The organism is Vagococcus lutrae, assembly GCF_023299185.1.
Taxonomy (GTDB): Bacteria; Bacillota; Bacilli; order Lactobacillales; family Vagococcaceae; genus Vagococcus_A; species Vagococcus_A lutrae.
This window is the reverse complement of record NZ_CP097017.1, coordinates 749,727-807,397: the sequence shown is the minus strand read 5'-3', so window position 1 is coordinate 807,397 and position 57,671 is coordinate 749,727. Positions and strand designations below refer to the sequence as shown.

At 38.6% G+C, this 57,671-nt stretch carries 53 protein-coding genes and 1 other annotated feature (1 of these 54 only partly in view); of the genes, 46 read left to right on the top strand and 7 right to left on the bottom strand.

The genetic code is table 11. The features are described 5' to 3' along the window. Positions 1 to 24: 24 nt before the first annotated feature. Both M2919_RS03805 and M2919_RS03800 read right to left on the bottom strand, forming a co-directional pair. Positions 25 to 1,092 (bottom strand): DUF4097 family beta strand repeat-containing protein, encoded by a 1,068-nt coding sequence (locus tag M2919_RS03805; RefSeq protein ID WP_248849338.1) that lies wholly within the window; start codon positions 1,090 to 1,092, stop codon positions 25 to 27. Continuing rightward, positions 1,089 to 1,739 (bottom strand): DUF1700 domain-containing protein, encoded by a 651-nt coding sequence (locus tag M2919_RS03800; RefSeq protein WP_222317282.1) that lies wholly within the window; start codon positions 1,737 to 1,739, stop codon positions 1,089 to 1,091. The genes M2919_RS03805 and M2919_RS03800 overlap by 4 nt, the downstream gene beginning before the upstream one ends. Positions 1,740 to 2,015: 276 nt before the next feature. Between M2919_RS03800 and M2919_RS10045 the strand changes: the two genes are divergently transcribed. The 4 genes from M2919_RS10045 (at position 2,016) to M2919_RS03770 (ending at position 8,055) form a co-directional block, all read left to right on the top strand. Further along, the gene (locus tag M2919_RS10045; protein WP_276520512.1) at positions 2,016 to 4,385 is read left to right on the top strand and encodes a muramidase family protein; all 2,370 of its coding nucleotides are present in this window, start codon (positions 2,016 to 2,018) and stop codon (positions 4,383 to 4,385) included. A 32-nt stretch (positions 4,386 to 4,417) separates the two neighbouring features. Next, positions 4,418 to 4,628, top strand: a binding site (T-box leader). 53 nt (positions 4,629 to 4,681) lie between these two features. Continuing rightward, the gene (leuS, locus tag M2919_RS03780; RefSeq protein WP_248849336.1) at positions 4,682 to 7,093 is read left to right on the top strand and encodes a leucine--tRNA ligase; all 2,412 of its coding nucleotides are present in this window, start codon (positions 4,682 to 4,684) and stop codon (positions 7,091 to 7,093) included. A 54-nt stretch (positions 7,094 to 7,147) separates the two neighbouring features. Continuing rightward, positions 7,148 to 7,594, top strand: a complete 447-nt coding sequence (locus M2919_RS03775; protein ID WP_126762514.1) for a YaiI/YqxD family protein — start codon at positions 7,148 to 7,150, stop codon at positions 7,592 to 7,594. Further along, positions 7,591 to 8,055: a low molecular weight protein-tyrosine-phosphatase gene (locus M2919_RS03770; RefSeq protein ID WP_248849335.1), complete on the top strand. Its 465-nt coding sequence runs from the start codon at positions 7,591 to 7,593 to the stop codon at positions 8,053 to 8,055. Before M2919_RS03775 ends, M2919_RS03770 begins: the two co-directional genes overlap by 4 nt. Positions 8,056 to 8,091: 36 nt before the next feature. On the opposite strand, the gene M2919_RS03765 is transcribed toward M2919_RS03770, so the two are convergent. Beyond that, the gene (locus M2919_RS03765) at positions 8,092 to 8,799 is read right to left on the bottom strand and encodes a class A sortase (RefSeq protein ID WP_126762510.1); all 708 of its coding nucleotides are present in this window, start codon (positions 8,797 to 8,799) and stop codon (positions 8,092 to 8,094) included. 212 nt (positions 8,800 to 9,011) lie between these two features. On the opposite strand from M2919_RS03765, the gene M2919_RS03760 reads away from it, so the two are divergent. The 5 genes from M2919_RS03760 (at position 9,012) to acpS (ending at position 14,426) form a co-directional block, all read left to right on the top strand. Continuing rightward, complete coding sequence (locus tag M2919_RS03760) at positions 9,012 to 9,791, top strand: hypothetical protein (RefSeq protein WP_126762508.1); 780 nt, start codon at positions 9,012 to 9,014, stop codon at positions 9,789 to 9,791. Positions 9,792 to 9,869: 78 nt separating this feature from the next. Next, the gene (locus M2919_RS03755) at positions 9,870 to 10,919 is read left to right on the top strand and encodes a D-alanine--D-alanine ligase (RefSeq protein WP_248849333.1); all 1,050 of its coding nucleotides are present in this window, start codon (positions 9,870 to 9,872) and stop codon (positions 10,917 to 10,919) included. 63 nt (positions 10,920 to 10,982) lie between these two features. Then, positions 10,983 to 12,356: a UDP-N-acetylmuramoyl-tripeptide--D-alanyl-D-alanine ligase gene (locus M2919_RS03750; RefSeq protein ID WP_248849331.1), complete on the top strand. Its 1,374-nt coding sequence runs from the start codon at positions 10,983 to 10,985 to the stop codon at positions 12,354 to 12,356. Positions 12,357 to 12,483: 127 nt separating this feature from the next. Beyond that, entirely contained in the window at positions 12,484 to 13,992 is a 1,509-nt protein-coding gene (gene cshA / locus M2919_RS03745) for a degradosome RNA helicase CshA (protein ID WP_023606082.1), read from the top strand. Positions 13,993 to 14,075: 83 nt separating this feature from the next. After that, positions 14,076 to 14,426: a holo-ACP synthase gene (gene acpS / locus M2919_RS03740; RefSeq protein ID WP_248849474.1), complete on the top strand. Its 351-nt coding sequence runs from the start codon at positions 14,076 to 14,078 to the stop codon at positions 14,424 to 14,426. Between the two features lie 26 nt (positions 14,427 to 14,452). Here acpS and M2919_RS03735 read toward each other — a convergent pair whose 3' ends face one another. Further along, the gene (locus M2919_RS03735; RefSeq protein ID WP_126762502.1) at positions 14,453 to 14,815 is read right to left on the bottom strand and encodes a hypothetical protein; all 363 of its coding nucleotides are present in this window, start codon (positions 14,813 to 14,815) and stop codon (positions 14,453 to 14,455) included. Positions 14,816 to 14,915: 100 nt separating this feature from the next. On the opposite strand from M2919_RS03735, the gene M2919_RS03730 reads away from it, so the two are divergent. From M2919_RS03730 to M2919_RS03655, 16 genes are all read left to right on the top strand, one after another. After that, a complete protein-coding gene (locus M2919_RS03730; protein WP_248849330.1) occupies positions 14,916 to 16,628 on the top strand; it encodes a patatin-like phospholipase family protein in 1,713 nt (570 codons plus the stop codon). Positions 16,629 to 16,649: 21 nt separating this feature from the next. After that, the gene (locus M2919_RS03725; protein WP_023606086.1) at positions 16,650 to 16,868 is read left to right on the top strand and encodes a YdbC family protein; all 219 of its coding nucleotides are present in this window, start codon (positions 16,650 to 16,652) and stop codon (positions 16,866 to 16,868) included. A 32-nt stretch (positions 16,869 to 16,900) separates the two neighbouring features. After that, the gene (locus M2919_RS03720; RefSeq protein ID WP_248849328.1) at positions 16,901 to 17,779 is read left to right on the top strand and encodes a YicC/YloC family endoribonuclease; all 879 of its coding nucleotides are present in this window, start codon (positions 16,901 to 16,903) and stop codon (positions 17,777 to 17,779) included. Positions 17,780 to 17,878: 99 nt separating this feature from the next. Beyond that, a complete protein-coding gene (gmk, locus tag M2919_RS03715) occupies positions 17,879 to 18,493 on the top strand; it encodes a guanylate kinase (protein WP_248849327.1) in 615 nt (204 codons plus the stop codon). A 4-nt stretch (positions 18,494 to 18,497) separates the two neighbouring features. Further along, on the top strand, positions 18,498 to 18,797 hold the full coding sequence (rpoZ, locus tag M2919_RS03710; protein ID WP_126762494.1) for a DNA-directed RNA polymerase subunit omega: 300 nt from the start codon (positions 18,498 to 18,500) through the stop codon (positions 18,795 to 18,797). Positions 18,798 to 18,896: 99 nt separating this feature from the next. After that, the gene (gene priA, locus M2919_RS03705; protein WP_248849326.1) at positions 18,897 to 21,317 is read left to right on the top strand and encodes a primosomal protein N'; all 2,421 of its coding nucleotides are present in this window, start codon (positions 18,897 to 18,899) and stop codon (positions 21,315 to 21,317) included. 16 nt (positions 21,318 to 21,333) lie between these two features. Further along, positions 21,334 to 21,828 carry a peptide deformylase gene (gene def / locus M2919_RS03700; RefSeq protein WP_126762490.1) on the top strand — a complete coding sequence of 165 codons (495 nt, stop codon included), beginning with the start codon at positions 21,334 to 21,336 and terminating at the stop codon, positions 21,826 to 21,828. After that, positions 21,821 to 22,765: a methionyl-tRNA formyltransferase gene (gene fmt / locus M2919_RS03695; RefSeq protein WP_248849324.1), complete on the top strand. Its 945-nt coding sequence runs from the start codon at positions 21,821 to 21,823 to the stop codon at positions 22,763 to 22,765. Before def ends, fmt begins: the two co-directional genes overlap by 8 nt. Next, the gene (gene rsmB / locus M2919_RS03690; RefSeq protein WP_248849322.1) at positions 22,759 to 24,126 is read left to right on the top strand and encodes a 16S rRNA (cytosine(967)-C(5))-methyltransferase RsmB; all 1,368 of its coding nucleotides are present in this window, start codon (positions 22,759 to 22,761) and stop codon (positions 24,124 to 24,126) included. Before fmt ends, rsmB begins: the two co-directional genes overlap by 7 nt. Before the next feature lie 22 nt (positions 24,127 to 24,148). Beyond that, positions 24,149 to 24,904 carry a Stp1/IreP family PP2C-type Ser/Thr phosphatase gene (locus M2919_RS03685; protein ID WP_248849321.1) on the top strand — a complete coding sequence of 252 codons (756 nt, stop codon included), beginning with the start codon at positions 24,149 to 24,151 and terminating at the stop codon, positions 24,902 to 24,904. Next, the gene (gene pknB / locus M2919_RS03680) at positions 24,897 to 26,723 is read left to right on the top strand and encodes a Stk1 family PASTA domain-containing Ser/Thr kinase (protein ID WP_338065018.1); all 1,827 of its coding nucleotides are present in this window, start codon (positions 24,897 to 24,899) and stop codon (positions 26,721 to 26,723) included. Before M2919_RS03685 ends, pknB begins: the two co-directional genes overlap by 8 nt. A gap of 116 nt (positions 26,724 to 26,839) precedes the next feature. Continuing rightward, the gene (locus tag M2919_RS03675) at positions 26,840 to 27,514 is read left to right on the top strand and encodes a cytochrome c biogenesis CcdA family protein (protein WP_248849318.1); all 675 of its coding nucleotides are present in this window, start codon (positions 26,840 to 26,842) and stop codon (positions 27,512 to 27,514) included. Between the two features lie 10 nt (positions 27,515 to 27,524). Then, on the top strand, positions 27,525 to 28,091 hold the full coding sequence (locus tag M2919_RS03670; RefSeq protein WP_222317298.1) for a TlpA family protein disulfide reductase: 567 nt from the start codon (positions 27,525 to 27,527) through the stop codon (positions 28,089 to 28,091). Next, positions 28,092 to 28,988 (top strand): ribosome small subunit-dependent GTPase A, encoded by an 897-nt coding sequence (gene rsgA / locus M2919_RS03665; protein ID WP_248849316.1) that lies wholly within the window; start codon positions 28,092 to 28,094, stop codon positions 28,986 to 28,988. It begins immediately after the preceding gene. 15 nt (positions 28,989 to 29,003) lie between these two features. After that, positions 29,004 to 29,657: a ribulose-phosphate 3-epimerase gene (rpe, locus tag M2919_RS03660; protein WP_023606099.1), complete on the top strand. Its 654-nt coding sequence runs from the start codon at positions 29,004 to 29,006 to the stop codon at positions 29,655 to 29,657. Next, a complete protein-coding gene (locus M2919_RS03655; RefSeq protein ID WP_248849315.1) occupies positions 29,657 to 30,304 on the top strand; it encodes a thiamine diphosphokinase in 648 nt (215 codons plus the stop codon). The genes rpe and M2919_RS03655 overlap by 1 nt, the downstream gene beginning before the upstream one ends. A gap of 76 nt (positions 30,305 to 30,380) precedes the next feature. Here M2919_RS03655 and rpmB read toward each other — a convergent pair whose 3' ends face one another. Beyond that, positions 30,381 to 30,569, bottom strand: a complete 189-nt coding sequence (gene rpmB, locus M2919_RS03650; RefSeq protein ID WP_023606101.1) for a 50S ribosomal protein L28 — start codon at positions 30,567 to 30,569, stop codon at positions 30,381 to 30,383. A gap of 240 nt (positions 30,570 to 30,809) precedes the next feature. Here rpmB and M2919_RS03645 point away from each other — a divergent pair, with 240 nt between their 5' ends. The 16 genes from M2919_RS03645 (at position 30,810) to gshAB (ending at position 52,948) form a co-directional block, all read left to right on the top strand. Further along, complete coding sequence (locus tag M2919_RS03645; RefSeq protein WP_023606102.1) at positions 30,810 to 31,172, top strand: Asp23/Gls24 family envelope stress response protein; 363 nt, start codon at positions 30,810 to 30,812, stop codon at positions 31,170 to 31,172. A 43-nt stretch (positions 31,173 to 31,215) separates the two neighbouring features. Continuing rightward, positions 31,216 to 32,886 (top strand): DAK2 domain-containing protein, encoded by a 1,671-nt coding sequence (locus tag M2919_RS03640; RefSeq protein WP_248849312.1) that lies wholly within the window; start codon positions 31,216 to 31,218, stop codon positions 32,884 to 32,886. A gap of 76 nt (positions 32,887 to 32,962) precedes the next feature. Next, on the top strand, positions 32,963 to 34,984 hold the full coding sequence (recG, locus tag M2919_RS03635; RefSeq protein WP_248849311.1) for an ATP-dependent DNA helicase RecG: 2,022 nt from the start codon (positions 32,963 to 32,965) through the stop codon (positions 34,982 to 34,984). Positions 34,985 to 35,014: 30 nt separating this feature from the next. Beyond that, the gene (gene plsX, locus M2919_RS03630) at positions 35,015 to 36,019 is read left to right on the top strand and encodes a phosphate acyltransferase PlsX (RefSeq protein ID WP_248849310.1); all 1,005 of its coding nucleotides are present in this window, start codon (positions 35,015 to 35,017) and stop codon (positions 36,017 to 36,019) included. Between the two features lie 80 nt (positions 36,020 to 36,099). Then, positions 36,100 to 36,339, top strand: coding sequence for an acyl carrier protein (acpP, locus tag M2919_RS03625; RefSeq protein WP_222317304.1), 240 nt, complete (start codon positions 36,100 to 36,102; stop codon positions 36,337 to 36,339). A 255-nt stretch (positions 36,340 to 36,594) separates the two neighbouring features. Then, positions 36,595 to 37,602: an ABC transporter ATP-binding protein gene (locus M2919_RS03620; protein WP_038100540.1), complete on the top strand. Its 1,008-nt coding sequence runs from the start codon at positions 36,595 to 36,597 to the stop codon at positions 37,600 to 37,602. Continuing rightward, positions 37,602 to 38,552: an ATP-binding cassette domain-containing protein gene (locus M2919_RS03615; RefSeq protein WP_126763100.1), complete on the top strand. Its 951-nt coding sequence runs from the start codon at positions 37,602 to 37,604 to the stop codon at positions 38,550 to 38,552. The genes M2919_RS03620 and M2919_RS03615 overlap by 1 nt, the downstream gene beginning before the upstream one ends. Before the next feature lie 3 nt (positions 38,553 to 38,555). Next, the gene (gene opp4B, locus M2919_RS03610; RefSeq protein WP_222317305.1) at positions 38,556 to 39,518 is read left to right on the top strand and encodes an oligopeptide ABC transporter permease; all 963 of its coding nucleotides are present in this window, start codon (positions 38,556 to 38,558) and stop codon (positions 39,516 to 39,518) included. 33 nt (positions 39,519 to 39,551) lie between these two features. Next, positions 39,552 to 40,475 (top strand): ABC transporter permease, encoded by a 924-nt coding sequence (locus M2919_RS03605; RefSeq protein ID WP_023606110.1) that lies wholly within the window; start codon positions 39,552 to 39,554, stop codon positions 40,473 to 40,475. Positions 40,476 to 40,499: 24 nt separating this feature from the next. After that, a complete protein-coding gene (locus M2919_RS03600) occupies positions 40,500 to 42,278 on the top strand; it encodes an oligopeptide ABC transporter substrate-binding protein (RefSeq protein ID WP_248849309.1) in 1,779 nt (592 codons plus the stop codon). Between the two features lie 196 nt (positions 42,279 to 42,474). Further along, positions 42,475 to 44,274, top strand: coding sequence for an oligopeptide ABC transporter substrate-binding protein (locus M2919_RS03595; protein WP_222317308.1), 1,800 nt, complete (start codon positions 42,475 to 42,477; stop codon positions 44,272 to 44,274). 120 nt (positions 44,275 to 44,394) lie between these two features. After that, positions 44,395 to 45,093, top strand: coding sequence for a ribonuclease III (gene rnc / locus M2919_RS03590; protein ID WP_202585557.1), 699 nt, complete (start codon positions 44,395 to 44,397; stop codon positions 45,091 to 45,093). Between the two features lie 36 nt (positions 45,094 to 45,129). Beyond that, complete coding sequence (smc, locus tag M2919_RS03585) at positions 45,130 to 48,702, top strand: chromosome segregation protein SMC (protein ID WP_248849308.1); 3,573 nt, start codon at positions 45,130 to 45,132, stop codon at positions 48,700 to 48,702. 22 nt (positions 48,703 to 48,724) lie between these two features. Next, positions 48,725 to 49,543 carry a Cof-type HAD-IIB family hydrolase gene (locus M2919_RS03580; RefSeq protein WP_248849307.1) on the top strand — a complete coding sequence of 273 codons (819 nt, stop codon included), beginning with the start codon at positions 48,725 to 48,727 and terminating at the stop codon, positions 49,541 to 49,543. 12 nt (positions 49,544 to 49,555) lie between these two features. After that, positions 49,556 to 50,563 carry a signal recognition particle-docking protein FtsY gene (ftsY, locus tag M2919_RS03575; RefSeq protein ID WP_248849305.1) on the top strand — a complete coding sequence of 336 codons (1,008 nt, stop codon included), beginning with the start codon at positions 49,556 to 49,558 and terminating at the stop codon, positions 50,561 to 50,563. Between the two features lie 93 nt (positions 50,564 to 50,656). Then, positions 50,657 to 52,948, top strand: coding sequence for a bifunctional glutamate--cysteine ligase GshA/glutathione synthetase GshB (gshAB, locus tag M2919_RS03570; protein ID WP_248849304.1), 2,292 nt, complete (start codon positions 50,657 to 50,659; stop codon positions 52,946 to 52,948). Between the two features lie 49 nt (positions 52,949 to 52,997). Here gshAB and M2919_RS03565 read toward each other — a convergent pair whose 3' ends face one another. Both M2919_RS03565 and M2919_RS03560 read right to left on the bottom strand, forming a co-directional pair. After that, the gene (locus M2919_RS03565) at positions 52,998 to 54,200 is read right to left on the bottom strand and encodes a toxic anion resistance protein (RefSeq protein WP_023606118.1); all 1,203 of its coding nucleotides are present in this window, start codon (positions 54,198 to 54,200) and stop codon (positions 52,998 to 53,000) included. Then, positions 54,178 to 54,936, bottom strand: a complete 759-nt coding sequence (locus M2919_RS03560) for a 5-bromo-4-chloroindolyl phosphate hydrolysis family protein (protein ID WP_248849303.1) — start codon at positions 54,934 to 54,936, stop codon at positions 54,178 to 54,180. The genes M2919_RS03565 and M2919_RS03560 overlap by 23 nt, the downstream gene beginning before the upstream one ends. Positions 54,937 to 55,102: 166 nt before the next feature. Here M2919_RS03560 and M2919_RS03555 point away from each other — a divergent pair, with 166 nt between their 5' ends. From M2919_RS03555 to M2919_RS03535, 5 genes are all read left to right on the top strand, one after another. Further along, positions 55,103 to 55,672, top strand: a complete 570-nt coding sequence (locus tag M2919_RS03555; RefSeq protein WP_023606120.1) for an NUDIX hydrolase — start codon at positions 55,103 to 55,105, stop codon at positions 55,670 to 55,672. Beyond that, positions 55,662 to 55,937 carry a cell wall synthase accessory phosphoprotein MacP gene (gene macP / locus M2919_RS03550; protein WP_023606121.1) on the top strand — a complete coding sequence of 92 codons (276 nt, stop codon included), beginning with the start codon at positions 55,662 to 55,664 and terminating at the stop codon, positions 55,935 to 55,937. Before M2919_RS03555 ends, macP begins: the two co-directional genes overlap by 11 nt. A gap of 11 nt (positions 55,938 to 55,948) precedes the next feature. Further along, the gene (locus tag M2919_RS03545; RefSeq protein ID WP_248849301.1) at positions 55,949 to 56,638 is read left to right on the top strand and encodes a 5'-methylthioadenosine/adenosylhomocysteine nucleosidase; all 690 of its coding nucleotides are present in this window, start codon (positions 55,949 to 55,951) and stop codon (positions 56,636 to 56,638) included. Positions 56,639 to 56,656: 18 nt separating this feature from the next. Continuing rightward, entirely contained in the window at positions 56,657 to 57,202 is a 546-nt protein-coding gene (locus M2919_RS03540) for a cysteine hydrolase family protein (RefSeq protein ID WP_248849300.1), read from the top strand. Between the two features lie 108 nt (positions 57,203 to 57,310). Continuing rightward, positions 57,311 to 57,671, top strand: the 5' portion of a protein-coding gene (locus tag M2919_RS03535; RefSeq protein ID WP_248849298.1) for an acyltransferase family protein. 665 nt of this gene lie beyond the right edge of the window; the window shows 361 of its 1,026 coding nt (coding positions 1-361); the start codon lies at positions 57,311 to 57,313; the stop codon falls past the right edge of the window.

Genomic DNA, 57,671 nt, shown 5'->3' with positions numbered 1-57,671 from the left:
ATTGATATAGATGTAACAAGAACCTTAATCATCTTCGCCTCTTAAATTTTCCCAAATGATTTCGTAAGGGGTGCTATAAACACGATATTCATCTCGCTCTTCCTTTGTCAGACTTTTTTTATTTGAAAGGATAAATTGTTGTTCTTTATCCGGGTAGGCATAGTATAGATACTGCTTCCCTTTTAGAGTGTTCAGTTTCACCTTTTTATTTTCTTGAGGATGAAGGAGTTCGTCAAATTGTTTTTCATTGGCAATCGGAACAATTAAAGTGAGGTCGCCGTATGACGAATGGATATCTAGTGAATCAGGCTGTTCTTCTAAATAAACATTGATAGGTCCGCTCTTACTTGTTAACGCAACATTATGAGTAGGATTAAAAAAGGTGGTTTCCCCTTTTTTCTGGTCAATCGTTGTTTTTTCAGCTTGAATGTCACGCCAAGTGTTATGCTGGGTTTCAATGTGTGAGGTGACATTTTTTGCACGTGTTCCTTGAACAAACAGATGCTGGGCGACACCGTTTAAGGTCATTTCATCCATAACCTGGTTGTTTTCAAGAGATAAGGCATTACCATGATAGTTCACATCAAAATTATCAGTATGTATCGCTTGTGTGCTTAAGGAGTCAGCATTAAGTTGGTAGGTTAACGTTTTAAGTGTTAAATCAGCAATATACACGTCCTTCAGCTTACTTTGTCCACTGGAGATATGTAAGCTCTCCAGATGAGCGGGTACATAGATGTTTAATTTGTCATAATCAGAAAAAACAATATGAGAGGTTTTATTCTGTCTGCTTTTTTGCCAGTCAAATTGAACAATGGATTGATTATCTTTGGTTGTTGCCTTTACTTTTATATTACGAGGAAGCCCTTGTTCTTGAAACTCAAAAGCCGTTTGTTCTGTTTGATAGATACTGATATTCTCATAGGGTAAATCAGTCAGGTCAAGTGTAGCGTCCACTAACGTATCAGAAAGAGGAAGTTGCTGTTTTAAACGCTCTTTTTTCAATGATTGAAATGTATAAATGCTGCCGACGGCCCCTAATATAATGGTAAAGGTGCCAATGATAAGCAGCCATTTATCTAGCTTTTTCATATTCCTGTCCCCTTTAACATAGATTTTATCGCACGAATATAGTGTCGCACGAATTTAAAGAAGTAAAAGGTAATGTACCGCATGATGACGGCTCCAATTAGACCGATGCCAAATAGTACGAGTGAAACAAATAACTGTAACCAGACGAACGAGTAGCTCTCCCATAAAGGCAATATAATTGTCACAAAAGGAGAAGCCAACAGTAGGCTGACAAGTAACCAAAAACTGCCAATCATAAAGAAGATTCCCACAAGAATCCACACGAAGAAAAATAAGTTGAACGCGAGCAATCCTAGCCATTTTAATAATTTAATAGTAAAAGAGGCTCTTTTTGGTGGAGCTGTAAAGTATTGCTCGTAGTCATATTGGTTACGCAAGCGAATATCATCGTCAGTTAGTTCCTGCCAATCGGATTCACGATGACGCTTTTTTGAAATATTCACGTTGTGGTAACCTAGCTCGTTTAATATTTTTTTCGCAATATCTTTAGGTGCTGCTAAGGAAGCACTGATTTCGGGTTCGCTTACACCTTCTTGTTTTTTTTCTTGGAAAATTTGATGATAATGCATTAAAATAGCCTCGATTTGTCGAGGTTGTAGTGGTCGTAAGTAAATTTTTAATTCAGTTAGAAAATGCTGTTCATTCATAGAATCACCTTCTTAGTCATTCGTTGTTTATTCTAATGTACCATAGATTAGTGTATTTACCATCGGCCTTAAGGCCTAAAAAAATTGGTGGCATATTACAGATTGTCACAATGTTACAAAAACGTAGTATAAAGATTACAAAATATTAAATAACAGAAAAAATGTTTAAATTTTTATTAAAAGTAGGTATTATTGTACATAGGGCAGTGTCGAAACTGCCCGTTTGAACTTATTTTAATATGAAACAATGTTAATAATTGAAGGAGGACTTCTGACATGTCAAACATGCCACTTAAACAGATGAAACATTCAACCAAACGTCTTACAACACCTTTTCTTGTAAAAGATTCCATGAAGTGGTTAGGGACAACGATGCTAGTCGGAACGGGATTAGTAGCAGTGGGCTCTCAAACAGTTGCTCACGCCGATGAAATAGCCTCTAATAATCAGCAAATAACAACAAATAACCAAAGTGGACGTGCCTCCATTGGACATTTTCAATCACGTCAAGACTTTATAAATCAAATTGGGGCATCGGCGCAAACAGTCGCTGCTCAAAATGACTTGTATGCGTCTGTTATGATTGCCCAAGCTATTTTAGAAAGTGGTTGGGGCAATAGTACGCTAGCTGCGCCACCTAACCATAATTTATTTGGTATAAAAGGGAACTATTATGGGCAGTCTGTTGCTATGCAAACAGGTGAATACTTTAATAATCAGTGGGTCACGATTACTGATCATTTTAGAAAATATCCTTCTTATGCAGAGTCTTTACAAGACAATGCTTGGGTATTAAAAACGACCTCTTTCTATCCAGGTGTTCCTTTCTATGGAGGCGCATGGAAAAGTAGAACAACGAGTTACCGCGACGCAACAGCTTGGTTGACAGGACGTTATGCAACCGATCCAGGCTATGCAGGTAAATTAAATGGCATTATTGAAGCGTATGGTTTAACAGCTTATGACACGCCGGGTGGCAACACTCAAGGGATGGCGCCTTCTCCTGCCCCAAGTGCTCCGGTAACGCCTTCTCCTTCTGCACCAAATAATGAGAACACAGTGGTAGGGGAAACGTATCGTGTCGTAGCAGGCGACACCTTGTATCGTATTAGTCAGCGTTTTGGTGTTTCAGTCGGCGAGTTGAAATTATGGAATAACTTATCAAGTGATTTAATTCGTGTTGGACAGGAATTAGTGGTCACTAAGAAACTAGCGGATGAGCCTAGTGCTCCAGAAACACAACCTGAAATAGCGGAAAAACCAGCTGCACCTTCGGTACCAAATAAACCGGAAGTTGCGCCTGAAAAGCCAACGCAAACTGGCAGTGAGTACAAGGTAGTAGCAGGGGATACGCTCTATAGTATTGCCCAACGACACGGCGTTAGTGTCGCGCAATTGAAACAATGGAACCAGTTATCAAGCGACGTGATTCTTGTCGGTCAAGTATTGAACATTTCGTCTACTGTAACAGAAACAGAAAAACCAAGTACGCCTCAAGTGACGCAACCATCAACACCACAAGCAACAGAGAAAAGCTATAAAGTTGCCAGTGGCGATACTTTATATCGTATTAGCCAACGTTTTGGTGTGTCTGTTCAAAATATAAAAGATTGGAACTATTTAAAATCTGATGTGATTTTTGTCGGTCAACAATTAGTACTAAAACAACCGACAAATAGCGTAAAGCCATCGCCAACACCGACGGCACCGTCACGTCCTGACACTTCATCAGGTACTTATCGTGTTCAAGCAGGTGATACTCTTTATAGCATTGCAAATCGTCATAACATGACGGTGGCTCAACTGAAATCACTTAACCAGTTAACTTCAGATATGATTATCGTTGGTCAGACGTTAAAAACAAGTGGTCAGACGGAAGAAAAACAGCCGACAAAACCATCCATTAGTCAGTCGTCAGAAGCTAAAACATCAACTTATCGTGTTAAATCTGGCGATACCCTTTACAGCATTGCACGTCAAAATGGCACGACGGTGGGTGCATTGAAACAGGCCAATGGTTTAACAAGCGATGTGATTGTGGTCGGTCAGACGCTAAGCTTAAGTGGCACGACTTCTAAACCAGTAGTGGCTCAGCCAAAACCAGCACCGGTGAAGCCAGCCAATGCGGCGACATATCAAGTCAAAGCAGGCGATACTTTATATCGTATTGCAACAAACAATGGTTTATCCGTCTCGGAATTAAAAAACATTAATCAGTTAGCTTCAGATAGAATCAGTGTAGGACAGGTGTTGAAACTAAACGGTAATGTAAATTCAAGCGGATCAATCGCAGCAAAACCGTCTGCTCCTGCGTCTACGGTGACTGCTAATGCTAGCACGTCACAAGCGAGTACTTATCGTGTGCAGTCAGGTGATACCCTTTATAAGATTGCTAAAAAGTTTGATACGTCTGTGGCAAACTTAAAAAACTGGAATCAATTGCCAAATGATACAATAGTCGTCGGTCAGACACTTAAAGTTCAGGCGAAAGCGCCCGAACAAGGTAAACAGACATATCAAGTCAAAGCAGGGGATACCTTGTGGAAAATTGCTCAGCACTTTAATGTCTCAGTCGCTCAATTAAAAGAAATGAATCAATTATCATCAGATGCGATTTCAATCAATCAAGTGTTAGTTATTAAGTAAAGTTTGCAACAAGTTAAAAGCTCTGATATAATACATTTACGATGAAGAGGAGTAGTAAAAGAGGCCTTTTTTCAGAGAGTGCATGGTCGGTGAAAATGCATAGTAAGAAATCTTTGAACTTACCTTGGAGATAGTCAGTTGATAAGGCTGATTCGTTTAGCAACGTTATATGCTGAGAGTCATCTATTGTAGTGTGATAGATGAAAAATTAGGTGGTACCACGTCGAAACGAACGTCCTATAAGAGTAATTTTTACTCTTATAGGGCTTTTTTTATTATCATAAAGGAGGAGTTACATGAGTTATCAACATTTGGAGATGGAAAAAAAATGGCAAGATTTTTGGCGAGACACGCATCAATTTAAGACAACAGAGGATCCAGATAAACCAACCTTTTATGCGTTGGATATGTTTCCTTACCCATCAGGAGAAGGATTACACGTAGGACATCCTGAAGGTTATACTGCTACGGATATTTTATCTCGTATGAAAAGAAGTCAAGGCTATAATGTTTTACATCCTATGGGGTGGGATGCTTTTGGCTTGCCTGCGGAACAATACGCGCTAGATACAGGAAATGACCCCGCAGAATTTACGGCGAAAAATATTGAAACGTTCCGTCGTCAAATTAACTCATTAGGATTTAGTTATGACTGGGATCGTGAAATTAATACTACTGATCCAGAATATTACAAATGGACGCAATGGATTTTTACCAAGCTTTTTGAAAAAGGCTTAGCTTATGAAGCGGAAGTCGCAGTTAACTGGTGTCCAGCGCTAGGTACTGTATTAGCGAATGAAGAAGTGATTGACGGTCTATCCGAGCGTGGCAGTCACCCTGTTTATCGCGTGCCGATGAAACAATGGATGTTAAAAATCACAGCCTATGCTGATCGTTTAATTGATGATTTAGACTTAGTAGATTGGCCAGAGAATATTAAAGAAATGCAACGTCACTGGATTGGTCGTTCAGAAGGGGCGAAGGTTCGCTTTGAAATAGAAGGAACAGATGAGACATTTACAGTATTTACGACACGTCCAGATACTTTGTTTGGCTCAACCTACGCTGTATTAGCACCGGAATTAGAGCTCGTACAAAAAATTACGACGCCTGAACAACGTGACGCAGTTGCGGCATATATCAAAGAAACTGAGAAAAAATCAGACTTACTTCGTACTGAACTTTCAAAAGAAAAAACAGGTGTCTTTACTGGAGCCTATGCGATTAACCCTGCTAATGGCGAAAAAATGCCAATTTGGATTGCCGATTATGTGCTTGCAACGTATGGAACAGGGGCTATTATGGCAGTACCCGCTCACGATCAACGTGACTATGAATTTGCCAAAACATTTGATTTACCAATAATCCCAGTTGTAGATGCCGATGTTTCAGAAGAAGCCTACATGGGAGATGGCGCGCATATTAACTCTGACTTCTTAAATGGTTTAGAACAAGAAGCGGCGATTGAAAAAATGCTAGGTTGGTTAGAAGAAAAAGGCATCGGTCATAAAGAAGTGAATTATCGTTTACGTGATTGGTTATTCTCTCGTCAGCGTTACTGGGGTGAACCGATTCCAGTGATTCATTGGGAAGACGGCACTACTACCACCGTGCCAGAAGAAGAGCTACCATTAGAGCTACCGATTGCTACGGATATTCATCCAAGTGGAACAGGCGAATCACCATTAGCTAATATTGAAGACTGGGTGAATGTAGTGGATCCAGAAACAGGGATGAAAGGTCGTCGTGAAACGAATACTATGCCACAATGGGCGGGAAGTTCTTGGTACTATTTACGTTTTATCGACCCACATAATACGGAACAAATTGCTAACCCAGAAAAACTAAAATTCTGGCTACCAATTGATATGTATATCGGGGGAGCTGAGCATGCGGTTCTTCACTTATTATATGCTCGTTTCTGGCATAAATTCTTGTATGATATCGGTGTAGTTCATACGAAAGAACCATTCCAACGCCTGTTTAACCAAGGGATGATTTTAGGAAACAACAATGAAAAAATGTCTAAATCTAAAGGGAATGTCGTGAACCCGGATGACGTTGTCAATAAATACGGTGCTGATACACTTCGCCTATATGAAATGTTTATGGGGCCGTTAGATGCTTCTATTGCTTGGAGTGAAAAAGGCCTTGAAGGTAGTCGTAAGTTCTTAGACCGTGTATGGCGCTTGATGATTGATGAAGAAGGAAAACTACGCGACCGCATTACCACATTTAATGACGGTAAATTAACGAAAGTTTATCATCAAACTGTGAAAAAAGTAACAGAAGATTATGAAGTGATGCATTTCAACACGGCTATTTCGCAATTGATGGTATTTGTCAATGAAGCGAATAAGCAAGAAGCGTTACCAATCGAATACATGAACGGGTTTGTTCAATTGTTAGCTCCTGTTGCACCGCATATTGGAGAAGAGCTATGGTCACGTTTAGGGAATGAAGGAAGTATAACCTATGTTCCTTGGCCAGAATATGATGAGCATCATTTGGTAGAAGATACGCTTGAAATCGTCATTCAGATTAATGGGAAAGTACGCGAACGTATGATGGTTGCGCGAGATACGTCTCAAAAAGAATTGGAAGAATTGGCTTTAGCTAATGAAACAATTCAAGCCCAAATTGAAGGGAAAACGATTCGTAAAATTATCGCAGTACCAAATAAACTCGTTAATATCGTAGCAAATTAAAGCAATCGAAAGCGTAAGTTAAATCTTACGCTTTCTTTTTTAAAAGGAGAGCATATGATTATTATTGATGGTGACGCGTGTCCGGTTAAAAAAGAAGTGATAAAACTTGCGAGTAAGTATAATCAGCAAGTGTTAATCGTAGCTTCTTTCGACCATTATACGACAGAGGTTTATCCTGCTCATGTTAAAGTGTCGTACGTTGAGCGTGGCAATGACGCAGCAGACTATAAAGTCATGTCTTTAGCCAAGGCTGGCGATTGTTTGATTACGCAAGATTATGGTTTAGCTTCCTTAGCACTTGCGCATGATGTCGCTGTTTTTCATCATTCTGGCAAGCAGTACCATAAGGAAACAATCGACTTTTTACTTATGCAGCGTTATCACCATCAACAACAACGTCAAGCAGGACAACGAACGAAAGGCCCAAAGAAATTTACAAGGCAAGATCGCGAGCATTTTTGTGAACAGTTTGAAAATTATTTAAAAAGAGGGATAACATGACAAAAAAAGTATTAATTGTTTGTTTAGGTAATATTTGTCGGTCACCTATGGCTGAAGCAATGTTACGGCATCGGATTGAAGAGCGTGGTCTGAGTGATGAAATTGAAGTTTCTTCACGTGCGACGTCTAATTGGAACGTCGGTCAGGCGCCACACGCAGGAACGCGTAAAAAACTTGCGGAGTATCAGATTGATGATAGCGGGATTTTCTCTGAACAAATCAAGTCGGACGACTTTGAAACATACGATGTAATCTTGGGAATGGATAAGCAAAATATTAAAGATTTGAAGCGAATGGCGCCTTTACAGACACATGATAAAATTCATTTATATTTGTCAGTATTAGATAATCAGTCAGTTTCAGAAGTACCCGATCCTTATTACACGGGAGATTTTGATGAAACGTATCAACTTTTAGATAAGGCAACGAATCGCTGGTTAGATGAATGGGAAAATGAGTAAAATAAAAGAAGCATTCCATTGACGGAACGCTTCTTTTTAACGATTGATTGACAAGCCAAAGGCATCGGCGATTTCAGGTGAAGCTTCTTTGATAGGTGTCTTTTTGGCAAGTTCCCCTTGCACGGCAAGGCGATTAGCTCCAGTATAATCGCAGGTGATTAATGTTAGCAACGTTTTGTCAGGGACGATGTCTAATAAATCAACACGCGTTGGCGCCACATACTCTTTATACGTGACAGTGTATTCGTAGATATACTCTAAGTCGGTTAAATACATGGGAGCGCCTAATTGGATATTGACGAGAGGGCCGAATAAGATTTCAGGATTAATCATATGATGACTGGCCAATGAATAGTTTCCTTCTCCCATTTCCTGTTCGGGTGTCATCGTACCAGCCCCAAATGTTATCGCCGCATCGGAAAGGCCTTTGTATATCGGAAGATTAATAGAAACACTAGGAATGGCGATGCCGCCAAGTACGTATAAATCTTCGTCAGAAAAAGTACCGCGTAAAACACTTTCTAAATCTGCAGCTTCTACGGCATCAAAATCAAAGGTCGTTTCCTTTTTTTTATTTTCTGCTATTTGGTCTTTGGTAATATCTGAAACGCGATATTGATTACTACGTTGTTTTAAAAGGAATGTTTTAATCGGTTCATTAAAAACAAGTGCCAAACCAACTAATAACATCAGAAATAAAAACAGATTGATTAAACTATTTTTTATAGATTTTTTCTTTTTCATATGACTCTCCTAAAAGTTTTTATCGATTGTATTCTAGCATAGTGTATCAAAAAAGACTAATCAAGTCGCTTTTTTAGAATTGTTACAAATTGATGTCTTTTGGAAGCGTTTTATAAAGGAATGTAATAAAAACTTAAACAAAAAATTGGTCCTTTTTGAAAAAAATGATGTAGAATGGTATATATAAGGTAAAGTGAAGCGAGGTGAAAAAAGTGGGTTCCCAAAGAATTTATGTTCATTTAGACACAATTAGTAATGCCGTCACATCCAAAGGTATTACAATGGATGATTTTGAAAAAAATATGTCGTTGTATCCTGAGAATATTTTACTGTTAGACCCTCAAGCGGTTGAAGGCGAGTATGAACGTCATACAGGATTAAAAATCATTCGCGGTGAAAAAGATATTAAGCGTTATTTTATGTTACAAAAAGAACAATCTCATCGTTTAGTAAAGTGGATTGATTATAAAGATATTAGCTTAGTGACACAGCTTACTCCCATGGAAATTGCCGAGTTGCTATATTTTGGACACATGGGTACTCAACTACATTCACCCTTTTTCTACAAGTTGCAAAATAACTATGTTTATTTTGAAAAACCAAATCATGTTAGTAAAATATACTATCGTCATTTGGATGATTTTTACTATATTTTAGAACAAAAACTCATTAAACAAGTTACTGAAAAACGACAAGAAAGACGTCTATTCTTTAAAAAGCCTAAAACAATCAATCGTATGCCGACAGATTTATTAAAAGATATGAAACGAATTTTACAAGAAGGCGTTGTTTTTGATTTTTCACAACCTGAATTTTATCAAGGAAAATATAAGATACCGATTTATGTCGTGGAAGATCAAGTTCAATTAGTTGATTATCAACGCTTTGAAAAAGATGATCAGATTGGTATGCTTGAATATGACGACCGAGATGGTTGCTGGATATTAACAGAAGAAGAATGGGAGTCACTTTCGAGTTTAAAACAAGCTTAGAATGGAAATAAGCTTGTTTTTTTTACTCGAAACTTGCTATAATATAAGAGATTTTGATAATAGAGGAGGAAATAAACCTTGAAAATAATTGCACTATATGGTGGACAAAGCGCAGAACATGAAATTTCAATTTTAACTGCTTATTCAATGCTACAAGCATTCTATTACAATTATTACCAAGTACAATTAGTTTATATCACACGAGAGGGGCAATTGTTGAAAGGACCACTCCTAACTGAAGCACCTAAATTAGAAGAAGACTTGCATTTAACAGTTGATAATGCTGAGACTATATCGTTTTGTGATTTAGTGGAAGAAGACACACTTGTTTTTCCAATGTTACATGGGCCGAATGGCGAAGATGGAAAAATTCAAGGAATGTTAGAAACATTAAATATGCCTTATGTTGGAGCGGGAGTTTTAGCGAGCGCTTGCGCAATGGATAAGATAATGACAAAATTAGTATTACAACAGATTGGAATCCCACAGTTACCGTTTGTCGCTGTAACGAAAAATGATTGGCGTAAAGACCAAGAAGAAGTTTTCCGCCATTGTGAAGGGTCGCTTGTCTATCCAATGTTTGTAAAACCTGCAAACTTAGGTTCAAGTGTCGGAATTAGTAAAGCAGAAAATCAAGAAGAATTGAAGGAGTCGATTGATTTAGCGCTTCAGTATGATCATCGCGTCGTGGTAGAGCAAGGGATTGAAGCACGTGAAATTGAAATTGCCGTATTGGGTAACGAAGAAGTCCGAACGACTTTAGCGGGAGAAATTGTCAAAACGGTCGATTTTTATGATTATGATGCAAAATATATTAACAATGATGTGACGTTACAAATTCCAGCTGATATCCCAGAAGAAATTCACGAGCAAGCACGTGCTTATGCTGAAAAAGCGTATTTAGCTTTAGATGGTAGTGGATTAAGCCGTTGTGACTTTTTCTTAACGAATAATCACGACTTGTTCTTAAATGAATTAAATACTATGCCAGGTTTTACGCCATTTAGTATGTATCCATTGTTATGGCAAGAAATGGGCTTGAAGTATGGTGACTTGATAGAAGAATTAATTCAACTAGGATTAATGCGTCATCAAGCTAAACAACGATTATCTATTACGCATCAATAGAACAAGACTGAGACAGATGATGACATTTGTCTCAGTTTTTTGTGAAAAGAAAGGAAAAAAACGATGTTATCTATCCAAGAAATTATAAAAGCAACTCAAGGTCAAATGATACACGGATACGACAATCAAGTCGATATTGAGACAATCGAGTTTGATTCACGTAAAATCACTAAAAATAGCTTGTTTATTCCATTAAAGGGACAACGTGATGGACATGAGTTTATTCAAGCGGCAAAAAATCAAGGAGCAGCTGCAACTTTGTGGGAAGCAGGACGTAAGCATGATTCTTTTCCAGAAGAGCTGATTGTCATTGAAGTGCCAGATGTTTTAGCTGCATTTCAAGAACTAGCGGTGTTTTATTTAAACAAAGTTCATCCGAAAGTAGTAGCCATTACAGGTAGTAATGGCAAAACGTCGACAAAAGATATGACCGAAGCTGTTCTATCGCAACGCTTTGCGACCTATAAAACACAAGGGAACTTTAATAATGATATTGGCTTGCCGTATACGATTTTACATATGCCCAGTGCAACGGAAGTGTTGGTTCTTGAAATGGGAATGGATCATGCTGGTGAGATTGAGTTTTTAAGTCGTTTAGCAACGCCAGATGTCGCAGCTATCACGATGATTGGAGAATCACATTTAGAATTTTTAGGAAGTCGCGCAGGGATTGCTAAAGCCAAAGCTGAAATACTCGCAGGCCTCTCGGAACAAGGAGAACTGATTATTCCCGCTGACGAGCCGCTTTTAGCCCCTCATGTACAGAATATTCCTCAAACAGTGACGACATTTGGTTTCACTGAACCTGCTATTTATCAAGCGACAATTATCGAACGTAGTCAACAAGAAACACGTTTTATGGTTTCTTCTCTTTCTAATCAAGTGTTTACGATTCCATTTGTGGGGGATTACAATGTAAAAAATGCGTTGATTGCAATTATTATCGGTTTGAAATTTGGTTTATCTATCAATCAAATAAGTGAAGGACTAGCACGAACAGAATTAACACAAAGCCGCTCGGAATGGTTAACGACATGGAACGGTGCACAAATGTTTAGTGATGTGTATAATGCTAATCCGACTGCGATGAAGTTAGTATTAGAAACGATTGCACGTGTAGAAAACCAAGGGAAAAAAATAGCCGTTTTAGCAGATATGGGAGAGCTTGGGGATACATCGGCTGAGCTACATCAAAGTATTGCCCCATATCTAGAACCGTACCAAATTGTGATTTTATATGGAGAGCTAATGAAAAATTTACATACAAAATTGCTACAACAAAACGCTGATTTAGTTGTTTATCATGTGGAAAAAGGAAATGAAGAGCTGATTATCGACTGCTTACATGACTTAGTGAAGCCAGAAGATATCCTTGTGCTAAAAGGTAGCAATAGTATGGGGCTTGTGAAAATAGTAGAGAAAATTTCCAGTAAATAACGGCTTTTGTTTGTTATGTGTTATGAAATATGTTAAAATTAAAAAGATGTGGACATCACAAGAAAAGTGTAAATTGTTTCCATGATAAATAACATAGATGAAGAGAGACAAATTAGGAGGATCTTATTTGAAATTTAAAGATTTAGGTTTAATACCTGAGCTGTTAGAAGCAGTTCAACGCGCAGGATTTGAAGAAGCAACACCTATCCAAGAAGGCACGATTCCATTGGCATTAGAAGGTAAAGATGTGATTGGACAGGCGCAAACGGGAACTGGTAAAACAGCAGCATTTGGGTTGCCTATGTTACAAAAAATAGATACGTCAGCAAAAGAAGTTCAAGGCTTAGTCATCGCACCGACACGTGAGTTAGCTATTCAAACTCAAGAAGAGCTATATCGTTTAGGTCGTGACAAAAAAGTGAAAGTTCAAGTTGTCTACGGTGGCGCGGATATCGGCCGTCAAATTCGTAGCTTGAAAGAGCGCCCACATATTGTTGTGGGAACACCAGGTCGTTTGTTAGACCATATTAATCGTCGTACGTTAAAACTTGGTAACATTGAAACATTAGTATTAGATGAAGCAGATGAAATGCTTAATATGGGCTTCTTAGAAGATATTGAAGCAATTATTAGCAAGACACCAGCTGAACGCCAAACTTTACTGTTTTCAGCAACTATGCCAAAAAGCATTAAAGATATTGGGGTTAAATTCATGAAAGACCCAGAACATATCAAAATCAAAGCTAAAGAAATGACAGCGAGTCTTATTGACCAATACTATGTTCGTTGTAAAGACTTTGAAAAATTTGACATTATGACGCGTTTCTTTGACGTACAAGCACCTGAATTGACTATCGTCTTTGCTCGTACAAAACGTCGTGTAGATGAATTATCACGTGGCTTAGAAATTCGCGGTTACCGTGCAGAAGGAATCCATGGCGATTTAACGCAACAAAAACGTATGAGTGTTTTAAGAGGCTTTAAAAACGGAGCTATTGACGTTTTAGTGGCCACAGATGTTGCAGCACGTGGTTTAGATATCTCAGGTGTGACACATGTGTATAACTTTGATATTCCCCAAGATCCAGAAAGCTACGTTCACCGTATTGGTCGAACTGGCCGAGCAGGTAAAGATGGGATGTCTGTGACATTTGTAACGCCAAATGAAATGGGCTACTTGCGTGTTATTGAAGACTTAACTAAACGTAAAATGTCACCTTTACGCCCACCTACGCAACAAGAAGCTATTCAAGGGCAATTGGGAATAGCTGTCAATACTATTCAAGATGAATTACAAAAAAATGGCTTAGATCATTATCAAAAAACAGCTACAGATTTATTAGAGCAATATGAAGCAGAAGATTTAGTGGCGTTATTATTAAAAACAATCACAAAAGACGATGCTTCAGAAGCGCCTGTTAAAATTACCCCAGAGCGTCCTTTACCACAAAACCGTCGCAACAATAAAGGTGGCGGAGGCCAACGTGGAAAAGGTGGTCAAAAACGCGGTGGACGTTATAATGACCGTCGTAATAACAAAGGCGGCAATGGCAAAAAGCGTTATGATAACAAAGGCAAAGGCCACAGCAAAGATAAAAGTAAACGTGATTTTGTGATTCGCACGAAGAATAAATAAACCGTTTGAACAGGATAGCGAGACTATCCTGTTTTTTTATAGTTATGGTACAATAAAAACAGTAAATGAATGTAGGTGAAAAGATGATTGTTGGAATTGGTGTGGATTTGGTTGAACTTTATCGTATGGAAAAAATAATAAAGGAGTCGCCGCGTTTTGTACAAAAAGTATTGACGCCTGAGGAGTATCGATGTTTTGAGCAAAAGAAAGGTCGCCATCAAGTAGAATATCTAGCCGGACGTTTTGCCGCTAAAGAGGCATTTTCTAAAGCATGGGGGACGGGGATTGGCAAACTAACCTTTCAAGATATTGAAGTATTAAACGAAGCAAATGGTCGGCCATATGTTGCCGCATCTCCACATGTCGGTCGTGTCCACATCTCTCTTTCTCATAGTGAAACACAAGCCATCGCCTACGTTATATTAGAAAAATAAAAAAGCAACTGAGTCAATCAGTTGCTTTAATTTGCTAATGTTTGAGAACTAGGTTTTGATGTCGTGATTTTTTTTATATGATGAATCGGAATCATTTTAATTTGTTGGCTTCCTTGAGGATATAAGACAACCATATCTTGATGAGTTGGAAGTAATTTTAACTTTCCGTAAAAAGTTTCAAAATCTGCTGTTGGATCAGCTGACTCAGCTACTTGCAACACGACAAATTGGTTGTGAGAAGCTGCCTGTCTTAGTTGGAAACGAATTTTTTCAAGCTCTTGTTTTGGCTTGTAGGAATCATCTAAAAAAGAAGCCAAAAAACGTTGAGACGTATCCGTTATAATCTTAGTGAACGATTTAATTGTATGTTTCTTTTTTTGATTTTCCATTATTTCCCCTCCGTTCTTCATGACAACTTTAAGGTAATTATACCTAAGTTGAGGAGTAAAAGTCAAACTTTCAATACGGATTAGAAAGAAGGAGTGTGCCATGAACTATAATATGATTGAACCCCTTCATTTTTATTCATACCATGAGTTTGTGATATTTTCTAGTCAAGCCAAGGAATTATTTCCAATCAGAGGATATCGTGAAAAAGCGCGTTCAGATGCCCTTCATCAGTATCAAAAGCCAGATACTAATCAATCTTCTTATTTAATAAGTTATAATCATAAATGTTTATTATTTCTGTCTTTTGAACGAAAAGGAAATGTCGCAGTCGTGAGAAATTGTCTTTATCAACCAAAACATTCTCACGCTAGTGTCTCGTTGTCGGAATGGCTTGAACGATTGGATGGGATTTTTCGTTATTTTAATATCACATGTTATCATATGCATTTAAAAAACGTTCTGGCGGATAGTGAACGATTATTTGATGAGGTTGTGAATGATACGGAAGGAGTCGTATGTCTTCGGCATTCAAGCAGCACAAAAACGGCGATGGTTCTTGGAGGTGGGGGCGCTCGCGGAGCCTATCAATTAGGTGTTTGGCAATATTTTAGGGAGAATAAGCTCACCTATGATATCGTTACAGGTGCTTCAGTCGGAGCATTAAATGGGGCTTTAATGGTCCAGAATGATTGGGAAAAAGCACAGGCGATGTGGCATCAGATTGAAACAACCGATGTTTTTGACATTTCAATGCTACCAGCAGAAGAGATGACTGATATTTCGACTCTTTTGGACGGGATGAAAACGATGGCAACGAAAGCTGTATTGAACCAAGGCATTTCAACCGAGCCACTATATCAATATGTCAAAGGATTATTAAATCATAAACGCTTAACGTGTGGAAAACCGTCTCTTTGGCTGACGGCGACACATTTGCTGACAATGCAAGAAAGAGTCGTTCATCTCAACGCTTGTGATTCTGAAAAAAGAGTAGATTGGTTGTTAGCTTCAGCTTCTTTCTTTCCAGCTTTGGCACCTCATCAAATCGATGGGGAATACTACGTTGATGGTGGTTATCGAAACAATATCCCTGTTGATCTTGCAGTTAAAGAAGGAGCGAATCAGCTTTTTGTCATCGATGTAAAAGGACCGGGCGTGACCAAAAAATACGACGTACCGCTAACCATAACTCCTATAGTATTGAAAAGTCCGTGGTTATTGGGAAATATGTTACTATTTGACACAAGACGAGCGAAATGGAATCAACAATTAGGCTATCTTGAGTTGAAACGTGTGATTGAAAAAAAAGCGGGATTTTGGTATACCTTCGATGTGGAAGTGTTGTCAGAAGAATACTTGCAAATTAATCGCGAATTAGTCAGAAAGATAAAAACATTTATTCCAGTTGAACGATTATCAAGCAAAAAAATGCATATTGTATATGAACGTTTACGTATAGTATATATGAGCAAGGTTTCCGCTTATAATCTAGGCTGGGTTATTTTAGAGTTGACAGGGAGGTTATACGGACTAGACCCGACTACCTATTATTCAGTGGAATCATTTTGCCAAATGTTGTTAGCGCGTTTGTCACAAGAAACGTCAAGGAATGCGCCGGCAGGGTTGTACTCTTTACCAGAATGGTTAACGCATTATCGTCAGAAAAAATCTGCAATGAGTGAAGAAGCTCAGGTAGCAAGATGGTTGACGCGTTTTCGTCAAGAGAATTGGCAAAAAGAGTGGCTTGAAATGGGGTTGCTTATACAGTCGGATACGTTTTTAATCGCCTGTCTTGTATGGAGCTTACAATGATAAAATAAAGGAGAATGATTCATGTCAAGAGAATTTAATTTTGAAATTATGGAAACAATCGCAGTTTTATCCGAGCGGTCAAAGGGTTGGAAAAGAGAATTAAACTTAGTTAGTTGGAACGACGCACCACCTAAGTTTGACATTCGAGATTGGTCTGCCGATCATCAGAAAATGGGGAAAGGTATTTCTCTTTCAAATGAAGAGATAGCTATATTAAAAGAAACGTTAAATCAAATGTAAGTGAGTTCTATATGAAGGAGGCCTTGCTCAATATGAAAAGTATGACAGGATATGCGCAACATCAAGTTACCATACAGGGCGTTGCATTGACGTTTGAATTTAAGTCGGTCAATCATCGCTTTCTTGATACCGTTTTTCGTTTGCCAAAGGATTGGTTATTTATCGAACCCGCCTTGAAAAAGCTCGTTCGCAGTAAAATAACACGTGGAAGAGTAGAGTGTTACATTCAATATCAAGAAACAGACACGTTGCAACAAGAAGTCGTGTTGAATTGGGAGTTATATCATCAATTGCTTCAAGAAATGGCGACGAAGTTAGCTGTACATCCGACTTCGCTCGAGCAAGAAGTGCTAATGCGTACTTTGTTGCAGCACGATTTGTTTTTAAATGTAAAAAATCCCGAAATATCATGGCAAGAGTATGAAGGAGAATTATTAACCGCTTTTGAAGAGGGGTTGGATAAATTAATCAACACCCGAGAAACCGAAGGTACTTATTTGCAAGCCGTGTTAGATGAGCATTTATCTCGTTTAAATGAATTATTAGAGCTTGTAGTGACGCAACAAGAAGCAATTGAATCAGATTGGCAGTCGCGTTTAACAGAAAAGCTACAAGAGTTAGTCGGTGAACAACTAGATGATTCACGTATTTTGACCGAAGTCGCCCTGATTTTAGAAAAAGGGGATATCACGGAAGAGCTGACACGTTTAGAAAGTCATAGTGAACAGTTGGCAACGTTGTTTCAATCAGAAGAAGCGATTGGGCGAGAAGCTGATTTTACCATTCAAGAAATGAATCGTGAAATTAATACGATTGGGTCTAAATCAAGAGATTTAGCAATAAAAAATCTTGTCGTTCAATTAAAAACAGAATTAGAAAAACTGCGTGAGCAAATTCAAAATATAGAATAACAGCTATTGATTAAAACAAACACTAAAAAAGACTTGAACTGTTTATCTATATAGCGTAAAATTATTAGATAAGTATTGAAAAGTGAAAGGGTAAGCGATATGTCAGAAAGAGGCTTGTTATTTATATTATCTGGACCTTCAGGAGTCGGAAAAGGGACGGTTAGAAAAGCATTATTTGAAAGTGAAGGAACAGAGTTAAAATACTCTGTTTCAATGACGACACGTCAAATGCGTCAAGGTGAACAAGAAGGTGTCGATTATTTTTTCCGAACAAGAGAAGAGTTTGAGGAAAAAATAGCTGCTGGGGAAATGTTAGAGTATGCAGAGTACGTAGGTAACTATTATGGCACGCCTCTAGACTATGTGAATAAAACACTAGATGAAGGATATGATGTCTTCCTTGAGATTGAAGTGTTAGGTGCGATGAAAGTAAAAGAAAAAGTACCTGAAGGCATTTTTATTTTCTTAACACCACCTGATTTGGCCGAGTTAAAATCGCGAATTGTTAATCGTGGTACAGATGAAATGGCTGTGATTGAAAAACGGATGAGCGTAGCACGCGAAGAAATTGAGATGATGAGTCACTATGATTATGCTGTCGTAAATGACCAAGTCGATAAAGCGGTTGAAAGAATTAAACATATTATTGAAAGCGAACACTGTCGAGTAGACCGTGTTGTAGAACGTTATAAAAACATGTTAAAGGAGTTGTAGTCTTATGATGTTAAAACCATCGATTGACTCATTGTTAAAAAAAGTCGATTCTAAATATTCATTAGTTATTTTAGCAAGTAAACGCGCGCACGAATTAGAAGCCGGTGCGACACCGATGAAAGAAGAGTTTTACTCTGTTAAGCGAGTGGGACAAGCACTGGAAGAAATTGATGCAGGAGATGTGGTAGTTGATCCAAATCCTGAATTAAAACGTGAACTTATCCGTCAAAAAGAAGAATTAGAAGCAGCTGAGCGCACACGCGAACGCGAAATTATTGAAGCAAAAATTAGAGAAGAAAACTAATCCAAACAGAGCGGCAGTGATGTCGTTCTGTTTTTTCCTTTAAGAAGACAAGTTATTTAGTTTCTAGTAGAATAGAAAAGGAAGAAGGGGTGTGAGAAGATGGAGCGAATCGCACAAGTAGTGGTAGATGTTCCAACCATGCAGACGGATATTCCGTATAGTTATAAAATCCCAGCTCTTTTGTCGAATGTGCTAGAAGTCGGAATGCGTGTGGTGGTTCCTTTTGGGCGTGGTGAAAGACGTATTCAAGGGTTTATTGTTGAGATAGTTACGCCAACGGGAGAGAATCAAACTGATAATCTAAAAGAAATCATCGCCCCAATGGATTTACACCCTGTCTTAAATTCTGAGCTATTGGCACTAGGCGATTATATGCAACGCAAGACGTTCTCATTTAAAATCACCTGTTTTCAAACAATGTTACCACGCGTGATGCGAGCGGATTATGCTAAATATCTCGTATTGGTAGATGAAGTAGATGAAAGAACGTTATACGAGATATTTAAAGGGAAAGATTATTTAGCTTGGGAAGAAGCAGAAGCTGAAGGGACGTTACCTTATCTGTTAGATTTGAAAAAATCAGGGAAAATTGCCGTTCATTACGAAGTGAGCAAGCGAAATAAAGCGAAGACGAAAAAAGCATTTAAATCGCGTTTAACGTTTGAACAAATTGAAGAAGAACGAGAGAGTCTACGAAAAAATGCACAGCAACAATTAGCATTATTAAACATTTTACAACAATCTTCAGAGTGTGTGACGTATCAAAAGGCGCGTGAAAAAGCAGGTATTACACCGGCAACAATTAAGACTGGCGAGAAAAAAGGCTGGCTTGAAATAGTGGAAGTAGAAGTTAGAAGGGATCCTTTTGCAGATATAGAGGTTCAAAGGGATGTACCTCAAAAATTGAACGGTGAGCAAGAACAGGCTTACAGGAAAATTACTGAGGCAGTCGCTCAAAAAAACAATCCTACTTTTTTATTACAAGGTGTAACGGGTAGTGGGAAAACGGAAGTTTATTTGCAAAGTATTGCCTATGTATTAAACGAGCAACGGACGGCGATGATGTTAGTCCCTGAAATTGCTCTTACCCCCCAGATGACGCAACGATTCAAAGCACGTTTTGGGGAACAAGTAGCGGTCTTGCACAGTGGTTTGTCAGATGGAGAAAAATATGATGAATGGCGTAAAATCGAAGAAGGTGAAGCACGTGTCGTGGTGGGCGCACGTTCTGCTGTTTTTGCTCCATTAGAAAATATCGGATTAATTATTTTAGATGAAGAACATGAAGCGACCTATAAACAAGATGACAACCCACGCTATCACGCTCGTGATATTGCACGTTGGCGTGCTGCCTATCATCATTGTCCAGTCGTTTTAGGAAGTGCTACTCCTTCGCTTGAATCGCGTGCTAGGGCGCAGAAAGACGTCTATCAATTACTCGTGTTATCTGAACGCGCGGTGCAAGCAGCAACGCTACCAGATATTGAAATCATTGATATGACGAAAGTAGCAACGATTGGCAATATGCAGACTTTCTCAGCACCACTTTTGGATGAAATTAATATCCGTTTGGCTAAGCAAGAACAAATCGTCCTTCTTCTAAATCGTCGTGGGTATTCATCGTTTATGATGTGTCGAGACTGTGGTTATGTGCTGCCATGTCCAAACTGTGATATTTCACTGACACTCCATATGGATGTTAAACGGATGAAATGTCATTATTGTGGACATGAGGAGGCAATTCCTCATCAATGTCCACAGTGTCGCAGTGATAAGATACGATACTATGGAACGGGGACACAAAAAGTCGAGGAAGAATTACGTGAGTTATTACCAACGGCAAATATTTTACGTATGGATGTTGATACGACACGTAGAAAAGGGGCGCATCGCCGTTTATTAGAACAATTTGAACAGCATAAAGCAGATATTCTGTTAGGTACGCAAATGATTGCTAAAGGACTTGATTTTCCTAATGTGACACTGGTAGGCGTCTTAAATGCTGATACATCTTTAAATCTGCCCGATTTTCGTGCAAGTGAAAAGACTTATCAGCTCTTAACGCAAGTCAGCGGACGGGCTGGTCGAGGAGCAAAGAGTGGAAAAGTGATGATTCAAAGTTTTAATCCACAGCACTATGCGATTCAGTTGGTCAAAAAACAAAGCTACGAAACATTTTATCGATATGAGATGCAAGCAAGACATCAGGGTAACTACCCTCCGTATTTTTATACCGTTCAAATTGTTGCAAGTCATACGGAAGAAAGAGAAGCTGCTAAAAAGATGTTTGAAGTGGCGTCTTATTTAAAAGAAAACTTGTCACAAAATGTGATTATCTTAGGTCCGACGCCAAGTGCCATCATGCGTGTCAACAAACGTTATTATTATCAACTGGTGATTAAGTACAAGCATGAGCCAATGCTGTCATCTGTTTTAAAAACAATTATGGAAGAAAGTCAAGCGGATATGAGGCGTGGATTACTGTTAAGTATCGACGTTGAACCGATGCATTTTATATAGAAAAAGAGGGAAATAAATGAGTTATCCGATAGTGATTCACCCGAATCAAAAATTAACACGTCCTTCACAAGAAGTAGGCGTGATTTCTGATGAGTTAATTCAAATGCTTGATAGAATGAAGCGCACCATGGATGCACATGATGGGATAGGACTAGCTGCACCACAAATTGGCAAAAACATTCGTGTAGCGATTGTCCAGTTAGACCCTGAGGATGATGTGCTAGAGTTAATCAATCCAGAAATCATTTTTCATGAAGGAGAAAATATTGATGTGGAAGGTTGCTTAAGTTTACCACATCAGTATGGAACGGTTAAACGGTATGAAACGATTGTTGTGCGGTATTTCGACCGTGAAGGTGACGAGTATGAGTTAGAAGCGGATGATTATTTTGCGCGAGCGATTCAACATGAAATTGACCATTTAAATGGCATTTTGTTTATTGATAAGATGATAGAACGAATTGCAGAAGAAGATTTAGAAGACTATATGGAGGGAAGAAGAAATGACTAGTGTAGTATTTATGGGAACACCTGCTTTTTCAGTCCCTATCTTAAAAGGATTGATTGAAAATGAGTATGAAATAAAAGCGGTTGTCACACAACCAGACCGACCTGTTGGACGGAAGAGAGTATTGACGCCTCCACCAGTTAAAGAGGCAGCTGTTGAACTTGGTATTCCTGTTTTACAGCCTGAAAAAATATCAGGAAGCGAAGAAATGCAACAAGTTTTAGACTTAGACCCAGATATTATTGTAACAGCCGCTTTCGGGCAATTTTTGCCTGAAAAATTATTATATGCACCGGAGTTTGGTTCGGTTAACGTTCATGCATCATTGTTACCAAAATATCGTGGTGGTGCGCCTGTTCACTATGCTTTGATGAATGGTGAAAAAGAAACAGGTGTCACCATTATGCGAATGGTGAAAAAAATGGACGCTGGCGATATTTTAACCCAAGCTAAGTTAGAAATTAAGGACACAGATGATGTAGGGACATTATTTGATCGTTTGAGTGTGTTAGGAAAAGATTTGTTGTTAGAAACATTACCGATGATTTTAACGAACACGATTACACCGACGCCTCAAAAAGAAGACGATGCCACTTTTTCACCAAATATTAGTCGAGAATTAGAGCGGATTTCGTGGGATAAAACAGCGGAACAAGTGGATTGGCAAGTTCGGGGGATGCATCCGTGGCCAGTTGCACATACGTTATGGCAAGAACAACGCGTGAAAATTTATCAAGGACAACCGTTAGAGAAAAAAACGAACGCTAAGCCAGGCACAATTGTGACAATAAATAAAAAAAGTTTTGAAGTAGCATGTGGGGACGGAACAGTCTATGAGGTGCTGACATTACAACCTGCTGGGAAAGCTAAGATGTCGGCTGTGAATTTTTTAAATGGTGTCGGTCGTCAACTGAATGAAGGAGATCAATTGACATGGTAAGTGCATCAAGAAAGAAAAAAACAGCTAAAAACAATCCTCGATTCGCGGCGTTAGAACTCCTGGTTAAAGTGTCGGAACAACAATCTTATTCTAATTTATTAGTTGACCAAGTCATTCGAGACGGCGAATTAACCCCACAAGACGCGCGTCTTATGACGGAAATCGTTTATGGGACATTAAGTCGTCAATTGACACTGGATTATTTTTTAGCGCCTTTTGTAAAAAAAGCGAAGAAATTAGATAACTGGGTACGTCAGTTACTACGCTTGACTTTATATCAAATGGTTTACTTAGATAGAGTACCCGATCATGGAAGTGTCAATGAGGCAGTTGAAATTGCTAAGATAAAAGGAAATGCGGGGATTGGTAAGTTTGTGAATGGTGTTTTACGCACGATTCAACGTCAAGGAGTTCCTGCTATTGAAAACATCGAAAATCCAATCGAGCGATTATCGATAGAAGTCAGTTTGCCAGTATGGTTAGTGGAAAAACTATGTGAACAAATCGGCGAAAAAGAAACGCGTGAACTAGGTTTGTCGCTGTTAGAACCTAGTTCGGTCAGCGCACGTGTGACTGCTCGTGAGCTCACGAGAGAAGAAGTGCTTGAACAATTAAAAACAGCTGGTTATGACGTACAAGCAAGTGAGGTATCTCCTTTTGGAATCGTGGGAAGTAAAGGGTTTTTAGCTGGAAGTGAGATGTTTCGTTCAGGTCAGTTAACTATACAAGATGAAAGCTCCATGTTAGTCGCACCGAGTATGCAAATTGAACCCCAACACCAAGTGCTAGATGCTTGTGCCGCTCCGGGTGGCAAGACAACACATATTGCGCAATATCTCGATGCTACGCAAGGAGGGCAAGTGACAGCTTTAGATATTCACGCCCATAAAGTGAAGCTCATTGGCCAAAATGCCAAGCGTATGAATGTGACAGATGTTGTCAAGACTCAAAAGATGGACGCAAGAGAGGTTAAGACTGTTTTTTCAGATGCGTCATTTGACCGCATTTTAGTGGATGCGCCGTGTTCAGGTTTAGGACTACTGAGAAGAAAACCAGATATTCGCTATCATAAGCGACCAGAGGACTTTGAACGACTTCCGAGTATTCAGTTAGAAATACTTGAAAGTGTTTCGCAAAAAGTGAAAGAGTGGGGTATAATAACTTACAGTACGTGTACAATTTTATCAGAAGAAAACGAAGAAGTGGTCCGTTTGTTTTTAGAACGAAATCTTAACTTTAAAGCTATTCCAGTAGAGGGAACGGATTTTGTAAATGACCACTCAGATTATGGTGTGACGCTTTATCCACATCATTTTAACACGGATGGTTTTTTTATTAGTTGTTTACAACGGATAAGTTAAGAAGACGCAAAGAGGTGTAAGAATGAAAATCGGATATCAGACAGATATTGGACAGAGGCGTAAGAGTAATCAAGATGCAGTAGGTATTTTTGAAAATTTAAAAGAGTTAAAATTAGCTATCGTAGCTGACGGTATGGGTGGACATCAAGCAGGTGATATCGCTAGTCAACAAGCTGTAGCTGATATTGGCTCATTGTGGGAATCAACAGCTTTACATGATGAAGAAGCGATTATTCAATGGTTATTACAAGTCATTCAAAAAGAAAATGAAGTCATATATGAGCGAGGTCAAAGTGACGCGTCGAAGATGGGGATGGGGACAACGATTGTTGCCACGGTTCTGTTAACGAATCGCAAACTTGTTTTGGCACATGTTGGTGATAGTCGTTCGTATTTAATTAGACAATCAGGATTACGACAATTAACAGAAGACCATTCTTTAGTGAATGAATTAGTCAAATCTGGGGAATTAACACCTGAAATGGCTAAAAGCCATCCGCGAAAAAACGTGTTAGTACGTTCGTTAGGGATTCCTGGAGTGGTAGAAGTTGATGTAACGACGATTGAAACAGAAATTGGTGATAAGGTATTACTATGTTCAGACGGTTTAACGAATATGTTAAGCGATGAAGAGTTATTAACAGTGATTACCCAACCGCTGTCGCCTGAAAAAATCGTGCAGCAGTTGATTGAAAAAGCGAACGAGGCGGGCGGTACGGATAATATTACCGCACTGTTAATAGAAATTTCGGAAAAGGAGGATGAAGCACGTGATTGATATTGGTTCGAAGATTAATGGCCGTTATAAAGTTATAGGGAATATCGGTAGTGGCGGTATGGCAAATGTGTTTTTAGCTTATGATCCGATACTAGATCGTGAAGTTGCTGTGAAAGTTTTACGTTTTGACTTTCAAAATGACCAAGCAGCCATTCGTCGTTTCCAAAGAGAAGCGCTAGCTTCATCCGAATTAGTTCATCCGAATATTGTCAGTGTTTATGACGTAGGAGAAGAAGACGGCTTACAATACTTAGTTATGGAATATGTTAAGGGGACGGATTTAAAGCAATATATTAAGAATCACTACCCGATTCCGTTAGAGATGGTTGTGACCATTATGGAACAAATCTTATCGGCCATTTCACTTGCTCATCAGCACCGGATTATTCATCGCGATTTAAAGCCGCAAAACATATTAATTGATGAATTTGGAAATGTTAAAATTGCAGACTTTGGTATTGCGATTGCTTTATCAGAAACATCGCTTACTCAGACGAATACATTATTAGGGTCTGTTCATTACTTGTCGCCCGAACAAGCTCGTGGAAGTATGGCGACACGTCAATCGGATATCTATGCCTTGGGTGTGATATTATTTGAGCTACTAAGTGGGAAAGTACCTTTTGAAGGTGAATCAGCTGTTTCGATTGCTTTGAAACATTTTCAAACGGAGATTCCTTCCGTTCGAGAATTAAATCCAGCTATTCCACAAGCACTTGAAAATGTTATTTTACATGCGACTGCGAAAGAAGCGACAGACCGCTATGTCTCTGCTGAAGAAATGGCACGAGATATTTCGACATCATTATCGCCATTACGGGCAAATGAACCACGATTTGAACCGCAAGCAATGATTGAAGAAACAAAGGTGCTAACCCCGTTACCCGCTGAGTCAGAACCTGTTGCAGCAGTGATAGAAGAACCTCAAGAGCCCGTTACGACTGAGCAAGAGGAAGAAGTGCCAGTTAAAAAAGGCAAAGGGAAATGGTGGTTTCTCGCTTTCTTAACGGTAGTAGTGATAGGAATTCTTTTATTCCTAGCATTTGTACGTCCTTCAAGCATAACTGTGCCGGATACAACTAATATGACCGTAGAAGAGGCGGAAAAAGTGTTAACTGAGAAACAATTTAAAGTCGCCGCCGACCGCGAAGAAACATACGATGATCAAATCGAAGAAGGTTTGGTTGTAGAAACAAGTCCACGTGGTAATGCTAAAGCTAAAAAAGGTAGTGAAGTGACGCTAATCATTAGTAAAGGCCCTGATAAGATTGAAATCGATGACTATGAAGGCTTGCGCTTTACAGATGTAGAAAAGACGTTATTAGATTTAGGATTTAAGCGTCGTCATATAAAAGTAAAAGAAGAAGAAAATAGTGACGTTGAAGTGGGCGTGATTATCTCACAAAACCCTGCTGGAGGTTCCACACTATCTCCAGAAAAAGATAAGATTGAATTTATTATTAGTAAAGGCGTCAAAGGCTTTAAATTACGTGATTTGACTTCTTACAGCCAAATGGATGCTGAAAGTTATTTAGAAGAAAAAGGGTTATCCTACGAAGTGGAACGTGAATATCACGATAGTGTCCCTGCTGGGTATATTATTACCCAATTTCCACCTTCGGGAAGAATGGTTGATAAAGGCGATCATATTAATCTAGTCGTATCTTTAGGACCAGCACCACAACCAGAAACGACCGAAGCGACAGTAGAAACAGAAGCGCCTGAACCTGAAGGTAATACAACCACAGAATCATCAGAAAAAGATAATAAAAAGAATAAACATGATGAGAATAAAACAACAGATAGTAAAGAATCGTAATTAATAGACTGTATTTTACAAAGAGTAGTACTTTGTGAAATACGGTCTTTTTTCTTTTTGTATTAAATTGAGCTATGCTATACTCAAATTTAGTATAGATTAAAAAGGAGAATATCATGTATTACATCTTATCGTTTTTAGAAGGTCTTATTACATTTATATCACCGTGTATATTACCGTTGTTACCAATATATCTTGTTTATTTTTTAGGCGGTGAACAAAAATCGTTTCGTCTTTTATTTTATCGAACGCTCGCTTTTGTTTTAGGGTTTACGACGATATTTGTGTCCATGGGTGTTTTTGCAGGGTGGATAGGGAGTCTCTTCGTTCGCTATCGACTGGCTATTCAGTTATTAACAGGTGGGTTTGTAGTGTACGCTGGTCTTTATTTTTTAGGTATGATACCTGAAAAGTGGGGAAAAATATTTAAAGGACGGTCGACTTCGCAAACAAAGCAACAACCAGATACCCTTTTATCTTATTACCTGTTTGGGATAGTCTTCTCACTGGCATGGAGTCCATGTTTAGGTGTGTTTTTAGGGTCTGCTCTAAGTCTTGCTTCCCATCAAGGAACCGCATTAAAAGGAGCCTTAATGCTAGTCAGTTATTCTTTCGGATTGGGCTTACCCTTTATGCTAAGCGCCTTTTTTATGGATAGTCTAAAGCCGTTGTTTAATAAAATAAAAGCTAACTATGACATCATCAATCGTGTTTCAGGCATTATTTTGATAATACTAGGTATTTTGATGATGACAGGATTTATGACAAAACTACAATTATGGTTATTATAAGGAGATAGAAATGAAGAAAACAATTATTTTTGGAAGTATTTTAGCAGTATTGTTAGTTGCGGGTACAGTGGTGTATCAAAAGTTAGGTGAAGAGGTCACTCCAGGTATCGTTGAAGAGGAAGTTATACAAGATGAGTCAGTAGAAGCCCGTCCAGCCCCCAATTTTAATATGTTAAAATTTGAAGGAGGGGTAGTAAACTTGGAAGATTTTATCGGAGAAAAACCTGTCGTACTAAATTTTTGGGCTAGTACTTGTCCACCTTGCGTCTATGAAATGCCTACCTTTCAACAAAGTTTTGAAAAACATGAAGATGTCCAGTTTGTGATGGTCAATATTCTTGGTTTTAACGGCGAAACGCAACAGTCAGCTCGTCAGTTTATTGATGAGAACAACTATACGATGCCAGTATTTCACGAAGCTAATGGTGAAGCCTCAAAAGCTTACGGCTTGACGTCGATTCCAAGAACACTATTTATCAATAAAAAAGGTGAGATTATTTTTGAACAAAATGGTATGATGGAGGAGAAAGTTCTAACAGAAGGTATCACTGCATTACTAAATGAGGGAAGTGACTAATTGAAAGAAGGACAGATTAGAAAAGCATTGAGTGGCTTTTATTACGTCTACTCAAATGGAGAAACTTATCAGACTCGTGCAAGAGGGAATTTACGTAAAAAAAGTATCACCCCACTCGTTGGCGACCGGGTTAAATTTCAAGCTGAAGAACAGTCAGAAGGTTATTTAATGGAAGTGTTACCACGAAAAACAGAGTTAAGGCGACCGGCGATAGCGAATGTTGACCAAGCGGTTTTAATCATGAGTGCGACAGAACCTGCCTTATCTCTAAATTTATTAGATCGCTTTTTAGTAACGGTCGAGTATGAAAAAATCACGCCGATTATTTATTTAACCAAAATAGATTTACTCACTCCAGAAGAATATGAATCACTTCGTCAAACGATGAGTATATATGAACGAATGGGCTACCAGGTAATGATTCCAGAACGAGAGTCAGATCAAACTTGCTTAGCTAATTTATCATCATTGTTTAAAGAAAAGGTAACCGTTTTTATGGGGCAGACGGGTGCAGGCAAGAGTACACTTTTAAACAAGCTATCACCTGATCTCGATTTAAAAACAGGTGAAATATCACAATCATTAGGCAGAGGACGCCATACGACACGTCATGTGGAATTACATCCACTTGCAGGTGGTCTGGTAGGGGATACGCCTGGATTTAGTTCTATCGACTTTAAAGAGATTGAGGCGGTTGAACTAAGTCAGCAATTTGTAGAAATGCGTGCGGCCAGTGATTACTGCCAATTTCGCGGGTGTTTGCACGTGGCAGAACCCAAGTGCGAAGTGAAACATTTAGTGGAAACAGGCGATATAGCGACGAGTCGTTATGAAAACTATTTACAATTTTTAAAAGAAATTGAAGAACGTAAACCAATTTATCATCGAAAAAAATAAAAAGGACGTGAAGAGATGAAACTTGCACCTTCTATTTTAAGTGCGGATTTTGCGAATTTGGAACGTGATGTGAAACTAGTGGAAGCAGGTGGCGCGGATTATATTCATATTGATGTGATGGATGGACAATTTGTTCCTAATATTACACTAGGACCGAACATTGTAGCTGCCTTACGCCCAGTTACAAAATTACCATTAGACGTTCATTTGATGATTGTTCAACCAGAACGTTTTATTCCTGATTTTGCCAAAGCAGGCGCGGATATTATCGTCATACATCAAGAAAGTACACCTCATTTACATCGTGGTATTCAGATGATTAAAAATGAAGGCGTTAAAGCCGGTGTGGTCATAAATCCCGGTACCCCTGTATCAGCGATAGCTCATGTTTTGGAAATGGTTGATTTAGTTTTAGTCATGACGGTTAATCCAGGATTTGGCGGACAATCGTTTATTGAGAATACACTAGGTAAAATTGAAGAACTGGCTATATTGCGCGAGCAACACGGTTATCATTATGAAATTGAAGTCGACGGGGGGATACAGCCCGACACAGCACGTCTTTGTGCTAAAGCAGGCGCAGATGTTTTCGTCGCGGGATCTTATGTATACAATCATGAAGATCCAAAGGGGCAGTTAGCTAAATTAAGAGAAGCGGTGTCAGAATAATGACGCGAATAGTCATTGTAGGTGGAGCAGGTTCGGTTAATTGGCCGAATCTGTTTGCTTTTAAAGAAGAAACGGTGACATGGATTGGCGTTGACCGTGGAACATTGCATTTACTAGAAAAAGGTATCATACCACATGTAGCTGTGGGGGATTTTGATTCATTATCAGCGGAAGAATTTCAACAGGTTAGTCAAATCGTGTCAGATATACGGACGGCACCACCTGAAAAAGATGAGACGGACACGCAACTTGCTTTAACAATTGCGTTAAACGAATATCCGGAACAAACGATTACACTGGTAGGAATGACGGGAGGTCGATTAGATCACTTTTTAGCAAATCTATGGATGCCTTTAGAGCCACGTTTTCGTCCTTTTTTAGAACGAATCGAGATGCGAGATGCACAAAACACGATTACGTATTTTCATCCAGGAAGGCACGTTATTGAGAAAGAGCAAGATAAAAAGTATTTAGCTTTTGTCTGCTTAACACCCGTAGCCAAATTAACATTAGAAGAAGTTAAATATGAGTTGGAAGAGTATGATGTTTCGTATCCGATGAGTTTTGCAAGTAATGAATTTTTATCAAATAAGGCGACGTTCTCATTTGAAACGGGAATAATGGCCGTCATTCAAAGTAAAGATTAAAAAGAGGATAGCACTGACTAAACCGTAATTTAGTCGCTGCTATCCTCTTTTAAAGGTTAATTTAAGTTTTTCGGAATTAAACGCGCTCAACTTTACCTGATTTCAAAGCACGAGTTGAAACCCATACCTTCTTTGGTTTGCCATCTACTAAAATTCTTACTTTTTGTAGGTTAGCTTTCCAAGTACGTTTAGATGCGTTCATTGCGTGAGAACGTGTGTTACCAGTTCTTGCTTTACGCCCAGTGATATAACATTCTTTAGCCATGTTTCTTCCTCCTTTGCTTTGCGATTGGAGCGGTTTAAGGCGCTCATACTAGAATAATTTATCATAATACACAGGGGAATGCAAGCAATATTTTATCTTTGAAAGGAAAAAACAACGGAAAAAGTAGAAGCATTTTTTCAAAAAAAGAATAAAAAAGGATATACCTTTAAAAAACGTGATTGCTATGATAAAATATAGGGAAGAATATGGGCTATTTTGGTCTAAGGAGGATCGATTTAAATGGCAGTAAAAATTAAAACAGCTTCAGGAACAATTGAAATAAGTAATGATGTCATCGCTACGGTCGTAGGTGGCGCTACTACAGATATTTATGGCATAGTTGGGATGGCAAGTAAAAATCAAATAAAAGATAATTTAAATGAAATTTTGAAAAAAGAAAATTATGCACGAGGAGTCGTTGTGCGTCAAGAAGAGAATGGGGTTGCCGTCGATGTCTATACGATTATTAGTTACGGTACAAAAATCTCAGAAGTGTGTCGCAACGTTCAAGAAAAAGTGCGTTATAATTTAGAAACGATGTTAGGTGTTACGGCAAATTCTGTCAATGTCTTCGTACAAGATGTACGCGTTCTGCCAGACTAAAAAAGATCGTTGAATGAGAGAATACTAAGGAGGATTAAGTTTCGTGGATATAAAAAAAATCAATAGTCGGCAGTTTCAAGCAATGGTACAAGCTGGTGCGACACGTCTAGATCAAAATGCAGAGTATGTGAACTCACTCAATGTGTTTCCGGTGCCAGATGGAGATACGGGTACAAATATGAACTTATCAATGACAAGCGGTGCTAAAGCTGTGACGTCATCTACATCAGAACACGTAGGAGAGCTAGCTCAAGCATTATCTAAAGGGTTACTTATGGGAGCACGTGGAAACTCGGGCGTTATTTTATCACAATTATTCCGCGGTTTTGGAAAAGAGATTCAAGAGCAAGAAGAACTTGATGCCAAACATCTAGCAAAGGCTTTTGCTAATGGTGTTGAAACAGCTTATAAAGCAGTGATGAAGCCTGTAGAAGGGACTATTTTAACAGTGGCCCGTGAAAGTGCTCGTGCTGGAATGAAAAAAGCCGATACGACTGATAATTGCGTTGAAGTAATGGATGCTGTTGTGACAGGTGCTAAAAAATCATTAGCCAAAACACCAGATTTATTACCTGTTTTAAAAGAAGTTGGTGTCGTTGACAGTGGTGGCCAAGGTTTACTCTTCATTTACGAAGGCTTTTTAGAAGTGTTATCAGGAAAAGTATCAGAAACGCCAGTTTATCAACCGAGCTTAGCGGAGATGACTGAAATGGTCAATGCTGAGCATCATCGTAGCGTGGCGAGCCATGTGGCATCAGAAGATATTAAGTACGGTTACTGTACTGAAATCATGGTGAAAATCGGTGAAGGTGAAACTGTTGATAGTGAATTTGACTATGATACGTTTAGAAACTATTTAAATGAATTAGGTGATTCATTATTAGTTGTAGCTGATGATGAAGTCATTAAAGTTCACGTTCATACGGAGCATCCGGGTGAAGTCATGAATTATGGTCAAAAATTTGGCTCATTGATAAAAATTAAAGTCGATAACATGCGCTTGCAACATGATACGCTCTTAGAGGCAGAAAAAGAAACACCTGTGAAAAAAGAACGTCGTCCGTACGGTGTGATTGCTATTGCGGCAGGTGAAGGCTTGCAAGAATTATTTAAGAGTTTAGGTGCTCATTATGTAATCAGTGGTGGACAAACAATGAATCCAAGTACGGAAGACATTGTAAAAGCGATTGAAGAAGTTCATGCTGAAAAAGTGATTATTTTACCAAACAACAAGAATATTTTCATGGCAGCTGATCAAGCGGCAGAAGTAAGCGAAGTTCCAGCAGTAGTTATACCTGCCAAAACGATTTCACAAGGAATGACTGCAATGCTTGGCTTTAATGATCAAGTTTCTTTAGAAGAAAATAAAGAAACGATGACAGACATGCTAGATGAAGTGAAAAGCGGTCAGTTAACTAATGCTGTTCGTGATACAACGATTGATGGCTTGGCGATTAAAAAAGATGACTTTATCGGTATGGTAGAGAATAAGATTGTCGTTTCCTTGCCAGACCGCTTTGAAGCCGCTTTTGAAACAATCAAACAAATGTTAGATGATGAATCTGAAATTGTGACCATCATGATTGGCGAAGATGGCTCAAATGAAGAAGCAGAGCGTTTAGAAGAAGCTTTAACAGAATTAAATGAAGATATTGAAGTGGAAATCCATGAAGGTGGACAACCCGTGTATCCATATTTATTTTCAGTTGAATAAAAATTGATTACGATAAACAGGTCAGGACAGGGTCCTGGCCTATTTATTATTAGAAGTAAAAAGGAGGGAGTCGCTAATGGAATTACTTGATTCGGTATCAGTGTTAGATGGCGTAGGGCCTAAAATGAAGGAAAATCTTGAAACATTAGGCATCCAAACGATTGAAGATTTATTAACGTACTATCCCTTCCGCTATCAAGATTTTAATGTAAAAAGTATACGAGAGATACAAGACCAAGAACAAGTCGTGATAGAAGGGTTGGTCTTATCTGAACCAGTCGTTTCTTATTATGGGTATCGTAAAAATCGTATGAATTTTCGTATGATGCAAGAAAATGCGGCGATTTCAGTTACTTTTTTTAATCAGCCATACTTAGCTAAACAAGTGACGCAAGGAGAAGATTTAGCTGTTTTTGGGAAATGGGACGCCAAGCGTCAAGCACTGACAGGGATTAAAATAATTAAAAGAAGTAGTGAAGACGATTATGCCCCTGTTTATCATGTGAATAAACAAGTCAAACAGTCAGCATTAGTTAAATTTATCGAACAAGCCTTAGAGAAGTATGAAGGATTATTAGTCGAAACGTTGCCGGATAGTTTGCTAACACGTCATCAATTAATACCGCGTGCAGAAGCAATTCGACAAATTCATTTTCCAGAGAGCTCGGAATCTAATGATGCAGCGAGAAAACGTTTAGTCTACGAAGAGTTTTTTAGCTTTCAGTTTAAATTGGAAGGTTGGCGATTTAAAGAGAAAGCAGGCGATAAAAGTTTACCTATCGAATACGATGTATCTCGATTGAAAGAATATATCGCCACATTACCATTTGAATTAACGACAGCCCAAAAAAGAGTGACCAATGAGATTTGTCGTGACCTATTACTACCATTTAAAATGAACCGTCTGTTACAAGGAGATGTTGGAAGTGGGAAAACGGTCGTGGCGGCTATTGCGCTTTTTGCGACGTATACGGCAGGCTTTCAGGGAGCGCTCATGGTACCAACTGAAATACTAGCTGAACAGCATTTTCAAAGTTTAAATGAACTATTCAGCCAGACAGATGTGCGAATCGGATTACTGACGGGCTCGTCTAAGACTAAAAGGAAACAAGAAATTTTGGATGAGTTGGCTAATGGAGAACTTGACGTTATTATTGGAACTCATGCACTCATTCAAGAGAACGTGTTGTTTCAACGATTAGGTCTTGGGATTATTGACGAACAGCATCGTTTTGGGGTTAATCAACGTCAAGCGTTACTGAATAAAGGAGAGCATACAAACCAGCTTGTCATGACGGCGACACCTATTCCACGTACTTTGGCGATTACAGCTTTTGGTGAGCTGGATGTTTCGATTATAGATGAGTTACCCGCAGGACGTAAACCGATTACGACGAGATGGTTGAAGCCTGCACAATTACCAACAGCGTATGAGTGGCTGAGAACAGAGTTAGGGAGGAACCGTCAAGCCTACGTTATTTGTCCATTGATTGAAGAATCTGAGGCAATGGATCTTAAGAATGCGACGGAAATTTATGAAACGATAAAAAGGTATTATCAAAATGAGTATGAGGTCGGGTTGCTACATGGAAAGATGACACCCGATGAAAAAGAATTAGTGATGAATGCGTTTAATGAGAATCAAGTCCAAGTGCTAGTTTCGACGACGGTCGTAGAAGTCGGTGTAAACGTCCCCAATGCCACAGTCATGATGATTATGGATGCGGAGCGTTTTGGTTTAGCACAGCTTCATCAATTGCGTGGCCGTGTTGGACGTGGCGATGCAGCGTCGTATTGTCTATTAGTCTCAAACCCTAAAAATGAAACTGGACAGGCACGTATGCAAATTATGACGGAAACAAATGACGGTTTTGTTTTAAGTCAAAAAGATTTAGAGATGAGAGGTCCGGGCGACTTTTTCGGTGTAAAGCAATCAGGTATGCCTGTTTTTAAAATTGGAGACATTGTCAGTGACAGTGTTATAATGGAAGAAGCACGTTCTGATGCGCGTATGATTTGGCAAGAACCAGATTGGCAAGAAAAATCAGAATGGCAACGTTTATTGTCGTTACAAACGCAATTGACAGTCCAAAGTTAAAATTGAAATAAGGTCAGGAGTGAAGAGTCGATGAAAATAGCCGTTGATGCAATGGGAGGCGACCATGCCCCAAAAGCTATTGTTGAAGGCGTCATGCAAGCGCGTGATGAGTTTGAAGATGTAACGTTTCTTTTATATGGTGATGAAAAAGCCATACGCGAGCATTTAAAAGATGAGAGTCGTATTCAAATTGTCCATACATTAGAAAAAATAACGAGTGAAGATGAACCGGTCAGAGCGATTAGACGAAAAAAAGAAGCGTCAATGGTGCTTGCAGCTAAAGCTGTAAAAGAAAAAGAAGCCGATGCAATGTTTTCGGCTGGGAATACTGGGGCATTACTAGCAGCAGGACTATTCATAGTAGGACGAATGCCATTTATTGAACGTCCTGGATTAATGGCGACGTTGCCAACATTTGATGAAAAGGCACTGGGCTTTGATTTTATTGATTTAGGAGCAAATGCGGATAATAAACCGGAACACTTAAATGACTTTGCAACACTAGCGTCTCAATACGCTAAATCCGTTCGTCAAATTGAGGCCCCACGTGTGGGATTACTTAATAATGGGACTGAAGCAACGAAAGGAAATGAATTGACAAAAGCAGCTTTTGAATTGCTGAAAGAAAATCCACATATTCACTTTATCGGCAACGTGGAAGCGCGCGACCTGTTGCAAGGAGTGGCTGATGTTGTAGTCGCAGATGGCTACACTGGCAATGCCGTTTTGAAATCTATCGAAGGAACGGGTGTGGCTTTTACGAATGTGTTGAAATCTTCAATCATGGAGTCTGGATTAATGGGAAAATTAGGCGCTGTATTATTGAAAGACACGCTTAAAGGCTTGAAGACTAAAATGGATTACTCTACTTATGGTGGTGCTGTTTTAGCAGGATTAAAAGCGCCTGTTGTTAAAACGCATGGTTCCACTGGCCCGGATGCTGTCTTTTATACTATCAGACAAATTCGTAAGATGTTGCAATCACATGTGATTGATGAATTAATGGCAGCTTCACAGACCACATCAGGAGAGTAGTTAAAAAGTATAGACAAATGAGAAAATAATAAGTAAAATAGTAGTGACCACGTAAAAACGAGCACTGGAGGTGACAAAACTTGTCAAAAGAAGAAGTTTTAGCAAAAGTAAAAGCGATTATTTTAAAGCATTTTGATATTGAAGAAGATCAGATTACAGAGAGTTTAAGTATCAAAGATGATTTAGAAGCTGATTCTATTAAAATTATGGAATTTGTTTTAGAGCTTGAAGATGAGTTTGGTACAGAAATATCTGATGAAGATGCCGAAAAAATAGAAACAGTTGGTGCGGCTGTTGATTATATTACGACACATTTATAAAAAATAACAGGTGATTGTGAGAATATGATAACAATTACCTGTGATTTTTTTTAATATTTAGCCCTATTTTACTGTTTTTTAAGAATTATCTGAGTGAATCCTATGAAAAGATTGAAAAAAGTGTGAGTTTTGAGTATAATCATTAAATATTAGGAAGATTATTAAAAGAAAAAAAGAATATTAGTTTCTCTTGAGTGGCGATTGGTACCAAACTATTCAACACAGAAAGAGTCAAAGAAGAAAGGGGTATCCAATTTGAGTACTGGGGACGTATTATTAGAGATACAAAATTTACATACAGCTTTCCGGATTAAAGACACCTTTTACGATGCCGTAGATGATGTATCTTTAACATTGGATGAAAATGAAATTTTAGCGATAGTTGGAGAGTCTGGTTGTGGCAAGAGTACACTAGCAACGACCATTATGGGACTCCATAATCCGATCAATACTAAAATCACAGGAGATGTCATTTATAAGAATTTGAATATATTAGAGTTTAACGAAACTTTATATAACCAAATTCGTGGAAATGATATTGGGATGGTTTTCCAAGATCCACTATCTGCTTTAAACCCATTAATGCGTATTGGGGACCAAATCGCAGAAGCACTTTATTATCATACTGATTTAACAAAAGAACAGCGTCAAGCACGTGCGATTGAATTGCTTGGGCAAGTAGGGATTGTCAATCCTGAACGTGTTGCACAGCAATATCCACATGAACTATCCGGGGGGATGAGACAGCGTGTCGTTATCGCTATTGCGATATCTTGTAAGCCGCCAATTATTATTGCCGATGAGCCTACAACCGCTTTAGATGTAACGATTCAAGCACAAATCCTTGATTTATTAAAAGATTTACAAGAAGAAACCAAAGCAGGTATCATTTTAATCACGCATGACTTAGCAGTTGTTGCCGAAATGGCTGACCGCGTTGCCGTCATGTATGGTGGTCAAATTGTTGAACAAGCACCGGTTAAAGCACTTTTTGAAAATCCACGTCATCCTTACACCCGTTCATTATTAAATTCTATTCCTCAAGAAGATAATCCAGATGAAGAATTACACGTTATTGAAGGAATTGTTCCTTCATTAGCTAACATGCCTCGTACAGGGTGTCGTTTTGCTGCGCGTATTCCATGGATTCCTGAAGAAGCACATGAAGAAAATCCTGTCTTGCATGAAGTAGAACCAGAGCATTTTGTGCGTTGTACGTGTCATGAGCATTTTTACTTTAGAGACGAGGGAGGAGAAGCGTAATGAGTGAATTATTGACAATTAAAGATTTAAAAGTGCATTACCCAATTAGAAGCGGCTTCTTCAACCGCGTAACAGATTATGTATATGCTGTTGACGGTGTCGACTTTGTTATTGAACCGGGACAAACTTATGGTTTAATCGGTGAGTCAGGTTCAGGTAAATCAACGATTGGTAAATCGATTATTGGTTTAGAAAAAGTAACAAGCGGACAAATTATCTATAATGGCACAGACGTGACAACTAAACGAGCGCGTAAACAGTCTGGTTATAATAAAGACGTACAGATGATTTTCCAAGATTCTATGTCGAGTTTAAACCCGAAAAAACGCGTATTAGACATTATTGCAGAACCTATTCGTAACTTCGAACGTCTATCAGATGAAGAAGAAAAGAAAAAAGTTCGTAACTTGTTAGATATTGTTGGGATGCCAGCCGATGCGTTATATAAATATCCGCATGAGTTCTCAGGTGGACAGCGTCAACGTATCGGGGTCGCTCGAGCTGTTGCAACAAACCCAAAACTAATTATTGCCGATGAGCCGGTTTCAGCGTTAGACTTATCTGTTCAAGCGCAAGTATTAAACTTTATGAAACGTGTTCAAGAAGAGTTTGGTTTAAGCTATCTATTTATCGCTCATGACTTAGGGGTCGTGAAATATATGTGTGATAACTTAGCCATTATGAATAAAGGACGCTTTGTTGAAATTGGCACACGTGAAGATATTTATAACAACCCTCAACATATTTATACTCGTCGCTTGCTGTCTGCGATTCCTAAAATTGACGTCGACAATCGTGAACAACATAAGATTCAACGTCAAGCAGTTGAAGCAGAGTACAGCCAAGTACATTCAGAGTATTATGATGAAAATGGCCGTGTATATGATTTGAAGAAATTATCAGATACACACCATGTGGCCTTAAAAAGTCATGAAAGTGAGGGGAAATAAACGATGTGGAAAACAATATTAAGAAGGATTATTTTGATGATTCCACAAGTCATCATCTTGAGTGTGTTTATTTTCTTACTAGCTCAAGCGATGCCGGGAGATCCATTTACAGGATTAATTAACCCAAATATGGAAGCATCACAAATTGAAGCATTACGTGAAGCAGCAGGTTTAAATGATCCATGGTATGAACAGTACTTTAGATGGGTTGGAAACGCCCTTCAAGGTGATTTTGGTTCAAGTTATTTATATAAATTACCTGTCGCTGATTTAATCGGTGAACGAGCAATGAATACTATTTGGTTATCATTATTAACAGTTATTTTAACTTATATCATTGCTTTACCTTTAGGATTATTCTCAGGTCGTTATAAAGATTCATGGTTTGATAAAATCGTCGTTGTATATAACTATGTTAGCTTCGCGGTACCATTGTTTATCTTTGCGTTAATCACGTTATTTATCTTTGGTTACCGTTTAGCGTGGTTCCCAACAACAGGTTCGGTATCGCCAGGATTAGACCCGGGAACATTTAAGTATGGATTAGATAAGTTTTATCATATTATCTTACCTGCGATTACCCAAGCGTTACTTGGAACAGCAGTGACGATTCAGTACTTACGAAGTGAAGTCATTGACTCACAGACGTTGGACTATGTTCGAACAGCCCGCTCAAAAGGGGTCCCAACGAATAAAGTCTATACGCGTCATATTTTCCGTAACGCGTCATTACCGATTGCTTCTCAATTAGGTTATCAAATTACAGGACTAATCGGTGGATCATTAACAATTGAAATTATCTTTGCATATCCAGGTATGGGTAAATTGTTTATCGATGCTTTGACACAGCGTGACTATACTGTCATTACTGCCTTAATTTTGATTTTAGGAATTGCGACATTAGTGGGAACATTACTTTCAGACATTATTATGAGTATCGTTGATCCACGAATTAGAATTCAATAATTTCAAAATGAAAAGAAAGGAAGGTAGATAGAAATGGCAGAAGTAGCTAAAAAAGATGTGGCAATTCAAGAAAGTACGCCACCTATGGGATTAAAAATGATCGCACGCGAATTTACAAAAGATCGTTTGGCGATGTTTTCATTAGGTTTATTAATTGTAATTTTATTATCAGTATTTATTGGGTCAATGGTGATTGACCAAGATAAAGTGATGTTTGTTAGTATTTTTGATAAATACGCTGAGCCAGGTACTTATAGTGACACAAAAGATATGACGTTTTACTTAGGAGCTGACGAAGGAGGACGTGATGTTCTCGGACAACTCTTCATTGGTGCAAGAAACTCTATTTTAATCGGATTTTCGATTACAATTATTACGTCAATTATTGGGGTTGGTCTAGGGATTCTTTCAGGTTACTATGGTGGTATGGTTGATAACGTGCTAATGCGTATTGTTGACTTTATTATGATTTTACCGACTATGATGATTATTATTGTAGTGGTGACCATCATTCCACGCTATAATGTTTGGTCATTTATTGCGATTATGAGTGCCTTTTACTGGACTGGAAAAGCGCGACTTTTCCGTAGTAAAACACTTTCTGAAGGTCGTTTAGATTACGTTAGCGCATCTAAGACACTTGGAACAAGTGACTTCTTAGTCATGTTCCGTGAATTAATGCCTAACTTGAGTTCGTTGATTATCACTAACTTAACGATGAACTTCGCAGCTAATATTGGGATTGAAACAACGCTAACTTTCTTAGGCTTTGGTCTACCAGCGAATGTCCCAAGTTTAGGAACATTGATTGGTTATGCGAAGAATGGTGATGTCTTATCGAACAAACTTTGGATTTGGTTGCCTGCATCTATCCTAATTTTAGTGATGATGTTAAGCATAAATTATGTTGGACAAGCATTTAAGCGTGCAGCTGATGCAAGACAACGTTTAGGTTAGAAAAACAAGGGGGAAACACACGCTATGAAAAAACGTAATATTATTGCAGTTGTAACGATGGCAACTGCAGCAACACTGACACTAGCAGCTTGTGGTAACGGTGGCAAAAAAGATGAAGGTAAAAAAGGATCAAATGACACAGCAGCTATTGAGTTTCCAATTAAAGCTTCTAATACAGATGAAGCGATTGATGGTCAAACCTTAGAAGTAGCAGTTGTAACAGATACTCAATTTAAAGGAGTATTTTTATGGGAACTATACGAAGATAATTTCGACGCACAGTTTATGGGGCCATCACACGGTAGTTTATTTGCAACTGACGAAGACTTTGTTATCAATGATGACGGTATTGCAAAACTAGACTTAGACGTCGATAACAAAAAAGCAACAATTACATTGCAAGAAGATGTAAAATGGTCAGATGGCGAACCAGTTAAAGCTGAAGATATGATTTATTCATATGAAATCATCGGTCATAAAGACTATACAGGTGTTCGTTATGATAGTAACTTCCGTAACATTGTTGGAATGGATGAATATCATGAAGGGACAGCAGATACTATCTCTGGTATTAAAGCAATTGATGATAAAACAATCGAAATCAATTACAAAGAGATGAACCCAGGTATGCAACAAGCTGGTGGTGGTATTTGGTCATACGCAGCACCAAAACATGTCCTAAAAGACATTGCTATCAAAGACTTAGAATCTTCTGACGCTGTTCGTAAAAATCCAGTAACATTTGGTCCATATGTAATGAATAAAATTACACCAGGTGAATCTGTTGAGTATGTGGCAAATGAGCATTACTACAAAGGTAAACCAAAAATGGACAAGTTAGTGTTACGTTCAACACCAACTGCGTCAATTGTGGAAGCTTTAAAAGCGAAACAATTTGATATGGTTCTATCAATGCCAACAGATATCTATGATACATATCAAGATGTCGAAGGTTATGAAATGCTAGGACGTCCTCAATTATCTTATACTTATGTAGGATTTAAATTAGGTAAATGGGATGCGGATAAAGATGAAGTAGTAACTGATCCAGAAGCTAAGATGGCGGACAAAAACTTACGTCAAGCGATGGGTTATGCAGTAAACAATGACCAAGTAGGACAAAAATTCTATCATGGTTTACGTTCTAACGCGACTTCTCTAATTCCACCTGTCTTTAAATCATTCCATAATGATAAAGTAGAAGGTTATACACAAGATAAAGAAAAAGCGAAAAAACTTTTAGCAGATGCTGGTTATAAAGATACTGATGGTGACGGTTTTGTAGAAGATAAAAACGGTGAGCCATTAGTTATCAAGTTTGCGTCAATGGCTGGTGGCGAAACAGCCCAACCATTAGCTGACTACTATGTGCAAGAGTGGAAAGATATCGGTTTAAATGTTGAATTATCAACAGGACGTTTAATTGACTTCCAAGCATTCTATGACAAGTTGAAAAATGATGATCCTGAAATTGACGTTTTCCAAGGCGCTTGGGGAACAGGTATGGATCCATCACCAACAGGCTTATACGGTCGTAATTCAGCCTTTAACTACTCTCGTTTCTCAGATGAGAAAAACGATGAGCTATTAGCGAAAATCGATTCAAATGAATCATTTGATGCTGACTACCGTAAGAAAGCATTTGATGAGTGGCAAGAATATGCTGCTGATCAAGCATTTGTTATTCCAACATTGTACCGTAATGAAGTGTTACCAGTTAGCACTCGTGTAACAGGATTAAATTGGGCAAGCAACAATTATAATCTATGGGATGAAATCGGTGTGACATCTGAAACAAGATAAGATTAAAAGAAGTTTCTCATTAAATGAGAAACTTCTTTTTTTGTTACAAACGCTTATAAATCAACTTTAAAAGTGTTTAAATATAACGAAATAAAATATTTATTGAAAAAAGATTGCAATAAAATGAAATGTGTTATATCATATTATTATCGAACTTTAATAATCTCATTATTTTTTAATTTAAGGGGGAAGCAATATGAAGAAGAAAAATGTTATCGGTCTATTAACGTTAACAACAGTCGCAGCATTGACGTTAGCGGCATGTGGTAATGGTGGTGGCGACAAAAAAGCAGATAGTAAAGATGCTAAGCAAACGGCTAAAAAAGATTCTAAAGCCACATTAGAGTTTCCTATCAAAGTCTCAAACACGAAAGAGGCTAAAGAGGGTGGCGAATTAGATGTCGCTGTTGTAACAGATACTCAATTTAAAGGTGTTTTCTTATGGGAGCTATATGAAGATGCTTATGATGCACGTTTTATGGGACCTTCACATGGTAGCTTGTTTACTACCGATGAAGACTTTGTTATTACAAACGATGGTATTGCAGCCTTAGACTTAGATGTTGATAATAAAAAAGCAACAATTACTATTCAAGAAGATGTGAAATGGTCAGACGGAGAACCATTAGTTGCAGATGATATCATGTATTCTTATGAAATTATCGGTCATAAAGACTATACAGGTGTTCGTTATGACAGTAACTTCCGTAACATTGTCGGAATGGAAGAATATCACGATGGTAGTGCTGATTCAATCTCTGGTATTAAAAAAGTGGATGATAAAACATTAACGATTGAATATAAAGAGATGAACCCAGGAATGCAACAAGCTGGTGGCGGTATTTGGTCATACGCAGCACCAAAACATGTTTTAAAAGATATTCCAGTGAAAGACTTAGAATCATCAGATGTTGTACGTAAAAAACCAGTAACATTCGGTCCATACGTTATGAATAAGATTGTACCTGGTGAATCTGTTGAGTACGTACCAAATGAGCATTACTATAAAGGTAAACCCAAACTAAGCAAAATTACTTTTAAATCAACACCGACTTCATCTATTGTTGAAGCACTAAAAGCAAAACAATTTGATATCGCAATTTCAATGCCAACTGATATTTATCCAACTTACGAAAATGTTGATGGCTATGAAATGTTAGGTCGTCAAGAATTAGCTTATACTTATATCGGATTTAAGTTAGGTAAATGGGATGGAGACGCTGAAGAAGTTAAATACGATCCAGAATCAAAAATGGCAGATAAAAACCTTCGTCAAGCGATGGGATACGCAGTTAACAATGACCAAGTAGGTGAGAAATTCTACAATGGTTTACGTTCAAATGCGACAACATTAATTCCACCAGTCTTTGGTACTTTCCATAACGATAAACAAGAAGGATACACACAAGACAAAGAAAAAGCGAAAAAATTACTTGCAGATGCGGGTTATAAAGACACTGACGGTGACGGTTTCGTAGAAGATAAAAACGGTGAGCCATTAGTTATCAAGTTTGCCTCAATGTCGGGCGGTGAAACAGCTCAACCATTAGCTGACTACTACGTACAGGAGTGGAAAGATATTGGTTTGAATGTAGAATTAACAACTGGACGTCTAATCGATTTCCAAGCGTTCTATGATAAATTGAAGAATGATGACCCAGAAGTAGATGTTTACCAAGGCGCTTGGGGAACAGGTTCTGACCCTTCACCAACAGGATTATATGGACGTCATTCAGCATTTAACTACACTCGTTTTGCTGATGATGAAAATGACAAATTGCTAGATGCTATCGATTCAAATGACTCATTTGATGCGGACTTCCGTAAGAAAGCATTTGATGATTGGCAAGCATATGCGAAAGAGCAAGCCTTTGTTATTCCATCATTATACAGAAATGAGGTCTTACCAGTACACGAACGTGTAACAGGTCTGGATTGGTCTCATAATGCGAAAGAGTTCTGGTATGATATCGGAGTTTCTGAAGACAAACGCTAATTTTAAAAAAACTGAAAGTCTTTGACTTTCAGTTTTTTTGTTTTATATAGAATGTTGTTAATTTGTTGTAAAAAGAAGTATAATAAGGAAGATAGACATTATCATAGAGGAGAGATAGACATGTTGTCATCATTGAGTCAACAGATTCAAAAGAGGTATCAGATTGAATTTAAAAAGCCAGATTTATTAGAACAGGCGTTTACTCATTCATCTTACGTAAATGAGCATCGTCATTTAGGCTTACAAGATAATGAACGCCTAGAATTTTTGGGAGATGCAGCCTTAGATTTAGTGATTTCAGAATATTTATATCAACTATACCCTCAAATGCCGGAAGGAAAACTAACGAAAATGCGAGCGGCAATTGTTTGCGAAGATAGCTTAGCTAAGTTTGCTAAAGAATGTCAGTTTGATCAATTTATTAAGTTGGGTAAGGGTGAAGAAAATTCAAATGGTAGACAGCGTGCCTCGTTACTTTGTGATTTGTTTGAGGCCTTTCTAGGAGCTTTATACTTAGATCAAGGATTACCAGCATTAGAAAAATTTATTGGACAAGTTATTTTTCCAAAAATACAAGCAGGTATGTTCTTAGATGAAGTAGATCATAAGACGGCCTTACAAGAGATTTTACAAAAAAACGGTGACGTAAAAATCGAGTATCAATTAACAAAAGAAGAAGGTCCTGCTCATGCGCGTGAATTTTTTGTCAATGTTGTAGTGCGTGGGGAAGTCATCGGGACGGGTAGTGGTAAGTCCAAAAAGATTGCTGAACAACAGGCGGCAGCACAAGCCATTCGTAAATTGACCCCTTCTAAATAAACGATGAGCATGTTTTGAGAAAGGAGTCTTTGACTCATGTATTTGAAGAAAATGGAAATAGCGGGATTTAAGTCCTTTGCAGAAAGAACCACCATCGAATTTGACCAAGGATTAACTGCCGTTGTCGGCCCTAATGGTAGTGGTAAAAGTAATATCACCGACGCGATTAGATGGGTATTAGGCGAACAGTCTGCCAAAAATCTCCGAGGGGGAAAAATGCCGGATGTGATATTTTCAGGTACGCAAAAACGTTCTCCTTTAAATATTGCGGAAGTCACATTAGTGCTAGATAACGAAAGTGGGTATTTACCCGTTGCTTATAGCGAAATTAGTGTCACGAGAAGATTAAGCCGTTCTGGTGAGAGTGATTTCTTTTTAAACAAGCAACGCTGTCGTTTGAAAGATATTGTAGAATTGTTTATGGATTCGGGATTAGGAAAAGAATCTTTTTCAATTATTTCGCAAGGAAAAGTTGAAAGTATATTTAATAGCAAACCTGAGGAGCGACGAGGTATTTTTGAAGAAGCAGCTGGTGTACTTAAGTATAAACAGCGAAAACAACAAGCGGAAAAGAAACTATTAGCGACAGATGAAAATCTGAGTCGTGTACGTGATATTATTTATGAATTAGAGGTTCAGCTAGAGCCTTTAAAAGCTGAACGTGAAAAAGCGAAACAATATCAAGAATGGCAAACAACGTTTAAACAGATGGATGTCGGCTTAATGGCATGGGATATCTCGGAAAATAAAGAACGGTGGACATGTCTTTCTCGTGATAAAGAAAAAATTGATCGTGAACTTGAAGCGTTGAGACGAAAAATCGACGAAGAAGAACGACGTATTGCCGTAGCAGAAAAAGAGCAACAGCAGTTAGATAAACAGTTAGAAGATAAGCAAGGGGCATTATTAATTGCCACGGAACACTTTGAGCAGGTAGAGGGTAAGCGTAATGTGTGGCTAGAACGGTCAAAAAATGCAACCCAAACAACAGAAGATAATCAGAGACAACGAACGGAAGCCTTACGCTTATTAAACGATCACCGAGCGCAACAGTTAAACCTAGAAAAAGAGCAACAAGCACTTGAGCAACAATTAGACGGTATTAATCAAACTATTAAGCGATTGGAAAATCAGCAAGCAAATTTGGCGTTAGATAGTAAAGAACAAGTCGAAAAGATTCGTTCCGATTTATTAGAAAATATGCAACAACAAGCGAATACCAATAACGACTTAAAGCATTTAGAGAAACAATATGAACAAGAAACTCGTCGAAATGAGCACGGCATTTCACGATTAACCGATATTGAACAGAAGAAATTAGAATTAGAAAATAGGTTAGCGTCTGAGTTAAGGCAGAAACAAGAAGCGGAAGCGAGTTTAATCACACAGCGTGAGACGTATCAAAAAGCCGTAGAGATACTAACTCAGCTGGAAGAAAAATACCGTTTGAGTGAGCAACGGATGTATGATGCGATGAAACACGTTCAACAAGTACAAGCTCGCTATAAAAGTGTTTCTCAGCTACAAGATAACTATTCTGGTTTCTATCAAGGGGTTAAAGCGGTCTTAACACAAAGAGAACGTTTGCCTGGTATTATAGGAGCATTTGCCGAGTTGATTTCAGTACCACCAGCGTACACTTTAGGTATAGAAACCGCTTTGGGAGCAGCTGCGCAGCACATTGTAGTGGAAGACGAAAGTAGTGCACGTAAGGCTATTACTTATTTGAAGAGTAAAAAGCAAGGGCGTGCGACATTCCTTCCCTTAACAGTCATTCAAGGTCGTACGTTATCAGATACTGTCTTAGCTCAATGTCGCTCACATGAAGGATTTATCGGATTGGCTGAAGCGTTAGTATCTTATGAAGATGCTCGTTTAAAAGCAATTATTGCCAGTGTACTAGGTCGTACGATTATTGCCAAAGACCTATCATCTGCCAATGAATTAGCACGTATGTTAAACTTTAAGTACCGTATTGTATCATTAGAAGGAGATATTATTAATCCTGGAGGGTCGATGACGGGTGGTGCAACGAAGTATGGTAGCCAAGGAAGTTTACTGGGACTTGCTAATGAAGAGCAAACATTAAAAAGAAAACTACAAGAATTAAAAGAAGAACAAATTGCCAAAGAAACTAACGTAGCACAATTAAAAGAATCGTGGCTAGAACATCAAAACGAGGTGCAAGTCTTAAAAGAAGTAGGAGAGAGACAACGCCTAATAGTTCAAAAACATGAGCATCAAGTCGCTCTTTACGAAGCAGAATTAGGACAGGTCAAACGAGAATATGAAGTGGCGCGTTATGATACACAGGAAATTAGCGACTTTATGACAGAGTACGAACAAGAAAAACAACGATTACTTGAACAAAAAGTAGTCGTTTCTGAAACGATTCGTTTGTTAGAAGAACAGCTTAAACAAACTAATGAAGATGATGTCACGAAAGAAGAGCGTCGTTTACAATATCATCATGATTTAGCTGAAGCGAAACAAGAACGTGCTGTTTGTGAAGAAAAGCGGAGTTATTGTGAGAGTCAGATTGCTTTTTATGAGCAAGAGTGCAAGCGATTGGAAGGGACTATTTCCCAGTTAGATCAGTTATTAGATGGTTTGGTGTTAAGTCGTAGTGAACAAACAGCTTTAGAAGAGCAACTTCAACAAGAAATGCAACAATGGACAGAAGAAAAACAAGCGTTGCAAGTGGCGATAACCGAGTTGCGTGAGCAACGTGCCGTGTTAATGAAAAAGTTAAAAGCAGCCGATGAAACGCTAACGGTCGCTTATCATGACCGTGAACAATTATTAGAAAAAATCAGTGATTTAAATGTTCAATGTTCTAAGGCAGAAATAGCTATGGATAGTGGCTTGAACTATTTACAAACAGAGTATCAACTGACGTATGAAGCAGCTGTGGCAATGTATCCATTAAATGAAACAGAGATTGCTGATAAAAAGAGACAACGTCAAACATTAAAAGAACAAATTAGCGCGTTAGGAAGTGTCAATCTCAATGCGATTAGTCAATATGACCAAGTCGCTGAGCGTTACGATTTTTTAACAACCCAACGCGATGATTTATTAGAGGCAAAAGAAACATTGTTAGAAACGATGGATGAGATGGATGTCAGTGTGAAAGAGCAATTTTCTAAAGTCTTTTATGAGATTCAAGGCCGTTTCCGAGTGGTGTTTCCACAGATGTTCGGTGGTGGTCATGCGGATTTACAGTTAACCAATCCAGATGATTTACTTACAACTGGGATTGAGATTGTCGCGCAACCTCCGGGCAAGAAATTGCAGAATCTAAGTCTTTTATCAGGTGGCGAACGAGCATTGACGGCAATTGCATTACTGTTTGCGATTATTCAAGTACGTCCTGTACCGTTTTGTGTGCTGGATGAGGTTGAAGCAGCCTTAGATGAAGCGAATGTCGCACGTTTTGGGCGATACTTAACTGAGTTTGAAAATGACACACAATTCATCGTTATTACGCACCGTAAAGGAACGATGGAAGCAGCAGATGTATTGTATGGTATTACTATGGAAGAATCAGGCGTTTCACAAGTGGTATCTGTTAAGATGACAGATGTCGATGAAACGCTCACAGCATAATATATAGAATAGGAAGGGTTATATGTCTATCAAATTAGTGGCGATCGATTTAGACGGCACATTATTAAACAATGAAAAGAAAATTTCAGCACGTAACAAAGAGATGATTCAAAAAGGAAAAGCAGCAGGCGTTAAAATGGTACTTTGCACGGGTCGACCTTTAAAATCAGTATTGCCGATGTTAGAAGAGTTAGGCTTGACAGATTCTGGTGACTACACGGTCACGTTAAATGGTGGATTAATACAAGAAAATCATACGGGCGAACGTTTATCAGAAACGCGCATGACACTTGAAAATATTCAAGAAATCTACGAGCTATCTCAAGAATTAGACTTATCAACAGATATTGTGTCAGGAGCGACGGTATATCGGGTTATGCCCAATGTTCCCACGCAGCCGTCAGTCTATGGTCGCTTAAATCGTATTTTATCGTTTGAAGAGCGTCACATTAGTCAGTTTGATGCTGAGACACCTTATCATAAAATGGTGATGACAAATGATGACCCTAACTATTTAACAGAGAAACAGCAAGCGATTCCCGAGCAGTTTCATCAAAAATATAATATTGTTCGCTCTGGTCAAAATTTATTTGAATTTGTTCCGAAAACAGTTAGTAAAGCAAACGGCTTAGAGGCACTGGGTAATATTCTAGGTATTGATGCGAGTGAAATGATGGCAATAGGCGATGAAGAGAATGATTATTCTATGATTGATTTTGTAGGAACTGGAGTTGCAATGGGGAATGCTACGCCAATTATTAAGGAAATAGCACAATATGAGACCAAAACAAATGAAGAAGATGGCGTTGCGCACGCGATTGAAACATGGGTCTTAAAGTAGGAGGATACTAACATGGGATTTTTTGATAAACTGAAACGTGCCTTCACGGGAGAAGAAAAAGTAGAAGCCACGCCAGAACAAGTCAAAATGGAAAAAGGGCTGGAAAAGACGCGTAAGTCTTTTTCCGATGTCTTAAATGAGTTAATGGCAAGTTTCCGAACGGTTGATGAAGATTTCTTTGAAGAGTTAGAAGAAACACTCATCATGTCGGATGTTGGGTTTGAAACAGCCATGAAAATCACAGATGAATTGCGTCAAGAAGTCAAATTACGTAATGCGAAAGCACCTAAAGACTTGCAAAACGCGATTATTGAAAAATTAGTTCAAATTTATGAAGAAAATGACATGGATGAGCAAAACGATTTGAATTTAAATCCGGATGGCTTGACTGTCATGTTATTTGTAGGGGTCAATGGTGTCGGTAAAACAACGAGTATCGGCAAGTTAGCTAACCAATATCGTGAACAAGGGAAAAAAGTAATTTTAGCAGCAGCCGATACATTTCGTGCGGGAGCGATTGACCAGTTAGTCGTTTGGGGAGAGCGTGCTCAAGTCGATGTAGTGCGAGGCTCTGCTGGAGGAGACCCGGCCTCAGTTGTCTATGATGCGTTGGTTAAAGCGAAAGAAGAAAATGCTGATATCTTGTTGGTTGATACAGCGGGACGTTTACAAAACAAAGTGAACTTGATGAATGAGTTAGCCAAGATGAGGCGAATTATTCAGCGTGAAATCCCCGAAGCGCCACATGAAACGTTACTCGTAGTAGATGCGACGACGGGACAAAATGCAATGGTTCAAGCAAAGCAATTTAAAGAGACGACCGATGTGACTGGATTAGTCTTAACCAAATTAGACGGTACGGCCAAAGGCGGAATGATTTTAGCGATTCGCAACGAGCTAAAACTACCGGTAAAATTAGTCGGACTAGGTGAAGGCATTGATGATTTACAAGTCTTTGATTCAAATGACTTTATGTATGGTCTATTTAAAGAATTATTAACGAAGGAAAAAGCTGATTAATATCAGCTTTTTTTGTTACAGACCAATTATAAGCAATTTCAATTCGTCAATGGTATAATGAAGGAATGAAAATGAACAAAAGGTGGTCTTAAAATGATCCATAATTTACAAACACTATTGAATCAAGACCCAATTCAAGGGCTTTTTAAACATGCTCGTTTTGGTATAGAAAAAGAAAGTCAGCGTGTGACGCTCGACGGAGAGCTAGCGACAACTGATCATCCTGCTTTGTTAGGAAATCGTCGCTTTCATCCAACGATTCAAACGGATTTTAGCGAAACACAAGTAGAAATTATCACGCCAGCGTTACCGTCTGCAGAAGAAGTATTAGCCTATTTAGGTGCGTTGCATGAAGTGACGTTACGCTCGATGAATAAAGATGAAATGTTATGGCCACTCAGTATGCCGCCAGCGTTGCCAGAAAAAGAAGAAGATATTATCATTGCTAAATTAGATAAATTTGAAGACGTCTTATATCGACGTTATTTAGCGAAGTCTTATGGTAAACGTAAGCAAATGGTAAGTGGGATTCATTTTAACTTTGAATATTCCCCTGAATTTATTTGTAGTCTGTTTCATGCTCAAACGACATTCGATTCGCTTGAACAGTTTAAAACGGACTTATACTTGAAAGCTTCTCGTCACTATATGCGTTATCGTTGGCTTATAACATATCTTTTTGGAGCCTCTCCTCAAGCAGAAGCGCGTTATTTTGATGAAAATATCGGCGAAGGACCGCAAGACTTAGTGCGCAGTATTCGCAATAGTAAATACGGCTATACCAACCATGACGATGTTTTTGTCTCATATCGCTCGATTGAGCAATATATTCACGATATAGAATGTTTAGTTGAACGTGGGATCCTATCTGAAGAAAAAGAGTTTTACGCGGCCGTTCGCTTACGTGGTGGCGAACATGTTTCGGATTTAAAGCATACGGGTATTCATTATATTGAATTACGAAATATTGATAATGATCCGTATTCACCGTATGGTATCGCTAAGGAAACGATTGAGTTTCTTCATCTGTTTATGATGTATTTAGTCTGGATGAAGGAAGAGGATACAGATTATGATGAGTTATTAAAACGTGGTGAGCAGTATAATAATCAAGTTGCTTTAGAACACCCATTAAATCCTACTGCCATGAAAATGGAAGGGGAAGCACTATTAAGAGGAATGAGTGACATGGTGCAAGCGTGGGATGATAGTGAACGTTGGCAAGTTTTAATTAACGACCAACTCGAAAAATTAGCACAGCCAGAGTTGACGTTAAGTGGACGTATGGCAAAAGCTTACCAATCCGGTACGACCAACGCGACGTTAGCACGAGAGTTAGGAAGAGCATATTACGAAAAAGCACACGCTAAGCCTTATCAACTAGAAGGATTTCGTGATATGGAGTTATCCACACAATTACTCATGTTTGATGCTTTACAGCGTGGTTTTGGAGTGGAAGTCCTAGATAAACAAGACCAGTTTTTAAAATTAACGGATCGTCGACAGACACCGAAAAAAATTGAATACGTTAAAAATGCCAATATGACAAGCAAAGATAGTTATATCGTCCCTTTGATAATGGAAAATAAGACCGTGACGAAAAAATTATTAGCGCAAGAAGGATTCCGCGTGCCACAAGGAGCAGAGTATCAAGATATTGACACGGCTATGGCTGATTTTGCGCGATTTGACGGGCTAGGGATTGTGATTAAGCCGAAATCGACTAATTATGGTTTAGGTATCACGATTTTTAAAGAAGGAGCAACAAAAGCACATTTTAAAGAGGCACTAGCTATTGCCTTTAAAGAGGATAGTGCTGTACTAGTAGAAGAATTTTTACCTGGAACAGAATATCGTTTCTTTGTGATTGATAATCAAGTAAAAGCGATTATGTTACGTGTACCGGCTAATGTAACAGGGGACGGCGAGAAAACGATTGAAGCATTAGTTGCTGAAAAAAATCAAGACCCTCTTCGCGGCTCACATCATCGATCGCCATTAGAGTGGATTCAATTAGGCGACATTGAGAAACTTATGTTAGCGGAACAAGGTTATGAAATTTCTGATGTCTTACCAAAAGGGGAAGTTGTTTATTTACGGGAAAATTCAAATGTTAGTACCGGTGGCGACTCGATTGATATGACGGATGATTTTGATGAAAGCTATAAAACCATTGCGATTGAAGCAGTTGCAGCGCTGGGAGCAAAGGTTTCTGGGATTGATTTAATTATTCCAGATAAGACGATTCCAGCTACAAGGGATAGCCATCACTACGGTATTATTGAAGCGAACTTTAATCCGGCTATGCACATGCACGCCTTTCCATATAAAGGAAAGGGACGTCGTTTAACCCAAGACGTGTTAGACTTACTATTTGAAAAATAAAACGATTGGGACTTTACACTGATACCCGTAAAGTCCCAATCGTTATTTTTTAATGCGTCATTTCTAATAATTTATTTTTTAAATCATCTTCTAGCTGTCTAAGCTCGATTTCAGCTAGGCGACGTTTTTCTTTTCCTTCTTGTTGAATACGCATGGTTTCTTGTATGGTTTCAACAAGGTCGTTTTGTGTTTGTTGTAGGGTTTCAATATCCACTAAACCACGCTCATTTTCTTCCGCCGTTTCAATTGCTGAAATTTTTAACATTTCTGAGTTTTTCTTCAATAACTCGTTCGTTGTTTCTGAAACTTGGCGCTGTGCCGTTACCGCGTCTTTTTGACGCAAGAGTGTTAAGGCAATGGCCACTTGATTTTTCCACAAAGGAATGGCGGTGTTGATTGACGCTTGAATCTTTTCTGCTAAGGCTTGATTTGTATTTTGAATTAAGCGAATTTGCGGAGCCTGTTGTATTGTAATTTGGCGTGCTAATGTTAAATCATGTGTTCGTTTATCTAAACGGTCTAAAAATTGATTTAAATCATTAACGACTTGAACGTCCATTTGGTCACCAGTTTGTTCTGCCTTTTGCATGGCTTCTGGAATAATTTTTGTTTGTAGCTCCTCTTTTTTCAGTTCGCCAGCCGCAATATAGATATTCAACGCATCGAAATAATCTTTATTTTTATGATAAAGTTGCTCTAGCATGACGTTATCACTCAAGAGGCCATTTTTTTCACGATCTAGTTTGACCGCAATTTTATCAATTTGTGCCCCAATTTGCTGATATTTGGCTGTCATCTCATAGATAGATTCTTTTACTTTACCAAACATGCGTTTGAAAACATTGCGTTCTTGCACTTGTAATTCTTGCGGACTTGCTTCATTTAAACGATACATTAATTCATTTAATGTATCACCGACAGGGCCAATGTCTTGAGCTTGTACATGGTGAAGCATAGAATGAGAAAATTCACCTAGCTTTTGTTGAGCCGCTGCACCGTAACTTAAAACAGATTGTGAGTCTTGAACATCGATTTGTTCGGCTAATTGACGCGCTTGAGCTTGTCGCTCAGGGTCTAAGCGATCAAGTAGACGGGGAGCGGGTGCTTCATCATGTAAGGCCGCTTCTGATGTTTGTTTCGCTAACGTTCCTGCCGCATCTTGAGTATTAGCAAAAGGGTTACTTAATAAGTCATCCAGTGTATCGTGAACAGGTTGTGTTTGTTTTAATTCATCCGTTGTATGTTGATCCATCTGTACCATCCTCTCCTTCATCGCTTGCCGTGTCAGGCTTTTCGAATGCCTGAGATGTAGATGCTTCTTCATGTTGACGTGCTAATTGTTGTTCAGCTAGACTGACTTCAACGTCCATCTCTGCTAAGTCTTCGGCAACGAGTTGCTCGAAGTCTTTTACCACGAGAGATGAAACTTGTTCAATCACTTCGGCACTTTTTTGAAGCGCTTCGTAAGTGTTAGCAGTTTTAATATCATGGTCATTAATCGTAATGTACTTCTCTGTTAAGTCTACCAAATTAGGTAAATGATTGTAAAGAAAGCCGTCAGCGCGATGCAGTTTTTGTGGCTCTTTAACGAGCTCTTTAAAAATACCTTGTGCTGCTTTTACTGCTTGTGTTTTTAAATTAATCGCTTTTAGTTTAGCAACTTGATTCATCTGTTGTTCAAGCGTTTCAATTTGTACGCGTGCTGTATTCATCGTTTCACGAAAAAACTTAATTTGCTGGTCGTCTAAGCCTGCTTCATGATAATGTTGAGTTAAATCTTGACGTAACGGAGGCATGTTCACTGAGACATCCGCTTGTTTTGCTTGCTGTCGTTTATCCCACCAACGTTTAATACCGTATATGATGAAGGCCAGTATGATGAGAGGGAAAAGACTATCTAAAAGTCCCGAACTCTCATCGACAATTGTCAAAGCACCTACTATGGCAAAAAAGTAGAGCAACCATTTCATCCATTTATTTTTTTTCATGTCTCTCACTCCTATTCAGTCATTTCTTGATTACACTTATTTTACCATAGAAAGAGATAACAAAACTATCCGTCTTGAGTTGGATTTCATCTCAGACTTACTGTGTTTGAATTATTTGCTAGAAAAAGGTATTATATGAGCAAACTATGAAATGGGTGGCGTCATCATGACAGAAAATTTTGAAGAAAAAACACTTTCCAGAGAAACCATCTTTAGTGGTAAAATAATAGATGTGGCTGTGGATAAAGTACGTTTACCAGACGGGTCGGTTGGCCAACGAGAATTAGTTTTTCATAATGGTGGAGTCGGCATTATAGCGATTACATCTGACAATCGTATATTACTTGTTAAACAGTATCGCAAACCGCTTGAACGAACGATTTTAGAAATTCCTGCGGGCAAACTCGATCGAGAAGGAGAGGAGCCGATTTTAACAGCGCATCGAGAGTTAGAAGAAGAGGTTGGCTATCGATGTGAAAAAATGGAGCCGTACATGACCTTTTCTCTTTCACCTGGTTTTGCTAATGAAATGATGCATCTATTTATCGCAAAAGGGTTGTATCAAGTCCCAGATCCTTTGCCACGAGATGACGATGAGTGGTTGTCTATCCATCAACTGACATTAGATGAAGCCAAGCAGGCGATTGCTACGGGTGAGATTTGTGACAGTAAAACAATTATTGCTATCATGCAATGGGAAATAGAATCTATGGGAGGTTCAATGAATGGGGAATAAGGAACCCTTATTAACACGCAGTAAAATCAGAGAACTTCAAAAAGAAGAAGAGTCTCGTGTACGAAAACTGCAACAAGAATTTGAAGAAAAAGAAGCAGAAATCGCAAAAAAATTTAAAAAAGAAAAGAATAAAGAACCCAAAATTACAATGTCGCGCTCAGAATATGCCAATCAAGTCAGAGAAAGAAGTCATTTCTTAACGAAGGCAATTTTAGTAGTCGGCCTCATGTTACTCGTGGTTTTCTTAGCCGTCTTTTTTTTATAGGAGGAAATAGGATGAAAATTGGAATAATCGGTGCGATGGCAGAAGAACTTATCGCTTTAAAAGCGGCGATGACCGCTTCAGAAACTGTGGAAGTTTTTGGGAATACATTTGTTTCTGGAAAAATCGGCGAACACGATGTGGTAGTCGTCCAATCAGGAATTGGTAAAGGTATGGCCGCCATGACAGCCACGTTATTAATTGACCGCTATCAAGTCGATATGCTCGTTAACACAGGTTCTGCTGGAGGGATAGGTGAAGGATTGAAAATTGGGGATGTCGTGGTTTCTAAACGGTTAGCCTATTTTGATGTCGACGTGACAGCATTTGGTTATAAAAAAGGACAAATGGCTGGAATGCCTTTATACTATGAAGCAGATGAAACGGTGATGGAAACAATCACACGCGCGGCTGAAGTAACAGGGCTATCCGTGCGTCAAGGGGAGATAGTAACGGGTGATACATTCGTCCATAGTCAAGCGATGATTCAGCAAATTAAAGCTGATTTTCCTGACGCTTTGGTTAATGAGATGGAAGGCGCAGCGATTGCTCAGGTGGCTACACAAGCACAAGTTCCGTTTGTAGTGGTCAGAGCGGTTAGCGACGTCGCAGATGAGGAAGCAGCCCAAACATTTGATGAATTTATTATTACGGCAGGTAAGCGTTCGGCAGAAATGGTTTTAAATTGGTTAGCTCACGCATAATAAAAGGAGACGATCGAGATGAAGGCATTGTTAAATATTGATTACACATACGATTTTGTTGCAACAGATGGAAAATTAACGACTGGTTGTGATGGCCAAAAGTTAGAAAAAGATATTGTTGACATTACAGATACCTTTTTTAAACGTGGTGACTACGTGGTCTTTCCGATTGACGGACATGATGAAGATGACCAGTATCATCCTGAAAATCAGCTGTTTCCTCCTCATAATATTATAGGAACAGCCGGAAGAGAGTTATATGGTGAGCTCGCTCAATGGTATGAAAAGTATCAACGTGCTTCTAATGTTTATTGGCTAGATAAACGGCACTATTCAGCATTTAGCGGTACCGATTTAGATGTGCGTTTGCGTGAAAGACAGATTCAAGAAGTTCATATTGTAGGTGTCTGTACAGATATTTGTGTTTTGCATACGGCTATCGATGCTTACAATTTAGGATATAAAATAGTGATTCATGAAAAAGGCGTCGCTAGTTTTGACCCTGTCGGTCATGAATGGGCCTTAAAGCATTTTAAGAATACATTAGGAGCTACGATTATTTAATAGAAAACGGATGACTGTTTAAAGGAATGGAAACGGTCATCCGTTCTTATCGTTTTTGTTTTTTTAGTCAAGGTTATTTGTTATGATTAAAAAAAGGAGGCGATATGTGTGACGGAAAAAGTACGAGATCCTTATTTTGATAATGCCAAATTACTCTTGATATTTTTAGTGATATTTGGGCATTTAATTCAACCATTTGTAGAAGACTATTCTCAAATCGAAGATTTATATTACTTGATATACACGTTTCACATGCCTGGCTTTATTTTAATTAGCGGTTATTTTTCTAAAAATATTCGTCGACCAGGTTATTTGAGAAAAACAGCGGAAACGATGCTAGTACCCTATGTAGTTTTTCAGTTTATCTACAGTCTTTTTTATTTTATGATTCAAAGTTCTGGCAAACTATCGCTTCAATTTCTAAACCCTCATTGGTCACTGTGGTTTCTTTTAAGTATGTTTTTTTGGA

What these genes read in the sequence shown, in the direction of transcription:
- M2919_RS03805 (WP_248849338.1), bottom strand. Translation starts at nt 1,092, where the DNA reads ATGAAAAAGCTAGATAAATGGCTGCTTATCATTGGCACCTTTACCATT.
- M2919_RS03800 (WP_222317282.1), bottom strand. Translation starts at nt 1,739, where the DNA reads ATGAATGAACAGCATTTTCTAACTGAATTAAAAATTTACTTACGACCA.
- M2919_RS10045 (WP_276520512.1), top strand. Translation starts at nt 2,016, where the DNA reads ATGTCAAACATGCCACTTAAACAGATGAAACATTCAACCAAACGTCTT.
- leuS (WP_248849336.1), top strand. Translation starts at nt 4,682, where the DNA reads ATGAGTTATCAACATTTGGAGATGGAAAAAAAATGGCAAGATTTTTGG.
- M2919_RS03775 (WP_126762514.1), top strand. Translation starts at nt 7,148, where the DNA reads ATGATTATTATTGATGGTGACGCGTGTCCGGTTAAAAAAGAAGTGATA.
- M2919_RS03770 (WP_248849335.1), top strand. Translation starts at nt 7,591, where the DNA reads ATGACAAAAAAAGTATTAATTGTTTGTTTAGGTAATATTTGTCGGTCA.
- M2919_RS03765 (WP_126762510.1), bottom strand. Translation starts at nt 8,799, where the DNA reads ATGAAAAAGAAAAAATCTATAAAAAATAGTTTAATCAATCTGTTTTTA.
- M2919_RS03750 (WP_248849331.1), top strand. Translation starts at nt 10,983, where the DNA reads ATGTTATCTATCCAAGAAATTATAAAAGCAACTCAAGGTCAAATGATA.
- acpS (WP_248849474.1), top strand. Translation starts at nt 14,076, where the DNA reads ATGATTGTTGGAATTGGTGTGGATTTGGTTGAACTTTATCGTATGGAA.
- M2919_RS03735 (WP_126762502.1), bottom strand. Translation starts at nt 14,815, where the DNA reads ATGGAAAATCAAAAAAAGAAACATACAATTAAATCGTTCACTAAGATT.
- M2919_RS03730 (WP_248849330.1), top strand. Translation starts at nt 14,916, where the DNA reads ATGAACTATAATATGATTGAACCCCTTCATTTTTATTCATACCATGAG.
- M2919_RS03725 (WP_023606086.1), top strand. Translation starts at nt 16,650, where the DNA reads ATGTCAAGAGAATTTAATTTTGAAATTATGGAAACAATCGCAGTTTTA.
- M2919_RS03720 (WP_248849328.1), top strand. Translation starts at nt 16,901, where the DNA reads ATGAAAAGTATGACAGGATATGCGCAACATCAAGTTACCATACAGGGC.
- gmk (WP_248849327.1), top strand. Translation starts at nt 17,879, where the DNA reads ATGTCAGAAAGAGGCTTGTTATTTATATTATCTGGACCTTCAGGAGTC.
- rpoZ (WP_126762494.1), top strand. Translation starts at nt 18,498, where the DNA reads ATGATGTTAAAACCATCGATTGACTCATTGTTAAAAAAAGTCGATTCT.
- priA (WP_248849326.1), top strand. Translation starts at nt 18,897, where the DNA reads ATGGAGCGAATCGCACAAGTAGTGGTAGATGTTCCAACCATGCAGACG.
- def (WP_126762490.1), top strand. Translation starts at nt 21,334, where the DNA reads ATGAGTTATCCGATAGTGATTCACCCGAATCAAAAATTAACACGTCCT.
- fmt (WP_248849324.1), top strand. Translation starts at nt 21,821, where the DNA reads ATGACTAGTGTAGTATTTATGGGAACACCTGCTTTTTCAGTCCCTATC.
- rsmB (WP_248849322.1), top strand. Translation starts at nt 22,759, where the DNA reads ATGGTAAGTGCATCAAGAAAGAAAAAAACAGCTAAAAACAATCCTCGA.
- M2919_RS03685 (WP_248849321.1), top strand. Translation starts at nt 24,149, where the DNA reads ATGAAAATCGGATATCAGACAGATATTGGACAGAGGCGTAAGAGTAAT.
- M2919_RS03675 (WP_248849318.1), top strand. Translation starts at nt 26,840, where the DNA reads ATGTATTACATCTTATCGTTTTTAGAAGGTCTTATTACATTTATATCA.
- M2919_RS03670 (WP_222317298.1), top strand. Translation starts at nt 27,525, where the DNA reads ATGAAGAAAACAATTATTTTTGGAAGTATTTTAGCAGTATTGTTAGTT.
- rpe (WP_023606099.1), top strand. Translation starts at nt 29,004, where the DNA reads ATGAAACTTGCACCTTCTATTTTAAGTGCGGATTTTGCGAATTTGGAA.
- M2919_RS03655 (WP_248849315.1), top strand. Translation starts at nt 29,657, where the DNA reads ATGACGCGAATAGTCATTGTAGGTGGAGCAGGTTCGGTTAATTGGCCG.
- rpmB (WP_023606101.1), bottom strand. Translation starts at nt 30,569, where the DNA reads ATGGCTAAAGAATGTTATATCACTGGGCGTAAAGCAAGAACTGGTAAC.
- M2919_RS03645 (WP_023606102.1), top strand. Translation starts at nt 30,810, where the DNA reads ATGGCAGTAAAAATTAAAACAGCTTCAGGAACAATTGAAATAAGTAAT.
- recG (WP_248849311.1), top strand. Translation starts at nt 32,963, where the DNA reads ATGGAATTACTTGATTCGGTATCAGTGTTAGATGGCGTAGGGCCTAAA.
- plsX (WP_248849310.1), top strand. Translation starts at nt 35,015, where the DNA reads ATGAAAATAGCCGTTGATGCAATGGGAGGCGACCATGCCCCAAAAGCT.
- M2919_RS03615 (WP_126763100.1), top strand. Translation starts at nt 37,602, where the DNA reads ATGAGTGAATTATTGACAATTAAAGATTTAAAAGTGCATTACCCAATT.
- opp4B (WP_222317305.1), top strand. Translation starts at nt 38,556, where the DNA reads ATGTGGAAAACAATATTAAGAAGGATTATTTTGATGATTCCACAAGTC.
- M2919_RS03605 (WP_023606110.1), top strand. Translation starts at nt 39,552, where the DNA reads ATGGCAGAAGTAGCTAAAAAAGATGTGGCAATTCAAGAAAGTACGCCA.
- M2919_RS03600 (WP_248849309.1), top strand. Translation starts at nt 40,500, where the DNA reads ATGAAAAAACGTAATATTATTGCAGTTGTAACGATGGCAACTGCAGCA.
- M2919_RS03595 (WP_222317308.1), top strand. Translation starts at nt 42,475, where the DNA reads ATGAAGAAGAAAAATGTTATCGGTCTATTAACGTTAACAACAGTCGCA.
- rnc (WP_202585557.1), top strand. Translation starts at nt 44,395, where the DNA reads ATGTTGTCATCATTGAGTCAACAGATTCAAAAGAGGTATCAGATTGAA.
- smc (WP_248849308.1), top strand. Translation starts at nt 45,130, where the DNA reads ATGTATTTGAAGAAAATGGAAATAGCGGGATTTAAGTCCTTTGCAGAA.
- M2919_RS03580 (WP_248849307.1), top strand. Translation starts at nt 48,725, where the DNA reads ATGTCTATCAAATTAGTGGCGATCGATTTAGACGGCACATTATTAAAC.
- ftsY (WP_248849305.1), top strand. Translation starts at nt 49,556, where the DNA reads ATGGGATTTTTTGATAAACTGAAACGTGCCTTCACGGGAGAAGAAAAA.
- gshAB (WP_248849304.1), top strand. Translation starts at nt 50,657, where the DNA reads ATGATCCATAATTTACAAACACTATTGAATCAAGACCCAATTCAAGGG.
- M2919_RS03565 (WP_023606118.1), bottom strand. Translation starts at nt 54,200, where the DNA reads ATGGATCAACATACAACGGATGAATTAAAACAAACACAACCTGTTCAC.
- M2919_RS03560 (WP_248849303.1), bottom strand. Translation starts at nt 54,936, where the DNA reads ATGAAAAAAAATAAATGGATGAAATGGTTGCTCTACTTTTTTGCCATA.
- M2919_RS03555 (WP_023606120.1), top strand. Translation starts at nt 55,103, where the DNA reads ATGACAGAAAATTTTGAAGAAAAAACACTTTCCAGAGAAACCATCTTT.
- macP (WP_023606121.1), top strand. Translation starts at nt 55,662, where the DNA reads ATGGGGAATAAGGAACCCTTATTAACACGCAGTAAAATCAGAGAACTT.
- M2919_RS03545 (WP_248849301.1), top strand. Translation starts at nt 55,949, where the DNA reads ATGAAAATTGGAATAATCGGTGCGATGGCAGAAGAACTTATCGCTTTA.
- M2919_RS03540 (WP_248849300.1), top strand. Translation starts at nt 56,657, where the DNA reads ATGAAGGCATTGTTAAATATTGATTACACATACGATTTTGTTGCAACA.